Source organism: Cytobacillus sp. NCCP-133, assembly GCF_026011715.1.
Taxonomy (GTDB): domain Bacteria; phylum Bacillota; class Bacilli; order Bacillales; family Cytobacillaceae; genus Cytobacillus.
The window spans coordinates 1-57,671 of sequence record NZ_BRVM01000022.1 but is presented as its reverse complement, the minus strand read 5'-3'; the positions used below and the strand labels follow the sequence as shown (position 1 = coordinate 57,671).

Annotated in this window: 57 protein-coding genes and 2 tRNA genes (1 of these 59 running past the window's edge); 4 read left to right on the top strand and 55 right to left on the bottom strand. The window is 41.7% G+C overall.

Annotation, left to right across the window (positions count from 1 at the left end; translation table 11 throughout):
* From lysS to spoIIE, 19 genes are all read right to left on the bottom strand, one after another.
* On the bottom strand, nucleotides 1–626 hold the beginning of the coding sequence (lysS, locus tag NCCP133_RS18875; protein WP_264806815.1) for a lysine--tRNA ligase. 874 nt of this gene lie to the left of the window's left edge; 626 of the gene's 1,500 nt are visible here — the first part of the coding sequence; it begins with the start codon at nucleotides 624–626; its stop codon lies off the left edge, out of view.
* A gap of 195 nt (nucleotides 627–821) precedes the next feature.
* Complete coding sequence (dusB, locus tag NCCP133_RS18870) at nucleotides 822–1,823, bottom strand: tRNA dihydrouridine synthase DusB (protein WP_264806809.1); 1,002 nt, start codon at nucleotides 1,821–1,823, stop codon at nucleotides 822–824.
* Between the two features lie 37 nt (nucleotides 1,824–1,860).
* Nucleotides 1,861–2,076, bottom strand: a complete 216-nt coding sequence (locus NCCP133_RS18865) for a helix-turn-helix domain-containing protein (RefSeq protein WP_264806808.1) — start codon at nucleotides 2,074–2,076, stop codon at nucleotides 1,861–1,863.
* Entirely contained in the window at nucleotides 2,028–2,555 is a 528-nt protein-coding gene (folK, locus tag NCCP133_RS18860; protein ID WP_264806807.1) for a 2-amino-4-hydroxy-6-hydroxymethyldihydropteridine diphosphokinase, read from the bottom strand. The genes NCCP133_RS18865 and folK overlap by 49 nt, the downstream gene beginning before the upstream one ends.
* Complete coding sequence (gene folB / locus NCCP133_RS18855) at nucleotides 2,552–2,914, bottom strand: dihydroneopterin aldolase (RefSeq protein WP_264806806.1); 363 nt, start codon at nucleotides 2,912–2,914, stop codon at nucleotides 2,552–2,554. The genes folK and folB overlap by 4 nt, the downstream gene beginning before the upstream one ends.
* Nucleotides 2,907–3,743, bottom strand: coding sequence for a dihydropteroate synthase (gene folP / locus NCCP133_RS18850; RefSeq protein WP_264806805.1), 837 nt, complete (start codon nucleotides 3,741–3,743; stop codon nucleotides 2,907–2,909). The genes folB and folP overlap by 8 nt, the downstream gene beginning before the upstream one ends.
* Nucleotides 3,744–3,754: 11 nt before the next feature.
* A complete protein-coding gene (gene pabC, locus NCCP133_RS18845; protein WP_264806804.1) occupies nucleotides 3,755–4,612 on the bottom strand; it encodes an aminodeoxychorismate lyase in 858 nt (285 codons plus the stop codon).
* Nucleotides 4,613–4,615: 3 nt separating this feature from the next.
* Nucleotides 4,616–5,209, bottom strand: coding sequence for an aminodeoxychorismate/anthranilate synthase component II (gene pabA / locus NCCP133_RS18840; RefSeq protein WP_264806803.1), 594 nt, complete (start codon nucleotides 5,207–5,209; stop codon nucleotides 4,616–4,618).
* Nucleotides 5,206–6,621, bottom strand: coding sequence for an anthranilate synthase component I family protein (locus tag NCCP133_RS18835; protein WP_264806802.1), 1,416 nt, complete (start codon nucleotides 6,619–6,621; stop codon nucleotides 5,206–5,208). Before NCCP133_RS18835 ends, pabA begins: the two co-directional genes overlap by 4 nt.
* Before the next feature lie 126 nt (nucleotides 6,622–6,747).
* Nucleotides 6,748–7,677, bottom strand: a complete 930-nt coding sequence (gene cysK, locus NCCP133_RS18830; protein WP_264806801.1) for a cysteine synthase A — start codon at nucleotides 7,675–7,677, stop codon at nucleotides 6,748–6,750.
* Nucleotides 7,678–7,894: 217 nt separating this feature from the next.
* Nucleotides 7,895–8,764, bottom strand: coding sequence for a peptidyl-prolyl cis-trans isomerase (locus NCCP133_RS18825; protein WP_264806800.1), 870 nt, complete (start codon nucleotides 8,762–8,764; stop codon nucleotides 7,895–7,897).
* 96 nt (nucleotides 8,765–8,860) lie between these two features.
* The gene (hslO, locus tag NCCP133_RS18820) at nucleotides 8,861–9,742 is read right to left on the bottom strand and encodes an Hsp33 family molecular chaperone HslO (protein ID WP_264806799.1); all 882 of its coding nucleotides are present in this window, start codon (nucleotides 9,740–9,742) and stop codon (nucleotides 8,861–8,863) included.
* 506 nt (nucleotides 9,743–10,248) lie between these two features.
* Nucleotides 10,249–11,028 (bottom strand): type III pantothenate kinase, encoded by a 780-nt coding sequence (locus NCCP133_RS18815; RefSeq protein ID WP_264806814.1) that lies wholly within the window; start codon nucleotides 11,026–11,028, stop codon nucleotides 10,249–10,251.
* Nucleotides 11,029–11,465: 437 nt separating this feature from the next.
* Nucleotides 11,466–13,457, bottom strand: coding sequence for an ATP-dependent zinc metalloprotease FtsH (ftsH, locus tag NCCP133_RS18810; RefSeq protein WP_264806798.1), 1,992 nt, complete (start codon nucleotides 13,455–13,457; stop codon nucleotides 11,466–11,468).
* A 143-nt stretch (nucleotides 13,458–13,600) separates the two neighbouring features.
* Nucleotides 13,601–14,146 (bottom strand): hypoxanthine phosphoribosyltransferase, encoded by a 546-nt coding sequence (gene hpt / locus NCCP133_RS18805; protein ID WP_442874291.1) that lies wholly within the window; start codon nucleotides 14,144–14,146, stop codon nucleotides 13,601–13,603.
* Nucleotides 14,136–15,557 carry a tRNA lysidine(34) synthetase TilS gene (tilS, locus tag NCCP133_RS18800; protein ID WP_264806796.1) on the bottom strand — a complete coding sequence of 474 codons (1,422 nt, stop codon included), beginning with the start codon at nucleotides 15,555–15,557 and terminating at the stop codon, nucleotides 14,136–14,138. Before tilS ends, hpt begins: the two co-directional genes overlap by 11 nt.
* 167 nt (nucleotides 15,558–15,724) lie before the next feature.
* Nucleotides 15,725–16,690, bottom strand: a complete 966-nt coding sequence (locus tag NCCP133_RS18795; RefSeq protein WP_264806813.1) for a protein kinase domain-containing protein — start codon at nucleotides 16,688–16,690, stop codon at nucleotides 15,725–15,727.
* Nucleotides 16,659–17,399, bottom strand: a complete 741-nt coding sequence (locus tag NCCP133_RS18790; RefSeq protein WP_264806795.1) for a vWA domain-containing protein — start codon at nucleotides 17,397–17,399, stop codon at nucleotides 16,659–16,661. The genes NCCP133_RS18795 and NCCP133_RS18790 overlap by 32 nt, the downstream gene beginning before the upstream one ends.
* A 238-nt stretch (nucleotides 17,400–17,637) precedes the next feature.
* Nucleotides 17,638–20,118 carry a stage II sporulation protein E gene (spoIIE, locus tag NCCP133_RS18785; RefSeq protein ID WP_264806794.1) on the bottom strand — a complete coding sequence of 827 codons (2,481 nt, stop codon included), beginning with the start codon at nucleotides 20,116–20,118 and terminating at the stop codon, nucleotides 17,638–17,640.
* A gap of 355 nt (nucleotides 20,119–20,473) precedes the next feature.
* Between spoIIE and NCCP133_RS18780 the strand changes: the two genes are divergently transcribed.
* Nucleotides 20,474–20,547 (top strand) — tRNA-Met (locus NCCP133_RS18780).
* A 38-nt stretch (nucleotides 20,548–20,585) separates the two neighbouring features.
* Nucleotides 20,586–20,657: transfer RNA gene (locus NCCP133_RS18775), tRNA-Glu, on the top strand.
* Nucleotides 20,658–20,812: 155 nt separating this feature from the next.
* Here the strand turns inward: NCCP133_RS18775 and NCCP133_RS18770 are convergent.
* The 26 genes from NCCP133_RS18770 to metG form a co-directional block, all read right to left on the bottom strand.
* Nucleotides 20,813–20,905 carry a S1 RNA-binding domain-containing protein gene (locus NCCP133_RS18770; protein ID WP_442874292.1) on the bottom strand — a complete coding sequence of 31 codons (93 nt, stop codon included), beginning with the start codon at nucleotides 20,903–20,905 and terminating at the stop codon, nucleotides 20,813–20,815.
* A gap of 269 nt (nucleotides 20,906–21,174) precedes the next feature.
* On the bottom strand, nucleotides 21,175–21,588 hold the full coding sequence (locus NCCP133_RS18765) for an FtsB family cell division protein (protein ID WP_264806793.1): 414 nt from the start codon (nucleotides 21,586–21,588) through the stop codon (nucleotides 21,175–21,177).
* 15 nt (nucleotides 21,589–21,603) lie between these two features.
* Nucleotides 21,604–22,236 (bottom strand): spore cortex biosynthesis protein YabQ, encoded by a 633-nt coding sequence (gene yabQ, locus NCCP133_RS18760; protein WP_264806792.1) that lies wholly within the window; start codon nucleotides 22,234–22,236, stop codon nucleotides 21,604–21,606.
* The gene (gene yabP, locus NCCP133_RS18755; RefSeq protein WP_264806791.1) at nucleotides 22,233–22,535 is read right to left on the bottom strand and encodes a sporulation protein YabP; all 303 of its coding nucleotides are present in this window, start codon (nucleotides 22,533–22,535) and stop codon (nucleotides 22,233–22,235) included. Before yabP ends, yabQ begins: the two co-directional genes overlap by 4 nt.
* Nucleotides 22,536–22,667: 132 nt before the next feature.
* Entirely contained in the window at nucleotides 22,668–22,934 is a 267-nt protein-coding gene (locus NCCP133_RS18750) for an RNA-binding S4 domain-containing protein (RefSeq protein ID WP_264806790.1), read from the bottom strand.
* Between the two features lie 21 nt (nucleotides 22,935–22,955).
* Nucleotides 22,956–24,410: a nucleoside triphosphate pyrophosphohydrolase gene (gene mazG, locus NCCP133_RS18745; protein WP_264806789.1), complete on the bottom strand. Its 1,455-nt coding sequence runs from the start codon at nucleotides 24,408–24,410 to the stop codon at nucleotides 22,956–22,958.
* An 8-nt stretch (nucleotides 24,411–24,418) separates the two neighbouring features.
* Nucleotides 24,419–26,026 carry a putative polysaccharide biosynthesis protein gene (locus tag NCCP133_RS18740; RefSeq protein ID WP_264806788.1) on the bottom strand — a complete coding sequence of 536 codons (1,608 nt, stop codon included), beginning with the start codon at nucleotides 26,024–26,026 and terminating at the stop codon, nucleotides 24,419–24,421.
* A gap of 290 nt (nucleotides 26,027–26,316) precedes the next feature.
* Nucleotides 26,317–26,853 carry a stage V sporulation protein T gene (gene spoVT, locus NCCP133_RS18735; RefSeq protein ID WP_264806787.1) on the bottom strand — a complete coding sequence of 179 codons (537 nt, stop codon included), beginning with the start codon at nucleotides 26,851–26,853 and terminating at the stop codon, nucleotides 26,317–26,319.
* A 413-nt stretch (nucleotides 26,854–27,266) separates the two neighbouring features.
* Nucleotides 27,267–30,806 carry a transcription-repair coupling factor gene (gene mfd / locus NCCP133_RS18730; protein ID WP_264806786.1) on the bottom strand — a complete coding sequence of 1,180 codons (3,540 nt, stop codon included), beginning with the start codon at nucleotides 30,804–30,806 and terminating at the stop codon, nucleotides 27,267–27,269.
* 715 nt (nucleotides 30,807–31,521) lie between these two features.
* Nucleotides 31,522–31,752, bottom strand: coding sequence for an anti-sigma-F factor Fin family protein (locus NCCP133_RS18725; protein ID WP_264806785.1), 231 nt, complete (start codon nucleotides 31,750–31,752; stop codon nucleotides 31,522–31,524).
* 125 nt (nucleotides 31,753–31,877) lie between these two features.
* Entirely contained in the window at nucleotides 31,878–32,438 is a 561-nt protein-coding gene (pth, locus tag NCCP133_RS18720; RefSeq protein WP_264806784.1) for an aminoacyl-tRNA hydrolase, read from the bottom strand.
* A gap of 237 nt (nucleotides 32,439–32,675) precedes the next feature.
* A complete protein-coding gene (locus tag NCCP133_RS18715) occupies nucleotides 32,676–33,326 on the bottom strand; it encodes a 50S ribosomal protein L25/general stress protein Ctc (RefSeq protein WP_264806783.1) in 651 nt (216 codons plus the stop codon).
* A 177-nt stretch (nucleotides 33,327–33,503) separates the two neighbouring features.
* The gene (locus NCCP133_RS18710) at nucleotides 33,504–34,460 is read right to left on the bottom strand and encodes a ribose-phosphate diphosphokinase (protein WP_264806782.1); all 957 of its coding nucleotides are present in this window, start codon (nucleotides 34,458–34,460) and stop codon (nucleotides 33,504–33,506) included.
* Between the two features lie 20 nt (nucleotides 34,461–34,480).
* Nucleotides 34,481–35,848 carry a bifunctional UDP-N-acetylglucosamine diphosphorylase/glucosamine-1-phosphate N-acetyltransferase GlmU gene (glmU, locus tag NCCP133_RS18705; RefSeq protein WP_264806781.1) on the bottom strand — a complete coding sequence of 456 codons (1,368 nt, stop codon included), beginning with the start codon at nucleotides 35,846–35,848 and terminating at the stop codon, nucleotides 34,481–34,483.
* 261 nt (nucleotides 35,849–36,109) lie between these two features.
* Nucleotides 36,110–36,400 (bottom strand): septation regulator SpoVG, encoded by a 291-nt coding sequence (gene spoVG, locus NCCP133_RS18700; protein WP_009336662.1) that lies wholly within the window; start codon nucleotides 36,398–36,400, stop codon nucleotides 36,110–36,112.
* Nucleotides 36,401–36,634: 234 nt separating this feature from the next.
* Nucleotides 36,635–37,009, bottom strand: coding sequence for a RidA family protein (locus NCCP133_RS18695; protein ID WP_264806780.1), 375 nt, complete (start codon nucleotides 37,007–37,009; stop codon nucleotides 36,635–36,637).
* Nucleotides 37,010–37,029: 20 nt separating this feature from the next.
* The gene (gene purR / locus NCCP133_RS18690) at nucleotides 37,030–37,851 is read right to left on the bottom strand and encodes a pur operon repressor (RefSeq protein ID WP_264806779.1); all 822 of its coding nucleotides are present in this window, start codon (nucleotides 37,849–37,851) and stop codon (nucleotides 37,030–37,032) included.
* A 60-nt stretch (nucleotides 37,852–37,911) separates the two neighbouring features.
* On the bottom strand, nucleotides 37,912–38,781 hold the full coding sequence (gene ispE / locus NCCP133_RS18685) for a 4-(cytidine 5'-diphospho)-2-C-methyl-D-erythritol kinase (protein ID WP_264806812.1): 870 nt from the start codon (nucleotides 38,779–38,781) through the stop codon (nucleotides 37,912–37,914).
* Between the two features lie 453 nt (nucleotides 38,782–39,234).
* The gene (locus NCCP133_RS18680) at nucleotides 39,235–39,408 is read right to left on the bottom strand and encodes an alpha/beta-type small acid-soluble spore protein (protein WP_264806811.1); all 174 of its coding nucleotides are present in this window, start codon (nucleotides 39,406–39,408) and stop codon (nucleotides 39,235–39,237) included.
* Between the two features lie 160 nt (nucleotides 39,409–39,568).
* On the bottom strand, nucleotides 39,569–39,832 hold the full coding sequence (gene veg, locus NCCP133_RS18675) for a biofilm formation stimulator Veg (RefSeq protein ID WP_095371290.1): 264 nt from the start codon (nucleotides 39,830–39,832) through the stop codon (nucleotides 39,569–39,571).
* 311 nt (nucleotides 39,833–40,143) lie between these two features.
* On the bottom strand, nucleotides 40,144–41,028 hold the full coding sequence (yabG, locus tag NCCP133_RS18670) for a sporulation peptidase YabG (protein ID WP_264806778.1): 885 nt from the start codon (nucleotides 41,026–41,028) through the stop codon (nucleotides 40,144–40,146).
* Nucleotides 41,029–41,229: 201 nt separating this feature from the next.
* Nucleotides 41,230–42,108 (bottom strand): 16S rRNA (adenine(1518)-N(6)/adenine(1519)-N(6))-dimethyltransferase RsmA, encoded by an 879-nt coding sequence (gene rsmA, locus NCCP133_RS18665; protein ID WP_264806777.1) that lies wholly within the window; start codon nucleotides 42,106–42,108, stop codon nucleotides 41,230–41,232.
* A gap of 1 nt (nucleotide 42,109) precedes the next feature.
* Nucleotides 42,110–42,661, bottom strand: coding sequence for a ribonuclease M5 (rnmV, locus tag NCCP133_RS18660; protein ID WP_264806776.1), 552 nt, complete (start codon nucleotides 42,659–42,661; stop codon nucleotides 42,110–42,112).
* Between the two features lie 412 nt (nucleotides 42,662–43,073).
* The gene (locus tag NCCP133_RS18655) at nucleotides 43,074–44,273 is read right to left on the bottom strand and encodes a G5 and 3D domain-containing protein (RefSeq protein WP_264806810.1); all 1,200 of its coding nucleotides are present in this window, start codon (nucleotides 44,271–44,273) and stop codon (nucleotides 43,074–43,076) included.
* A gap of 487 nt (nucleotides 44,274–44,760) precedes the next feature.
* Complete coding sequence (locus NCCP133_RS18650; protein WP_264806775.1) at nucleotides 44,761–45,528, bottom strand: TatD family hydrolase; 768 nt, start codon at nucleotides 45,526–45,528, stop codon at nucleotides 44,761–44,763.
* 221 nt (nucleotides 45,529–45,749) lie between these two features.
* Complete coding sequence (gene metG / locus NCCP133_RS18645) at nucleotides 45,750–47,714, bottom strand: methionine--tRNA ligase (RefSeq protein ID WP_264806774.1); 1,965 nt, start codon at nucleotides 47,712–47,714, stop codon at nucleotides 45,750–45,752.
* 917 nt (nucleotides 47,715–48,631) lie between these two features.
* Between metG and NCCP133_RS18640 the strand changes: the two genes are divergently transcribed.
* Nucleotides 48,632–48,916 carry an AbrB/MazE/SpoVT family DNA-binding domain-containing protein gene (locus NCCP133_RS18640; RefSeq protein WP_144546004.1) on the top strand — a complete coding sequence of 95 codons (285 nt, stop codon included), beginning with the start codon at nucleotides 48,632–48,634 and terminating at the stop codon, nucleotides 48,914–48,916.
* 96 nt (nucleotides 48,917–49,012) lie between these two features.
* Here the strand turns inward: NCCP133_RS18640 and rsmI are convergent, their stop codons facing one another.
* The 10 genes from rsmI to NCCP133_RS18590 all read right to left on the bottom strand — a co-directional run bounded on the left by rsmI (nucleotide 49,013) and on the right by NCCP133_RS18590 (nucleotide 57,013).
* Nucleotides 49,013–49,888, bottom strand: coding sequence for a 16S rRNA (cytidine(1402)-2'-O)-methyltransferase (gene rsmI / locus NCCP133_RS18635; protein WP_264806773.1), 876 nt, complete (start codon nucleotides 49,886–49,888; stop codon nucleotides 49,013–49,015).
* 195 nt (nucleotides 49,889–50,083) lie between these two features.
* Nucleotides 50,084–50,347, bottom strand: a complete 264-nt coding sequence (locus NCCP133_RS18630; protein ID WP_264806772.1) for a GIY-YIG nuclease family protein — start codon at nucleotides 50,345–50,347, stop codon at nucleotides 50,084–50,086.
* Nucleotides 50,337–51,074: a tRNA1(Val) (adenine(37)-N6)-methyltransferase gene (locus NCCP133_RS18625; protein ID WP_264806771.1), complete on the bottom strand. Its 738-nt coding sequence runs from the start codon at nucleotides 51,072–51,074 to the stop codon at nucleotides 50,337–50,339. Before NCCP133_RS18625 ends, NCCP133_RS18630 begins: the two co-directional genes overlap by 11 nt.
* Nucleotides 51,075–51,185: 111 nt before the next feature.
* Entirely contained in the window at nucleotides 51,186–51,560 is a 375-nt protein-coding gene (gene yabA / locus NCCP133_RS18620) for a DNA replication initiation control protein YabA (protein WP_264806770.1), read from the bottom strand.
* A 12-nt stretch (nucleotides 51,561–51,572) separates the two neighbouring features.
* Nucleotides 51,573–52,400: a PSP1 domain-containing protein gene (locus tag NCCP133_RS18615; protein ID WP_264806769.1), complete on the bottom strand. Its 828-nt coding sequence runs from the start codon at nucleotides 52,398–52,400 to the stop codon at nucleotides 51,573–51,575.
* The gene (gene holB, locus NCCP133_RS18610; protein WP_264806768.1) at nucleotides 52,393–53,400 is read right to left on the bottom strand and encodes a DNA polymerase III subunit delta'; all 1,008 of its coding nucleotides are present in this window, start codon (nucleotides 53,398–53,400) and stop codon (nucleotides 52,393–52,395) included. The genes NCCP133_RS18615 and holB overlap by 8 nt, the downstream gene beginning before the upstream one ends.
* Nucleotides 53,401–53,413: 13 nt before the next feature.
* Nucleotides 53,414–53,854, bottom strand: coding sequence for a YaaR family protein (locus NCCP133_RS18605; RefSeq protein ID WP_264806767.1), 441 nt, complete (start codon nucleotides 53,852–53,854; stop codon nucleotides 53,414–53,416).
* A gap of 46 nt (nucleotides 53,855–53,900) precedes the next feature.
* Nucleotides 53,901–54,230, bottom strand: coding sequence for a cyclic-di-AMP receptor (locus tag NCCP133_RS18600; RefSeq protein WP_264806766.1), 330 nt, complete (start codon nucleotides 54,228–54,230; stop codon nucleotides 53,901–53,903).
* Between the two features lie 688 nt (nucleotides 54,231–54,918).
* Nucleotides 54,919–55,557: a dTMP kinase gene (gene tmk / locus NCCP133_RS18595; RefSeq protein ID WP_264806765.1), complete on the bottom strand. Its 639-nt coding sequence runs from the start codon at nucleotides 55,555–55,557 to the stop codon at nucleotides 54,919–54,921.
* A 25-nt stretch (nucleotides 55,558–55,582) separates the two neighbouring features.
* Nucleotides 55,583–57,013, bottom strand: a complete 1,431-nt coding sequence (locus NCCP133_RS18590) for an aminotransferase class I/II-fold pyridoxal phosphate-dependent enzyme (protein ID WP_264806764.1) — start codon at nucleotides 57,011–57,013, stop codon at nucleotides 55,583–55,585.
* 268 nt (nucleotides 57,014–57,281) lie between these two features.
* Here NCCP133_RS18590 and NCCP133_RS18585 point away from each other — a divergent pair, with 268 nt between their 5' ends.
* Nucleotides 57,282–57,485: a sigma factor G inhibitor Gin gene (locus tag NCCP133_RS18585; RefSeq protein ID WP_264806763.1), complete on the top strand. Its 204-nt coding sequence runs from the start codon at nucleotides 57,282–57,284 to the stop codon at nucleotides 57,483–57,485.
* The last annotated feature ends 186 nt before the right edge of the window (nucleotides 57,486–57,671 follow it).

Sequence of the window (57,671 nt, the reverse complement as noted above, 5' to 3'; positions counted from 1 at the left end):
GAATGCATCATAGGTGTTTCAACTTCCAGATAGCCATGGCCGTCAAGGTAGCGGCGCATGGATTGGATAATGCGGCTTCTTGTGATGAAAGTCTGTTTGCTTTCGTCGCTCATAATTAGATCCAGATAACGCTGGCGGTAACGCTGCTCAACGTCTTTTAGTCCGTGGAACTTATCAGGTAGAGGACGCAAGGATTTTGTCAGAAGTTCAAATCCCTCCGCTTTAACAGACAATTCGCCTACCTTTGTTTTAAATAGCGTACCGCTGACCCCAATGATATCTCCCAGGTCAGCTGATTCGAAGATTGCATAGTTCTCTTCTCCTACCGCATCTTTACGGATGTAGATTTGTATTTGTCCTGATAAATCTTGTATATGAGCAAATCCGGCTTTTCCTTTTCCTCGTTTGGTCATAATACGGCCTGCTAATGTGACAGAAACATTCTTTTCCTCAATTTTTTCTTTTTCAAGCTCACCGTACTGCTCAGTTAATTCTTTGCTTTGGTGAGTACGCTCGAAACGTTTTCCGAAAGGATCCATTCCCTGATTACGCAAGCTGTTCATTTTCTCGCGTCTAACTTTTAACTGGTCATTTAATTCTTCATGACTCTGGCTCACTGAAATCATCTCCATTTTGTAAATCTTTTTATGTACTCAACACTAAGGCCTTCAAAAATGTATATATCAATTATTTTACACAATGTGAGTAAATCAGACATCCTAAATATTAAATAGAATAAAAACTGCCAGTATTTACTGGCAGTTTCCTTTTATCAAAAGTATTATAGGCAAAGAATGACAACCTGTCAAACTTTATGCCGCTTATCCAGCCTGTGTCTGGCTTTTTTCTTTTTCTTCCGCATCGATAACTAAAGCGTTCAGCAGAGTAACAAGATCTTCTCTTGTATCGCACTCGTTAATGGCATTTCGGACTTTCGCATTGCCACGGACTCCTTTTAGGTACCACGCAGCATGCTTTCTCATTTCGCGGACTGCGATATTTTCGCCTTTTAATGAAATCAGGCGGTCCAAGTGAAGAATGCACACATCAATCTTCTCGCGTACAGATGGATCGCCTATCAATTCACCAGTCTCAAGATATTTGACTGTGCGGTAAATCATCCATGGATTTCCTAGTGCAGCACGTCCAATCATGATACCGTCACATCCTGTTTCGTCCAGCATGCGTTTTGCATCCTGAGGCGTTTGCACGTCACCATTTCCGATTAGCGGAATGTTAATGTTTTGCTTTACTTCGCGGATGATATCCCAGTTCGCTTTTCCTTCATACATTTGGACACGCGTACGGCCATGAAGCGCAACTGCCTTACCGCCAGCGCGTTCAACAGCCTGGGCGTTTTTAACAGCGTAGATATGATCTTCATCCCAGCCCATGCGCATTTTCACGGTGACAGGCTTTTCTACAGCATCTATCACAACTGAGACCATTTCATAAATTTTATCCGGATCAAGTAGCCACTTGGCACCTGCATCACATTTTGTGATTTTTGGAACAGGACATCCCATGTTAATGTCGATGATATCTGCATTTGTATTTTTATCAACAAACTTCGCCGCTTCTACAAGCGTTTCTTTTTCGCCTCCGAAAATCTGCAGGCTTAGCGGCTTTTCTCTTTCATCAATATAAAGCATGTTCATAGTTCTTTCATTTTTGAAGACAATGCCCTTGTCGCTGACCATCTCAGCACATACGAGACCGGCACCGAATTCTTTTACAGTCAGACGGAAAGCAGAGTTGCACACTCCGGCCATTGGAGCCAGTACAACGCGGTTTTTCAACTTGATATCGCCAATTTTGAACATGAATTGCACCTCCTTTTAAAATATTCAAACGTATATATTAATCGTGCTCCTGCCTGGGAGCCAATTCTTCCTGTGTTACTTTAAGCGCCAGAGCGATCTTTTCAATTAAAGCCGGTGCAGGCATGCGGTTTCCTCTTTCAATTTCACCTAATATCGAAACCGATACACCCAGCTCTTTCGCAAACCCTTCTTGCGTAAATCCCTTTAACTTTCGAAAAGCGCGAATACGTCTTCCCCATTTTTCTGCTTCCATATCCGTACTCCCTCTCTGTCAGGTATAGCTTCCAGTATTGAAATTAAGGGCCTCTCCATCTTCGAAAGCCTGATGCTGGAATCAACCTCTAAAAGAGGAACAAGGACAAATGCTCTTTCATGCATCCGAGGATGAGGAACAATAAGCTTCTCTGTTTCAATATTTTCGTGATTATACAGCAAAATGTCAAGGTCTATTGTCCGGGGGCCCCAACGGATTACCCTTTTTCTTCCAAGTTTTAATTCTATATCAAGGCATGTATCCAGCAATTCAAAAGGGTTTAAATCTGTATAAATTTGAATTGCCATATTTAAAAATGGTTCTTGATCTTCATAACCAACCGGGTTGGTTTCGTAAATAGATGAAGTATTTACCACCTCAGTATCCGGAAGCTGATCAATCATCTCAATGGCTTCCTTTAAGTGATCCGACCGGCTGCCAATATTTGAGCCAAGTGCAATAAAAGCGGAATTTTTCATGATCTGCCTCTCCTAATTTCAACGGCAACTGATTGATAGTGGCCAGGAATGGGCGGATCCGGCTTGATTACTTTTACAGTCAACTCCAGAATCAGCGGAAAATGCGCAAGAAGTTCTGCTGCCAGCTTTTCTGCTACAGCTTCAACCAGTTTATAGGGCTTTCCTTCCACAACCTCTTTGCAAACTGCATACAGCTCGCCATAGTTGATGGAGTCATCGAGATTATCCGTTTCCCCTGCTTTTTTCAGGTCTGCTTCCACGGTAAGGTCTACGGCAAAGCGCTGGCCAAGCCGTGTTTCTTCCGGAAAAACGCCATGGTAGCCATAAAACTCCATTCGGTTCACATAGATTTTATCCATCGCATTCACCTTTTCCCATCAAAGCGTCCATCATTTTAGCCATCCGGCTCATTTCCTTTACGTCATGGATGCGAATCATTTGACAGCCTTTTTGGATGCCATAGCAAACTGTCGCTCCTGTTCCTTCTGTCCTTTCCTCAACCGGAAGGTCAAGAATGGTTCCAATCATCCGCTTTTTCGATGCTCCAAGCAGCAGAGGGTAACCGATGGCAGCAAGCTTGTCCAAATCCCTCATCATTTGCAGGTTATAGTTCAAGTTTTTGGCAAAACCGATGCCCGGGTCAAGAATAATGTTCTCATCCTTAACACCTGCAGTCTTTACAAGCGCGATACTTTCATACAGGTCATTCACGACATCACGGAAAAATGAAGTATATTCCATATCTTTGCGGTTATGCATTAAGATAATCGGCGCCCCCGTTTCCGCTGCGACTGATGCCATTTCAGGATCCGCTTTGGCACCCCAGACATCATTGATAATATGAGCACCGGCTTCGATGGCCAGCTTAGCAACTTCAGCTTTATAGGTATCGATTGATATCGGTACCTCCACTTCCTTTGAGATCGCCTCAATGACAGGAAGAACACGTTTCAGCTCTTCGTCTGCAGGCACCGGATCAAATCCAGGACGGGTTGATTCTCCCCCGACATCAATGATATCTGCTCCGTCTTCAACCATTTCCAGAGCATGCTTGACTGCCAGATCCAGATGATTGTATTTGCCCCCATCCGAAAATGAATCGGGGGTTGCATTCAAAATTCCCATTACAATGGTTTTTTTCCCGTAATCTAATGTATATGGCCCACACTGAATTGTTGTTTTAGACATTATGAATCCTCCTACAGTTCATTCCTGCTCCATAAGTGTTCACAGTGATTTTCATAATGCAGCTGGAGCTCTGCTGTTTTCTTACCGGACATTCCTGGCATAGGATGGCTATCAAATGATGAAAGGGGAACTATCTCCTGAATGGAATTCGTTACAAAAGCTTCATCTGCCTCAGGTACAGCCTCTGGTCTATACATGTCTTCCTGCACATTCATCCCCAGTTTCTCTGCAAGCCTGATTACATATCTTCTAGTAACGCCATTCAGGATTCCTGTCTCACGAGAGGGGGTGAACAGACAACCGGCTTTTATCCAGAACAGGTTCGATACGACTCCTTCTGCCAGAAATCCTTCCTTTGTCAGAAATATACCTTCTATGCCAGGATGGTCTCCCGCTTCTCTTTTTGCCAGGATATTATTTAAATAATGATGGGACTTCAGACGTTCTGTCCCTTCAGGTGTATTGCGGGGGATCTTCAGCAATACTGCCTGCTTTTCCTGGTCCGCACTCCTTGGAGGGAGCGGCTTGCAGAAAATGAGCATATTCGGGTTTATGTACGGATCTGTCTGAAGGCCAATCTCACCGCTCCCCGCTGACACATTCATCCTGATATAGGCATTCTGGTATCCGTTTTTCTTGAGCAGACTTTCAAGCACTTCTAGCACATGTATTCTTTTATAGCTTGCTTTGATATTTAGAACCTTCAGACTCCGGTTTAGCCGTTTCAGATGGTCATCAAGTAAAAATGGGTGACCATTGTAGACACGGAATGTTTCAAACAGTCCCATCCCATATAAAAAACCATGATCAAAGGGGGAAATCCTTGCTTCCTCTTTCCTGACAACTTCTCCATTCATGTAAATATACAAGGTTTACAGCCCCTCTGTCTGCAATGAAGCTTTGTAATGCTGAATAAAGTTCTGCAGCAGTTCCTTGCCGGCAGTTGTCATAATCGACTCCGGATGGAATTGCACTCCCTCTACTGGAAGCTCCTTATGGCGTAGGGCCATTATTTCCCCCTCAGCTGTCCAGGCCGAGACCTCAAGACAATCAGGGAGAGTTTCCTTTTTTACGATCAGCGAATGGTAGCGGGTAGCAGGAAACGGATTAGGCAAACCATTAAAGATCGTTTTTCCATCATGAAAGATCTCAGAGGTTTTTCCATGCATAAGACGCTCGGCCTGTACCACATCCCCGCCGAATACTTGAGCAATGGACTGATGTCCCAGACAAACCCCAAAAACAGGGATTTTGCCAGCAAATGCTTCAATTGCTTCCAGGCTTATGCCTGCTTCATTCGGGCTGCACGGCCCCGGAGAGATCATTAAGAACTTTGGCTGAAAACCGCCTATTTCAGAAATAGACGTTTCATCGTTTCTTTTTACAACCAGCTCTTCGCCTAATTCACCGAGGTACTGTACGAGATTATACGTAAAAGAATCGTAATTATCGATTATATAAATCATAGCTGATCCCCTTTTGACTGTTCTGCGAGTTCTTTTGCTTTCCAAAGAGCCATTGCCTTTTTCAGCGACTCTTTGTATTCATTTTTTTGATTGGAGTCAATGACAATTCCGGCACCCGCCTGAACATGGGCCAGTCCTTCTTTAACAAGCATTGTACGTATGATGATGTTCAGTTCAAGATCTCCGCTGAAATTAATCCAGCCAAGAGAGCCAGTATATGGTCCTCTTGTTACCGGTTCAAGCTTTTCAATGATCTCCATGGTCCGCACCTTTGGAGCACCCGTAATGGTCCCTCCCGGAAACACAGCGTCGATGATATCAACAGCATTCTTGCCGTCTGCAAGCTCCCCTTTTACATTGGAGACGATATGCATCACATGTGAGTATTTTTCAATGACCATAAATTCATCCACTGTTACGGAACCATATTTGCAGACTCTTCCCAGGTCATTTCGCTCCAGATCGACCAGCATTACGTGCTCAGCACGCTCTTTTTCATTTTCAATCAATTCACTGGCGAGCATGAGGTCCTCCTCATAGTCCATCCCGCGGGATCTTGTCCCGGCAATCGGCCGCGTGCTGACGATGTTTCCTTTTTTCTTAATCAGCAGTTCCGGAGATCCGCTGACAAGCTGGTATCCCGGCGTGTGAAAATACCCCATATATGGAGACGGGTTTAAAGCTCTCAGCTGCTCGTATACATCCATGGCCTGAATATGAATTGGGCGGCTTTGGCGTACCGAAAGATTCACCTGAAAGACATCTCCCTGTGAAATATATTCCTGAACACTCCTGACAGCCGCCATGAATTCTTCTTCATTCATGGATACACCTAGTGTATTTTCAGCCTGATTATATTCTGCTTTCGCAGAAGGCTCCTCACTTTCATTCTTCCATCTCTGCTCCCAATTCTCTGCCCGTTCCTCAATCGTGTGCTCTTCCCTTTTTTCATATAAGAAAATCAGCCAGAGCTTTTCCGTTTCATGGTCAAAGACAAAGCATTCATTATAAATAAAAAAGTGGATATCAGGAATTTGCAGATCGTCTTGAGCCTCATTTGGAAGCTTTTCAATATACCGTGCGTAATCATAGCTGATGAACCCAATTGCTCCTCCCTGAAAGTCGGGAAGTTCATCCAGCTTATCCGTTTTATATTGGTCCAGCCATTCCTGCATCAAGTACAGAGGGTTGCCTTCCAGCACCTGTTTTTCACCATTCTTAACTATTTCAAGCTTTGAGTTCTTGCCTGTTAAAATAGCTTCCGGATTGAAAGCAGCAATACTGTACCTGCCGCCTCGTCCGCTTTCAAGTAAAACATGATGTGTCAATCCCTCCGACAGCCGTCGGTATTGGCGGAAAAATCGATTATATGTATAAGGTATATTTTTGGCATGGATGTGAAGCTGCTTCAATGAATGTCACCCCTATGTATTTCTCTTTTTTCATCATACATGAAGTGAGGCATGCTTTCATAATTTTTATTAAAATTGCTAAGCACACAAAAAAACAGCGGCCATTGGAGACCGCTGTTATTTCTATTATTCAGCTTCAAATTGATATAATGGAGTACTTAAATAACGTTCGCCATTACTTGGAATAATGGCCAGGACCTTTTTCCCTTTACCAAGCTCTTTGGCAACTTTTAGCGCCGCACTGATCGCCGCACCAGATGAGATACCTCCAAGGATTCCTTCTTCCTTAGCCGCGCGGCGGGCATAATCAAATGCTTCTTCATTCGAAATTTGAATCACTTCATCATAAATCTTTGTATCTAGGGTATCCGGTATAAATCCTGCTCCAATGCCCTGGATTTTATGAGGACCCGGCTTACCGCCTGATAGTACAGGTGAATCGGTTGGTTCAACTGCATAAATTTTAATGTTTTCATACTTTTCACGAAGCACTTTACCAGCACCTGTAATGGTTCCGCCTGTTCCGACTCCGGATACGAAGGCATCCAGCTGGTCGCCCATTTGCTCTGTGATTTCAGGTCCTGTTGTTAAACGGTGGATTTCAGGGTTTGCAGGGTTTTCAAACTGCTGAGGCACGAAATAGCCATTTTCTTTCGCCAATTCCTGCGCCTTGCGGATCGCCCCGCCCATTCCTTCCGGTCCAGGTGTCAATACAAGATCGGCACCGTAAGCACGAAGCAGATTGCGGCGCTCCATACTCATCGTCTCCGGCATGACAAGAACTGCTTTATAGCCTTTTGCTGCTGCAATCATCGCAAGCCCAATTCCTGTGTTGCCGCTTGTCGGCTCAATAATGGTATCACCCGGTTTAAGGCTGCCATTTTGCTCTGCCGCACTAATCATCGCCAGGGCAATACGATCTTTTACACTGCTTCCAGGATTCATGTATTCTAATTTCAGATAAACATCTGCACTTTTATCATCAACTAAACGATTTAGTTTTACAATTGGTGTCTGTCCAACAAGATCTGCAATTGAATTCGCTACACGTACCATCTTCCCCACTCCTTATTTCCGACTATTTTTATTGGTTTAATATAAAATTACCAATTTCCAATGGGAATGTCAATGAATTTGAATGTCTTTTAAAAGAAAATTCATACTTTTGTCATCATTATAATTAAATTACCCATCTATATACATGATACTCACTCCGGACCGCAATCTTTCTTTATGTAGTAAAAAACACGGAAAACTGCTCCGTGTTTTTTACTTATATTTCTTCTTCCCCGTAAAACCATTCCACATCCGCTTCTTTCCAAAATGGTTTTGCGGAAACTGGAACATCCATCTGCTCAAGGGCAATCTGGCGGCGAATCATATTTTTCACATCTTCAAAGGAATAATTCTCTCCTTTTAAATGCTCATGCAGCATCACAATGGCATATCCATCTTCTGTTTGTATCGGTTTAGTCCATTTACCAGGCTTTAGACCTCTAACCTGTTTAAGGATGTCTGCTGATAGGTGTTCATCATCTTCATTGATGTAACCAGCACTCCCTCCCTGGTTGGCAGTAAATTCATCGATTGAACGTTCCATCGCCAGCACCGCGAAGCTGGAGCCTTCCTCCAACTCCTTCAATGTTTGCTCTGCTTCTTCTTTTGTTTTTACGATGATCTGAGAGATATGATAAGAATCGGGGACAAGAAACTGGCTGCTATTCTGCTCATAGTAACTCTTCATTTCTTCTTCTGAAACTGAGACATCAGCGGTTAACAGCTCTTCAAGAATGAGGTTGTTTTTGATTTGCCTGCGCCATTTGTCTTCATTCATCTCATCGGAAAAATTGCCTCCATACATGGTCTTTACCATTTTCAATTCAAGATCTACAGCCTTATCAGAGATTTTCACCCCGTATTTTTTCCCGGCTTTTTCTATAACCTTTTGATCGATTAATTCACTTAATGTACTTTTCCCAAACTTTGTTTCCATTTCACTCATCCATTCCTGGCGAGTGATTTTATCTCCGCCGATTTTTGCCACTGCTTCCCCGCCATCTCCTTTAAAAAGCAAGAAGGCCAATGTTATAAGATTCAGCAGTACCAAACCTGCAATGATCATCAATAGTTGTCTCTTTTCCAACTACTCCTCCCCCTAAGAAAAGCGCAAGGTGCCTTGACCACCTCCGAAAAGCACAAGAGGGGGGTAGGCTTCTTGCACTAGACAGTATTCTAAAGTTCATTGCTTTGCTTCTGTTTTTAACTCTTCAAGTTCTTCTTTTGAGTAATGATATTTCTCATTGCAGAAGTGGCAGGAAGCTTCAGCTTGTCCATCTTCATCAATCATTTGCTGGATTTCCTCTTCACCTAAGCTGATCATCGCATTGGCAAAGCGCTCTTTTGAACATGTACAGGTAAAAGATACAGGAAGCTTCTCAAGAAACTTTACATTATCTTTGCCAAGGATGGTTTCAAGCATCTCTTCAGGAGTTAATCCCTGCTGAATCAATTTTGAAACTGGCGGTATTTCTTTTAACCTATTTTCAATTAATGTAATGGTCTCTTCATCGGTTTCAGGCATTAGCTGAAGAATGAATCCCCCTGCAGCCAGAATCGAGTTATCAGGGTTAACCAGAACACCCACTCCAACTGAAGATGGAACCTGTTCAGATGTAACAAAATAATAAGTGAAATCTTCTCCAAGCTCTCCGGAGATCAGTGGCACCTGCCCAGTGAAGTGCTCTCTCATCCCAATATCTTTCACAACAGTTAGTGTTCCTTCAGTGCCTACCGCACGGCGCACATCAAGTTTGCCCTGCTCATTAAGATCAAAGTGAGTCTGCGGATTCGTCACATATCCGCGCACCTCTCCCTTTGCATTGCTGTCTACAAGGATTGCGCCAAGAGGACCTCCGCCTTCAATTTTAATGGTCAGCTTATTATCGCCCTTGAGCATTGCGCCCATCATGACGCCTGCAGTTATGGCTCTGCCCAGTGCAGCTGACGCTGTTGGCCATGTATAATGTCTGCGTTGTCCCTCTCCAACTGTGTCCGTCGTGCGGGATGCATACGCACGGACTTGACCATTATAAGCAAGTGCTTTTACTAAATAATCGCTCATTTCCTGCTCCTTTCTACGAAAAACGCAAGCGCCTTGCCTGCCCCAAACAAACACAAGACGAGTCTTCCAAAAAAGCGTTCTTTGCCTTTTTGGAAGGATTGCCCGAAGTGTAGAAGCGACTGCCCATTCAAGTAACTCTGACTAAGAGTCCCACGTCCTGTGGCAACGTCTGCATGACCCGCATCCTCCCAAAAGCTGCCGCTTTCGGTCGTGCGATGATTATCCTCAAAAAAAGCTACCGCTTTTTTTCGTGCCAAAAGATTTGCTGACGAAGCTTTCCTTATCCTGCGGGCGGTCTCAGGCATAAGACGGTTCCTGTAAGAATGCTTTCTTCCTTCTGAATGTGTGGGCTTATGCCTCGATTCCCTTGGAGCCGAAACAAGACAAGCTTGTGAGCTCGAGGGGGTAGGCTGCTTGCGCTAGACAATTTTGAAGTTCAAAAGTTTACACACACTTATCTTTCAGAAAATCCGCCTCTCTAGTCTGCGGCCTTATTTTAAGGCGTACTATTTTTTTAGGGTTTCCATATTTCGTTTATAAATAATCTGCAAGCCCTTTAAAGTTAAAAATGGATCCACGACATCAATGATATCCGATTCCTGTGCGATCAGGCCTGCGAGACCTCCTGTTGCAATCACAGTCGTTTTTTGAGATGCCTGGTCTTTCATTCTTTTTACTATACCTTCAACCTGGCCAACATAACCATACAAAATCCCTGCCTGCATGGCAGATACAGTATTCTTTCCAACAATATGATCAGGACGGGCAATTTCTATTCTCGGCAGCTTAGCGGCACGCGAATAAAGAGCCTCGGTTGAAATCCCGATTCCCGGAGCAATAGCTCCTCCCATATATTCCTTGTTCTCGCTGATATAACAATAAGTAGTGGCGGTTCCAAAATCAACAATGACTAAAGGGCTTCCATATTCATGAATGGCAGCTATTGCATTGACGATGCGGTCTGCACCTACTTCTCTAGGATTCTCATACTTGATATTTAAGCCGGTCTTGATACCTGGACCTACGACAAGGGGTTTAACATGAAAATATTTCTGACACATTCTTTCAAGCGAAAACATGATTGGCGGCACAACAGATGAAATGATAATGCCATCTATATCTGAAAAGGAAAGATCCACATGCTCAAACAGAGATTTCACAATCATTCCATATTCATCCTCTGTTCTATTTCGGTTGGTCTCGATTCTCCAATGATGCTTTAATTCATCTTGGTCATAGACACCCAGAACAATATTCGTATTTCCTACGTCGAAAACAAAGATCAACATTCTCACCACTTTATGATTATTGACTTTTTATCATAAATTGTTGTTACTTATATCTAGCCCGTTGATTTGGAACACGAGGCACTTGCTTTCCGCGGGGAGGAATGAGAGCCTCCTCGGCTTCGCCTGCGGGGTTTCTCACTCTCTCTCCTCCTGCTGGTGCAAGGACATCGAGTAAGCTTCCTCGAATGAACACCGCAAGAAGGAAATGCGTTAGCACTTTCGAGATTCAAGCGCCCTCCGCTACAATCAACTCAGCAAATTAAAATAAGTTTGCAGTTGAGAGCAACAACCTTTACGAAAATAGCCTTATCTGATATTTTTTACACTGAAAACATCATATCACAACTGTTATTGTTTCGTGTAATGGGAAATTCCAACCGGTCTGGCAATTAGATTTTTTCCGCAAAAAAAGCGCCCTAGAGGCGCTTTTTTGGTTATTTATCTTTGTGTTCTTCATCGATGACAGGAGGTACTTCTGCTTCCGCAGGACTTGATCCTTCCCTTGTTTCAGGAATTTCACCTGTTTCAGCAGGATCCTCTTTTTTAATGCTGATGTTTACTTTCACATCATCATCAGCTGCAATGGAGGTCACTGAACGGTCTGGCAGTCTGCCATGTTCTGATAGGTGCTTAATTTGTTCTGCATCAAGCGTTTCAACTTCAAGCAATGTATTTGCGATCAGATTCAGCTTTTCACGATTTTCTTTTAAGAGTTTTCTCGCTCTTTCATACGATTCCTTGATGATGCGCTGAATTTCCAGATCAATTTCATATGCGATTGCATCTGAATAATTCTGTTCATTATGGAAGTCGCGTCCAAGGAAGACCTGGCCGCCTTGAGATTGTCCAAACTGCAATGGCCCGAGCTTGTCGCTCATACCAAATTCGGTTACCATGCGGCGGGCAATGCCTGTCGCACGCTGGAAGTCATTATGGGCCCCTGTACTCACTTCGCCGAACACGATTTCTTCCGCTACACGTCCGCCAAGCAAGCCGACAATTTTATCAAGAAGCTCCGGCTTCGTTTGGAAGTAGCGATCTTCTTTCGGAAGCATAACTGCGTATCCGCCAGCCTGACCACGCGGTACGATTGTAACCTTATGAACCATTTCAGCTTCATCAAGCACTAAACCAATCACCGTATGACCTGCTTCGTGGAAAGCAACGATGTTTCTTTCCTTTTGGGAAATAACCCGGCTTTTCTTAGCTGGCCCCGCAATAACACGGTCTGTTGCTTCATCGATATCATCCATATCAACTTTTTTCTTATTTCGGCGAGCAGCTACAAGCGCTGCTTCATTCAGTAAATTTTCAAGGTCTGCACCCGAAAACCCAGGTGTGCGCATGGCGATGCTCTTTAAGTTAACTGACTCATCCAAAGGCTTGTTGCGGGCATGTACTTGAAGCACTTCTTCACGGCCTTTGACATCTGGACGGTCAACCGTAATCTGTCTGTCAAAACGTCCCGGACGCAATAATGCCGGGTCAAGAATATCGGGACGGTTTGTTGCAGCAATGATAATAATTCCTTCATTCGCACCAAATCCATCCATTTCAACCAGAAGCTGGTTAAGAGTCTGCTCCCGTTCGTCATGTCCGCCGCCAAGGCCGGCACCACGTTGACGACCTACAGCATCAATCTCATCGATAAAAATAATGCATGGTGCGTTCTTTTTCGCATTTTCGAACAGGTCGCGGACACGGGAAGCACCCACACCTACGAACATTTCAACGAAATCAGAACCGCTTATAGAGAAGAACGGAACACCTGCTTCACCGGCTGCTGCCCGTGCAAGCAACGTTTTACCTGTTCCCGGAGGTCCTACAAGAAGAACCCCTTTAGGAATTCTTGCTCCCAATTCAGCAAACTTGCGCGAGTCTTTAAGGAACTCAACGACCTCAACAAGCTCTTGCTTTTCTTCATCAGCGCCTGCTACATCTTTAAAGCGCACTTTCTTTTTGCTTTCATCATAAAGCTTGGCTTTGCTTTTGCCGAAATTCATCACACGGCTTCCTCCGCCCTGCGCCTGGTTCAGCAGGAAGAAGAATAAAATAAAGATGATGATGAAAGGAATAATTGATGTAAAGAATGTGACCCAGCCGCTTGTTTCTTTAGCAGGCATTACTTCTACATCGGAAGTCTGGGCTAATTGATCAACACGGTCAAGGATACTATCATTGTTCATGATATAAGTCAGAAAGTACTTGTCTTTCTCATATCCTTCAAGCTGACCCCGTATTTCAAAAACACCTCTCTCAGGCTGAAGGGAAATGGACGTAATATCGCCGCTTTCCAAGTGATCAACAAATTTATTATAAGAGATGTGCTCCGTTGGTTCATTGTTGCCGTTAAAGAAGCTGACAACTCCAATAATGACTAAAAATATTAATAAATAAAAGATGGTATTCCGGAAGATCCGATTCATCCCTTACCTCCTCCCACGGTAAACAAACTATAGTGTATAGTATCATAGAAAATCATGCCAATACAAGGAATTAGACTTTTCAAAACCGGGTGTTTCAAGTTTCAGTAAAGGGCTTTTCTTACTTATTGATTCTTATAATTCACTTAATCATTATTGCTGTATACCTCTGGCTTCAGCACTCCAATATAAGGAAGATTCCGGTACTTTTCGGCGTAATCCAATCCATAGCCTACTACAAATGCATCCGGAACAATAAAGCCTACATAATCTGCTTTGATATCAGCTATCCTGCCAGTCGGCTTATCAAGCAGCGTTACAATCTTAATGCTTTTAGCCTTTCTGTAACGGAAAAGCTCAACCAGATAGCTAAGTGTCAAACCGCTGTCAATGATATCCTCAATAATAAGGATGTCTCTTCCTTCTACAGAAGTATCAAGATCTTTTAAAATTTTTACTTCACCTGAAGAAACCATTTCATTTCCATAGCTAGATACATCCATGAAATCCATCTCAAGGTAGGTGTCCACGCGTTTTAAAAGATCGCTCATGAAAGGCATTGCCCCTTTTAAAACACCAATTGCCAGCGGAAATCGATCTTTGTATTCTTCAGTAAGACCAGCAGCAAGGGATTTGATTTTATCCTGCAGCTCTTCTTCCGAGATCAATACTTTTTCAATATCATTTTTCATCATTTATTGTGCCCCCTAGAAGATCATTGCATATGTATTTTAAAATTATATAACTAGCATCATTTTTCTTCTGCATGGTGTAATTGGATTTTTTAAGCCCGGGAATCCATAAGATGCGGTCATTCCGGTCTGTAACGATTGGCCAAGTTTGCCTTTCCTGCAGCGGTACTTTTTCATCAATGAAAATGTCCTTTATCTTTTTGGTTCCCTGCATCCCCTTTAGAGTCATGCGGTCTCCGGCTGCCCTAGTCCTTATTATCAGCGGAAGAGAGACAGATTCCCTGTTTAGCAGCAGGACATTATTGTTTAGATTTCCATCAGGACAGTCAGTATATTCAAATATAATGGATCCGCCATTCGGGAGTTGAGTGATTGCTGGTTCGCAGACTTCGAATCGATAGGATTGTACAGTTTCCTTCGGGAATTGGAAATAGCATTGCCGGTAGGAGCGTACAATATGTAAATCGTTTGGAAAATTTAGTTTTCCCGATGGATGAGGGCTTTTCAATAAGGAAAATATGCTCTTTATATGTGAAGCTGATAAAGATCCAGGCCTTTCCTTATAAAGATAGTTTAATATTAGTTGAATCCCTCTCCTTTGTAAAGGCATTGGCATTGCCTCAAAAGCATCTATATCCAAGCTGAGTTCCCCATCTGCCTTCTTTTTCATTACTGTATTCATTTTATGGACAGTTAATTCCTGCAGATAAGCTTCATCACTTTGCAAATCTTCACTAAATCTTTGAAAATGCTCATGTACCTGGGGGTTCTCTTTTCTCAGGAATGGAAGCACTTCCTTTCTAAAGCGGTTTCGGCTATACACCCCTTTTTCATTGCTAGGATCCCTCCGGGGGTTCAGCCCCTTTTCCAGGCAATATTCTTCTATTTCATTTCTGTTCAAGCATAAAAAAGGACGAATGATATAACAATCCCCAAACGGACGCATAAAAGGCATTCCTCCTCTAGCTTTCCCGGCACTTCCTCTTGTTAACCGCATTAATATGGTTTCTACTTGATCATCTCCATGGTGCCCCAAAGCAATATAATCGGCATGATACTTACTAGCGATTTTCCTAAAGAATCCGTATCTGCAATCTCTCGCTGCTGTTTGGGAACTCTTGCCCGACTTATTTATATGTTCAGGTACATTTATTTGCTCCATTGCAAAAGGGATCCCCTTTTTTCTGCAATAGTCCCTGACAAACATGGCGTCCCCGAAGGATTCTGCGCCCCTAAACATATGATCGACATGAGCAGCTATCACTTCAATATTATGCTGCTTTTTCAAGCTCCATAGGTAATGAAGCAAGGCGATTGAATCTGGGCCGCCAGAGACCCCAACCAAGAGCTTCCTATTATTCAGTTTTAAACCCTGCTGTTTAAGGAAAACTCTTACTTTTTCTTCGAGCATAGGCTACTTCCTTATCGTTAAAGATATATTTTTCCTTACCCTTGCCATGAACATATAATCCTTATGCATAAAAAGCATATCATTTTTTGCATTAAAATATCAAAAGAGAATATATAACCTTTATATACGGTTTCGCAAATAAAAAGTTTCATCTTTTTCTTAAAAAGTTAAATAAGCTGGCCATATATATAGATAAAATAAAGAATGGTTACAACCAGAATAATTAAGACCGTTTCGATAAAGCTGCTCTTCTTCCTCTTTTGGACATATGCCTGCTGGCGGCTGGCTGTTTGTCCAATTTTATGGTTAGATGCACACTTTTGCCCTGTTCTTGATCGTGTGAGCTGAAGCATCTCATTTCTCATCTCATCAGCAGAAGCATAATGTCCTTGAAGTGCATTTAAGATAACTCCTTCATATTTCAGCAGTTCCTTTTTTTGCCGGACCATCAATTTCAGCTGTTTTAAATCACCTGTGCTTTTGCTGAACCTTTTGGGGTAAGCTGTATTTATTAATATCATCGCGACTGCAAAGAGGTCGTACCCTGGATCTGCCTTCCGAGTTCCAAGTCCCCAATAACCTCTGTCATAAAACTCTGTGAACTCTTTGATAGCTCTCCCCTGGATCGTTGTTCCTCCTACATCAATGGTGCGTATTTTTGGCGGAGGTCCCGTTACAATTAAGTTATCAGGCTTTAAATCACCAAAGACCCATCCATTCTTATGCAACGACTCCAAATCATTTAATAACTGAACAATTAAGACACCTGTCCATGATGGACCCTTTTGGGCAATAAAGGATAGTAAGTCAGGTCCTTGGATATATTCCATTACATAAAAGGAAATTCTTCCTTTTCTTCGTTCCCAATCATCCACATCAAGCAAAGAAGGCCCGAGGGCAGAGCCTTGGACCTTTGCAAAGGATTTGAGGACGTTCACTTCAGAGGTTATGGACATCCCGTTATCACTCATTTTCAAAGCGACCTGCTGATTTTGGCTTTTTGCCAGATAAACAATCCCATTTGCACCGTATCCTAATTCCTTCATGATTGTGTAACAATTACGGTGCCATTTTCCTTCAATTACGGTACCAGGATTTACTCTACACTGACTCTTCAAAGAATGATTCATCATCATCACGAGAAAGCAGACTCCTTAAGGAACGTTTTTTCTTAAAATAGGTTAGCGCTTCACGAATAGCAGGACCGGTTGGCGTGATTCCGCCTGTTGTAAGCTTTGAGAAAATGCTGGTTAGCGACTCAAGCTTCGGCGTCCAATCCAGCAATTTTTCGACATCTTTCTTTTTCCCGGGAAATACAAATACAGAAAAGCGGTTATCACCTGAACGGGCATTAAGGCTTAAGGATAAATCAAGCAGTGCTTCCTTTACTGTTGGGAGCTTATGCTTCATACTTGCACTTGTATCTACCAATACCAGTACTTCTAATTCAACTGTTTCGCCAAGTTCATCGACTACCTCCATCACTTCCCCGCGCTGCTCTGGCGGCAGGTCTTCCATCGTTTTTGAGCCGCCTAAAATCTGCTGTAATTCTTTGTTCACTACTCCTTGGAGAGTTTGGGTCATCGCTTTTCTTGTAACCATTTGGACGGTTTGCGACAATGCTTGAGCGTAGACTACCTGACTGACTCCGCCGCCTGACAAGGCAATCCCTTCGATCTCATTCATTCCTTGTTCATCAATTACATCATGCTCCATAACTCCGATTACATTTACAGTGATCTCCTGTTCCTTTGCCAGGGCAGCCATCGCAATAGGATCTTCACCTTGATTCGAACATCCATCTGTTATCAGCAAGATTTGCTTAAGTGTTCCTGTTTTCATGAAACTCCCCTCCACATCTGAGTTGTTACCATTTTCGACTGAAAAAGAGGGAAATATACCTGAGAAAAGCGGAAGTGCCTTCGGAACAAGCAAAGATGCTTGTTCTTGTCGAAGTTAACTCAAAGTAGCTTTTCTTAGTGTTCACCCCTGCATGCACAAAACGAGGAGGTAGGCACTGCAGCTAGGCAATTTTAAACTTCAAGGATCTTTTTAAGTTTTTTAGGCACAAGCAAATTAATCAGTTAGCTTTTTGGCGAATGGCATGTACTGGAATGCTTGTCCACTTAGGTGTATTATGCTTGATTTTTGACACCACCACTGTCATATCATCTTCAATATTTCCTGATCTGGACCTGATTACTTCTTCCATGATCAAATCAGCGATTTCCTGAGGATCATCTGTCTTTAACTCTGTAATTTTTCTCTTCATCCACAAATCAAAATTCTCGACATGCTTCGGCCCTTCAAAAACACCATCACTCATCATGATTAGCAAGTCACCGGCTTTTAGCTGCTCGCTTACTACATCCACATCAAACTCCTGGATAATGCCCATTGGGAGATTGCTGGCCTGTATCTTCATCACTTTTTGGCCTCTTTTCACAAAGCTGGGGGTTGATCCAATTTTCAAAAAATTCACTCCGGCATTTTGCAAATCAATCATCGCCAAATCCAGGGTTGAAAAGATTTCATCGGTTGTCCTTAATGCTAGCACGGAGTTCACTGATTTAATTGCCACTTGTTCTTCAATGCCCGATTGAAGAATTTTTTGCAGCAGCTGAAGCGTTTCTTTGCTCTCTGCATGTGCACGTTCCCCGTTGCCCATTCCGTCACTGATGGCAATGGCATACTTGCCGCAGCCCAATTCTATAGTTGAATAACTATCTCCTGAGATCAAACCTCCATTTTTCGCTGCGTGTGCCACTCCCGTTTCCACCGCGAAGGCCTTAGCTGAACGGAAGGTGACATGGCAAAAACCATTTGGAAATGCAGCACATTCCTCTGAATTTACTAATATCGTTTCTCCAAGAATATCCGATAGCATTGGAGCAATCAGTTTCTCACATTCCCCATGACCCTGACAATAGGGTATGGTCATATCAATGTCAACATTCCCCTGTTCAAGGCTATATATTTCCACATGCTCGATATGAATGCCGAATTCCTGCAGCGCCTCCAGAATTAACTCTTCCTGTTTATGATGGTTTTCCCGTTCCCGCTGAATCTCCTTCGCAAAGTCACCCATGACCTCAGACACGCCCATCAATTGATCAGCTACAAGCCTCCTGCTTTCCTGAACCTGCTTTTTCAATTTTTGGTTGGCCTTAAAATAGGTCAGCTCCTGCTGAACTGTCTCAGTTACTTTTTTGGACCTCGTACAGTATTTTTCCCATTCCCTTGAAAGTTTCGGAGAAAGAGAACCTTGATTAGTATCTACATCATGCATAATATCCATCATATATTCATAGGTTGTATTAAAGTTCTTTGTCCAGCAATGCTCTTTCTTAAAGCAAGTCTGGCAGGTTTTTTCCGTTACGTTGCTTAAGAAATAATCCAGTTCCCGGTCTTTGTCATCCTCCCACTCAGAAGACTCATCATGTGAGGCAAAACTTTTAGACAGCGCCTGAAATACACTGGAAAACTGTGCAACCCGCTGTGCAGTTACGTCCCTCATCTTACGCATATACTGCTGCTGTTCTGCTGCGTACTCGGGAGTTCCTGGAATGTGTTTAGACATTTTTATAGTTAAAGCCTGGGGAGTTAATAGAAATAATAAGATTGCTGCACCTGTTTCTGATAGGGTCTTCATTAAGTTTCCGCCGCCTTCTCCGTACATGCCCATCAGAAGAGTTGCAATTACTAACCCAAAAGCAACACCGATTTTTTTCCCTTCTTTTAAAAGACCGCCAAGCAAGCCTGAAAAGGCAAGCAAACTCATATGATAGAAGCTTGATATATTAGCAAGGGAGAAGATTAATCCGGTTACCACTCCTACAGTAGAACCTACCGTAGCACCCGCCACGAATGCAAATAGCAGAACAAGGTAGCGTGACATAATATGTTCTACAGATAAATCATAAACTGTCCATCCAATTGTGCCTGTCATAACCGAAGCCAGCATGATAATAAGACAGACAATTTCTTCTGTTTTTAGTGATTGCCTTCTTTTATTAATGGATAAAAGGGGCAGGCCCTGCAGAAAAATAAGGGTTAGAATGAAACCTAGACTGGCCTCGACACCCGCCATCATCCCATCATATAAAGAAAACTGGCCCTTTATAATAAAAGACTCGAGAAGCTTCCCCGCTAAAAGGGTGAAGAACACGTAAAAGGGCAATGCCTTGATTTCATTTTTAAGCCATTTTTTAGAAACCCGGAAAGCAAACAGGAATATAAACGCAATCCCGAAGGCTGATACGGCATGCGATATGGATAAAGTGGCTGCACCAGCGACCAATCCAACTAATGCGAGAGGTGCTTTATCTCTTCTTATAAAATAAACAGCTGCAAAAAACGGAAGGCTAAAAGGGGTTAGTTTCGCTAATATTAAGGCTCTTCCAAGCAAAAAGCCAATGATCAACAGAACGTAGCCTTTTTTAAGAAAGAAATTCTCCAACCCTAATTGGAGTTTTTTTAAGCCTTTGGCAAATTCCAGTTTCGGTTTGTTGAACGGCACTTCTCCGATCGGATCCATTACATTCCTTTCTACCTTTTCCATTAAACTACACTCCCCATATTTTTATCGTTGCTGACATTATAAGTGCCCTACCCTCAAAAGTTTGTCAAAATAGCGGACAAGCCCAGGCTTTTCGTTCGACTGTTTTCCACTATATATGGGGTTAGGTAACAATATTTAAGAGCTATTTTGCAAACAGCATCCTTTTACCTGAAAGAAGTGGCAACGCAAAACGCTGAAAAGACTGGATTATTAAGAATAAAATATCATGGAAAAATTACGAAGCATTAAGGGGAATTTGCGACATATTTCTTTAAATACCTTATTGACTTCCTTTTTAAAAGTTTGTATTATAAACCTTGTGCTTCAGGGCACAGCTTTTAATCTATAAATATATGGCGGTGTAGCTCAGCTGGCTAGAGCGTACGGTTCATACCCGTGAGGTCGGGGGTTCGATCCCCTTCGCTGTTATCAAGCGCCTCGGTCACCCTCAACAAGCACCTTATCTCGGCCCGTTGGTCAAGCGGTTAAGACACCGCCCTTTCACGGCGGTAACACGGGTTCGAATCCCGTACGGGTCACTTCAGAGAAGCGTCAGCCAAATGGCTGGCGTTTTTTTGATAGCCTTTTAGGACGTGAAAAAAAACAAGCCCTATTATACGGACTTGTTTTCCTGGCATATATCACGATTCAGCAGCAAGTTATCCTCGGCTCGCGCCTTCTTCTGCGTTTGGATTCAGTCTGAGACTTTCGGCAGCTCTGCAAAAGCTCCGAAATTTGTAATACCTGTGACCTTTCCTTGTAACTTGCTGCCTGCTTCGATTGACATTAAAAAACCTTCCTCCATGGAAGATATAAAGTGAAACTTCCATCAGTGATCATGGCATAATACTAGCTCAGCCCAGCTTTGCTGAAATAGATCTTCGCACACATCCACTGATGGTTAGTTGACTAATCTCGCCTTTACAGGCAGTTCCCTTTTTAATTACTTCATTAAGCCTTAACTTACTTTATAAAGGGGTACTGCCTGTTAATCTTCGATAAGTCATATTTTCTATATATCATACAGACTGCAAAAAAAGAGTGTCAATATAGCCTCTAGTCAGCTGATTTTTCCTTATCCTTTTTCTTTTCTTTATCTGTCTCTTCAGGGAGTTTAAAAATAATTTCATTATTGTCAGATAAGAAATAGTCCTTTCTGGCAAGCTTCGCGATGTATTCATCATCATTGAGCTTTACAATCTCCTCTTTCAGAACCACTTCTTTTTTCTTTAACTCAGTCAGTTCATTTTTAAGCTGGTTATTCTTTTCCCCTTTTTCTTCCAGAGCAGCAGATTGCGAAACGAGTGTAGAGATCATAAAAAAAGCAAATACGGCTGCCAAGGTAAAAAAAGCTGCTAATCTTCTAAATAAAAGCTTTTTTCTTCGGCCCGTACTGATCTCAGCCGCTTCCTGCTGTTTGACATAGCTTGTATCCATTTTAGCTACATTTCTTTTCTTGCTGACACTCATTTTCGCATTCCCTCCTTACTCTTTATGCTTTTTCCACTTGGCAATCCACTTTAAAACATAATTCTTTGTTTGCTGTAAATATCCTGCCAATTTATTATATAACTTCTCGACGGGTTTTTTAATATGTTTCGGCAAAAGTTTCCACAAAAGTGCCAAAATCCATTTAACAGGCATGAATGCCACCTTTACCGTAAACCAAATGACCCTGAAAATTACCTTTAAAAGGGAGTACCCCCCCTTCCCCAGCATAACAGTTATGGCAATAAACGCTGTTATGAGCCCTTGGATGGGTCTTAAAATAACAAAAGTAAATGCCTTAACTAAAAAGCGGTATATAGAGATAACCATTCTGATGGTAATCTCTAATACCCGCAAATACATTTTTTTGAATAAGCTTTGATAAGCAGCAAATCCGCATAGCAAGGCAACAAAAATATAAAACCTCAGTTCACCTTTATTTACCAGAAATAAAATATAAAAGATTGCCAATCCCTGCATCAGCCAAAAAAGAATATCGTTAATAAAAACAAGCCAGCTTTTCCGTTTGGTCCGCATAAGAAAGCGATTATAGGTATCAAGGGCAGCTCCAAAGACGCTTCCCATGCCAATCATCGCAAGCATGGTCAAAAATTGAGTGGTCAGTGTCATCGGAATAACTTGCTAAAGAAACCTTTAGCTTTATCTCCATTCTGATCGTCAATATAAACAAGGTCAAATACCTTCCCCTTTATGGAAACTATTCCCTTGTCCACATCCAAATTCTTCATTTGCAGATTCTGCCCTCTAATCGCCAGGAAGCCCATCACTGTTTCCAGCAGAAACTCTTCATTATCAAAGCTTTCAACCTGTTTAACGCCCGTGATATCCAAAAGCCTTCTGCCTCTCATAATGACATCATGCTCCTGGGGATTCACTTTGTTTGAACTTGACTCATAATATTGACTCATTATTCATCCCTCGCAATCACATTGTACAACCTTTTTGTACATGTTTATGAATTGGAAAATGAAATTAGAACAAGCCAATAAGAAAAGCTCTTGCGTCTTGGACACGAAGGAAACGCACACTAAAAGCGCCAGCTATGCTTCTGCTTCAGCTTTCTCTTCCTTAATAATTGAGTACATTTCCGCAGCCTCTTCTTTACGGGTCGTTTCCTGCAGGCGCTCCACTTTGACAGTCACCAGCTTCTGCCCAAAGCGAATTTGGAGCTCATCTCCCACTTTAACCGTTGAGCTTGCTTTCGCTTTGAGTCCATTAACGGAAATTCTGCCCTGATCGGAAACCTCTTTAGCCAATGTCCTTCTTTTAATAAGCCTTGATACTTTTAAAAATTTGTCCAATCTCATCTTTGCCACTCCCTTTTCCCATTAATATCCTTTCACTTTTGCCTCATCCCATAACGCATCAAGCTGTTCCAGTGTATAGTCCTCAAAATTTCTGCCGCTTTCTCTTACCCGTTTTTCTATATATGAAAAACGGCGGATAAATTTCTCATTCGTTTTTCTGATTGCTTCTTCTGCATCGATTTTATAGAAACGGGCAATATTGACAAGCGCAAACAAAATATCACCAAACTCGGCTTCCATGTGGCTGCTGTTTTTTCCTGCTTCTGATTCGAATTCAGAAATCTCTTCTTTCACTTTCTCCCACGCAGGCTCAACTTCCTTCCAGTCGAAGCCAACTTTAGCTGCCTTTTTTTGAATTTCTGATGCCCTCATTAGGTTCGGAAAAGACTTGGGTACACTATCCATGATAGATTCCGGCTTTTCACCTTTCTCTTCCCGCTTGATGATTTGCCAATTTTTCAATACATCCTCTTCATTATCAGCATGTACATCCCCAAAAACATGCGGATGGCGGCGGACCATTTTTTCTGAAAGTCCTCGGATGACATCATCAATGGTGAAAAGGCCTTCATCTTCACCTATCTGGGCGTGAAGCATAACTTGAAGCAGGACATCTCCAAGCTCTTCAGTCATATGGTCGCTATCTTCATGATCTATCGCTTCAATCAGCTCATATGCCTCTTCGATCAAGTATTTCTTCAGAGATTCGTGAGTCTGCTTTAAGTCCCATGGACAGCCGTTTGGTCCCCTCAGTTCCGCTATGATGCTGCGAAGCATTGAAAAATTTTTATATAGAATCGTTTCATCCTTCACAGGAGGCACGTATACAGAGGTTAAGTTATTCAGCTCCATTCCATGGTCCAGTTCATGCAGCGGGACTTTTGCCATTTTCTCTTCCTTGCTGCCGGCAGCCGTGACAATGTATACCTCATAATCATAAGGAAGCTTCTCCATAAGTGTCAGCTTAACGTCACTGGCTACAAACTGGTCATACACCTGTCCAATGATGACATGCTGAGCCACCTCAATTTCATCCCTTTTTAAGAGGGTTCCATCGAGGAGCTGAAATCCTTCAATTGGATCGATTTTCAGTGCCTGGAATAAAGGATCGAGAAAGCTTTGCCCGCCGCCAATTTCAATTTCAATGCCTTTTTGAGGGGCTCTTTCGATCAGGAGCTGAACGGTCCTTTCTGCTACAAGCGGATGACCTGGCACAGCATATGTCACTGTTTTGCCAAAGGCTGCCTCCAGCAATGTTTCAGTGATCTCTTCATAAACTTCTTCAAACTGGCTATGCTTTTCATATACGCTGTCAAAAGACTTGTACACTAGCCCTTCTTGTTCAAGTTCTCGAAGAACAGGATGCTCCTTTGTACGTATATAAAGGATCTCTGCATTCTTAATCTTTTTATAGACTCCAAAAGGAAGCTGATCTAAATCTCCCGCTCCAAGCCCGAGAATTGTTATTTTCTTCATATGTTAATTCATCTCCTATTGTCTTTAGGCAGCAAGAACATTAATTTGCTTCCAAATGGAAGCAGAGCGAGCTCTTCCTCTTTAAATGTATTGCCTTTAAACACGATATATAAATAAATAAATCCTCCAATGGCCACAGCAGTTAATGCCTGAAAACCAGCATACAGACGATTATGTGCAAAAACTCCGAACAATCCTGTTGCCCCTAAGTACAGCTGCAAAACAATTGCCATAATGGCAGCGGCTAAAGCAATGACAACCAAAAAGCGCATTGAAATCAAGGATATTTCCAGGCACTTCTTAAGCTTAATGACAAGGAGCAGCAGCACCGTCCCAAGTGCAATGCACGAAGCTATTGCTGCCCCGATTGTCCCATACAGCGGCACCAATAGAATATTCAATCCATACTTAAACACAAACCCGAAAACAATCACAAACGCAGGATATTGAATAAATCCCAGTCCCTGCAATATGGCCGTAATGGTGATAATCATGGAACTTAATAAAATCAAAATGCTAAGAACTGACAGTACATCGGAGCCCGAGCTATTTTCAAAAAGCATAATGTTTGCAGGTTTCATAATCATCCATAAACCAACTGTTGCAGCTGCCCCAATGAGAATAGCTATTTGAAGGGCAAGTCTGATTTTATCTTGAAGAAAGGCTGCCTGTTTTTTCATTTTTTCTTTGGATATCAGCGGGACAAGCGACAAAGACATCGAAGTCGCAACTACCATGCCAAGCTGTACTATTGGCTGGCCGCGGTCGTATACTCCCTTCAGTTCTTTTGCTTGTTCAGCCTCAAAACCAGAACTTAGCAGAAGCGAATACAGATTGAGTGAATCTGCCAGCTGGATGAAAATAAGGACAAGGCTGCTGATGCAAATGGCAAATCCCTGGATCACCAGCGCCTTGGCAATTTTTCCGCTCTTTTTAAAATCAATTTCAATGAAAGAAGGAAGCTTCCTTCTTTGCTTTAAATAAAAAAAAGTAATTAGGATAAGTGATCCAGCAAACCCGCCGGTAATTGCCCCAAAAAGGGCACCTCCTCCCACTATATAAAGCGAGTGTCCTTCACTAACTAGCAAAAAAGCCGCAAGCAGTATGGTTACCACCCTCACAAGCTGTTCCCCTACCTGTGAAACAGCAGTTGGAACCATATCCCCTCTTCCTTGGAAGAACCCTCTAAAGATTGAGACGATAGGAAAAATGAGAAAACCTACGGCTACTACTCGGAGCAAAACAGCAAGCTGAGGATCGTTCATTCCGGCAGCCAGCCTGTCTGCCCCCCAAAACAAAACCGAAAACCCTATGAATCCTATTATGGCCAGGATAAAAGCAGCAATCACAAATAAATTTTGAATGTCCTTGTTCGCCTTTAAAGCAGCCTGCTCTGCATAAAGCTTTGAAATAACGACAGGAAATCCATATGTAGATAAGACCAAAATGATTCCATAAAAGGGATAAACCTGCTGATAAATATAAAAGCCAATATCACCGACAATATTTTGAAAAGGCACACGGTAAATGGCACTTAAAATTTTTGTAACAATAGCTGCGATCGCCAAAATAAAAGTCCCTTTAAATAGATCACCTGATGTATGAACGGGCTTCAATGGCCCATCTCCTTCCAAATGAATTCGAAAGTATTATAGCATATCAGGACAGCTGCTTCAGATTGCTTGTTTTTTAAATTTGCAAGACGGACTGTTACAAGTGCGAGAAGATTGTCTTTGTACGCAGATTCAGATGGTTTTCTCGCGCCTCCCCTGTACAAATAAGTAAAGTGATTGCGCTAGACGCAGATTAACTATTTAACAAGTTATCAATACGCAGCAAATTTTATAATTCCTTAAACAAAGAAAAAAGGCAGCGTTGCGCTACCCTTTTCATAAAGTATTCATTTTTATGATTCCATTTGTCTGGCTAGGAAACCTGCAGCTGTTTCAACTGCTTTTTGTTCAACATCTCCTAATGAATCTTCTTTTGCAAATATAATAACTGCTCCAATTGGGTCTCCATTTGCAATGATCGGGCCAATTGTATAAGCGGAGGAAGATTCTGTGTTCCCGTCAACAAGCGAGATATCGCCTGGCTGGTTAACTAGGACAGAAGTGCGCTCTTCCATTGTTTTTTCAACAAGGTCACTTATATTTTTGTTTAAGTAGTCTTTTTTAGAACCGCCTGCAACAGCGATGTAAGTATCTCTGTCACAGATTAACACTGGATTTCCCAGGCTGTCATATAAGGCTTCTGCGTATTCTTTAGCAAAATCGCCCAGTTCACTGATTGGTGAATATTTCTTTAAGATGACTTCTCCATCACGATCTACGAAAATCTCCAGCGGGTCCCCTTCCCGTATACGCAATGTTCTGCGGATTTCTTTAGGGATTACTACACGACCCAAATCATCGATACGACGAACTATACCAGTTGCTTTCATCCAACGTTGCCTCACTTTCATCTGATGATTTATTAGAAAAGCGAAAAGCGCCTTGTTCACCCTGGCAAGCATAAGACGCATCACGCAGGAAACGCTGATTTCTGGAGTGATTTGGCTTATGACTCGAAGGGCTAGGAGCTAAAGCTAGACAATTCTATCTTCAGCGCAGCACTTGCTCTTTCCTCTTTTGGCTATGACTCATATTGGGAGAAAATGAATACATCGCCATGTTTGAACTTAGTATCTTTCATATGGAAAGTTATATACGTGCACATAAACTTTTTCTCATAGTTGTTATAGATTCCAAAACCGGATAAACATTCCAAATGATCTCTCAAATAAAAAATACCCTTGTATGGAACAGATAAACATTTCTATTGTTTCATTTTAAGAACATAATTATTTCCATATTTTCACACAGTTGGATGCTGCTCTTTTTTGGCTTCATGCATACCCTTAATCACTTCATAGGCGATATCGAGCCACTCATTTATTTCAATGCCTTTAATATGGAGGACAGCCTTTAATTTTTTCCCTTCCATTCCAAGGCCAATCATTCTTCCGTATTTGCTTGTGATCTGGAATATTTTCTGGCCGTCGATGTTTTCGCTTGCTTGTTCAGATAAGAGAATCAGTATTTCATTCTTAGACTGCTTAACCGTTTCAATGCCTGCCAGCTCGCCGTAAACCTTCATTTCGGCAATCTGGAATAAATAAGCCACCTCTTTTGGATATTCACCAAAGCGGTCCATCATTTCATCGTTCAGCTCTTCCACATCTTCAAGCGAAGAAACGCCTCTGAAGCGCTTATACATTTCTATTTTCTGATGGCCATCAGACAAGTAGAAATCCGGAATATAGGCATCTGCATCAAGATCGATTTCAATTTTAGCCGGTTTTCCCTCGACGCCGTCCAACATGTCTTTCCGTTCTTCAATCGCTTCTTTAAGCATTTGCGAATACAGGTCAAAACCGACAGAGTCGATAAATCCATGCTGTTCGGCTCCCAATAAATTGCCAGCGCCTCTTATGGATAAATCACGCATGGCAATTTTAAATCCTGATCCAAGTTCCGTAAATTCCTTTATTGCCTGAAGCCTATTCTCAGCTACTTCAGTTAACACCTTGTCTTTTCTATATGTGAAATAAGCATAGGCAACCCTGTTGGAACGTCCGACCCTTCCCCTTAACTGATAAAGCTGAGAAAGGCCCATTTTATCAGCATCATGGACGATCAGTGTATTGACATTTGGAATATCAACACCTGTCTCAATAATCGTAGTGCTGACAAGAACATCCGCTTCGCCTTCAAGAAAACTTAACATTACAGATTCTAACTCATTTTCCGTCATTTTCCCATGAGCATAAGTTACCCTTGCATCTGGAACTAACATGGAGATTTCCTCGGCTTTTCGTTCTATATCCTCTACACGGTTATATAGAAAATAGACCTGTCCATCTCTCGCCAGTTCCCTCTCTATTGCTTCGCGGACTAAGGAGCCGTTGTATTCCATTACGTATGTCTGGACCGGGAATCGGTTTTCCGGGGGAGTCTCAATGACAGATAAGTCCCGGACACCAAGCATTGACATATGGAGTGTTCTCGGGATCGGCGTTGCTGTCAGTGTAAGGACATCAACATTTGTCTTAAGCTGCTTGATCTTCTCTTTATGTGTCACGCCAAAGCGCTGCTCTTCGTCAATAATGAGCAGGCCTAAATCTCTATATTGGATATCTTTCGACAAAATCCGGTGCGTGCCGACAACTACGTCAATAGTCCCTGCCTTTAAGCCTTTTAAGGTTTCAGTTTGCTGCTTTTTCGATCTGAATCTGCTTAAAAGCCCTATTTCAATTGGATAATCCCGGAAACGCACCCTCATGGTTTCATAATGCTGCTGGGCAAGTATAGTAGTAGGCACCAGGAAAGCGACCTGTTTTCCATCCGCAATGGCCTTAAAGGCAGCGCGGATTGCCACTTCTGTTTTGCCGTAGCCCACATCGCCGCATAATAGTCTGTCCATTGGACGTTCTCTTTCCATATCTTTTTTGATTTCATGAATGGAACGTGTTTGATCCTCTGTTTCCTGGTAAGGGAAGGCCGCTTCAAACTCCCGTTGCATATCGCCATCAGGACTGAATGCATATCCCTTGGATGCCTCACGCTCCGCATAAAGTTTGATTAAGTCATCTGCTATATCCTGAACCGAGGATTGAACTTTTTTCTTAACCCTCTCCCAGTCATTGCCGCCCAATTTATAAATCTTTGGCTCTTTCGCTTCAGAACCAACATACTTTTGGACAAGGTCAATTTGCTCTACCGGTACATAGAGCTTGTCGCTTCCCTGATAACGGATATGGAGGTAATCCTTATGGATTCCGTTGATTTCAAGCGTTTCAATCCCTAGATATTTACCAATCCCATGATTTACGTGAACCACATAGTCGCCGACTTTAAGCTCAGAATAGCTTTTAATTCTCTCGGCATTGGAGAGCTTTTGCCTGCGAGTTTTCTTTTTAGTGCGCTTGTTAAAAAGCTCTTCTTCCGTAATAACAGCAAGCCTTTGGGCAGGAAGCTCAAAACCTGTCTGAAGGCTTCCTTCTAAAATTTGAACTTTCCCCTTCAAAAGAGCCTGGTCTGCACTTACAAAAGCTGCATCAATTTCATAATCTTCAAGAACCCTTTGGAGCTTTTTGACCCTCTCTTCATCAGGGCCTAGAAAAACAACGGAATACTTGCCTTTTTTCCACCTATCCAGTTCACCTTTCAGCACATGCATCTGACCATGGAAATTTTGCATTTGCTTAAAGGAAATATTGATGATATTTTGCGGATTCGTGTTTGGCACATGCCTTAAGAACAGTGACATATATGTAATCGGCTGTTTTGATCGATGCAAGAATTCTTTTAAGTTATGAGAAATTTTCACATCATGAATAATCTGGCCTTCACCCAATAGGCTTGTGTACCATTCCGCTTCTTCTTTCTCAAGGGAGTCGTTCATTTCCTGCACACGGCTGATTTCATCTATGAAAATTAAACCATTAGCCGGAAGGTAGTCTACTAAACTACTTCCTTCATCAAATGCAAAGGATAAATATTTAAAGAGCTGTTCAGGCTTATTCCCCATTCTTAGCTGCTCCAATTCATATCCTACATTCTGAGCCAGCTGAGCCTTTGCTTTATCATCCTTCAGTTTTTTCAGGCTGGCAGCCAAGCCTTTCTCCAGCTTTTCGATCAGTTTATTGAAATGCTCTGAATCCAGCGGTGTTTCGGTAGCAGGGCCAATCGTGATTTCAATTAATTTTTCTTTAGATCTTTGGTCTTCTAAAGAAAACGTCCGAATAGAATCCACTTCTGTATCAAAGAGCTCAATCCTAACAGGGTCTGCCTCTGTTAAAGGATAGATATCAATAATGCCGCCTCTGACACTGAACTCCCCTGGTGAGGAGACCATTTCTGATCGCACATATCCCATTTGGACAAAGTTTTTTAACTGCTCCTCCGTCAATTCATCGCCAATCTTTAAGGAAAGCTGATATTGACTCCAATAGGAAGGAGAAGGAAGAACTTTCCTTAACCCAGCCATCGGAACAATCATGATTCCTTTTTTGTTTTTACTCCAATAATTCAATGCTTCAATCCGCTGCGCCTTTAACTCCGGACTGGCAATCCCAATTTCAGCGGCAATCAATTCATTGGCTGGATATAAAAACACCTCCTCTGTATCTTCTGCCAAATTAATAATATCATCGTAAAGTTTCTGGGCCTGAAGGAGATTATGGGTTACAACAAGCATCGGCCTTTTGGATTGCTCAAATACAGATGTAAGGAACAGAGTGCGCGCAGAACCGGATAAACCGGCAAGCATTTGCTCCCTTAACCCTTCCTCTATTCCAGACAAGATCGCACTTGCTTCATCCTGCTGGCTAATAATCTGTTTAAGTCCTAACATGAAAGCCCTCCTATTAAGAAAAGCGCAAGGCGCCTTGACCATCCCCGACAAGCACAAGCTGGGCCTCACGGAAAGGCGTCCTTTTTGGGAGGATTGCCTGAAATGTGAGGCGACTTGCCCAGGGACGACAGGCATAAGACAAGCCCTATAAGAAGGTGTTCTTCCCTTCTGGAGGGGATTGGCTTATGACCCCGAGTCCCTAGGAGCCGCAACTAGACAAACCGAAATGTGAGGCGACTTGCCCAGGGACGACAGGCATAAGACAAGCCCTATAAGAAGGTGTTCTTCCCTTCTGGAGGGGATTGGCTTATGACCCCGAGTCCCTAGGAGCCGCAACTAGACAAGCTTGTGACCTCGAGGGGGTAGGTTGCTTACGCTAGACAGTTATCTAAGTTCAAAATTTATGCTTTCTTATCTATTAAAAAAAGCGCATGCGCCAAGAGTGTATCTAGACATGCTTTTTGCTTTCAAAGTGCAAAAGCCCAACTGCCGACTCAAGTTTTTATTTTTATCTAATAGACTTGCTTCATCACCTAACTATCATAATCTTACTAAAAAAAATAATGATCCAACAAGAACTCTATAAATGAGATTTTAAAATAACGCTGACATTCCGATATGCAGGAAATTGCATATGATTTTCGCAGAAGAAATTTTACTGCTCCCATTTATAGTGAATAGAAATAGAAAAACGCTTTGGATTTCCTCCAAAGCTTTAATGAATGATAAAGTCCTGCTGATGATAATCTGGATTGCGTTCAAGCGATTCCTGGCAATCCTCGCATATTGCAATTACATGCAGATTTCCTGATTGGTCATAGGAGATCATTTCCTGGCGCTCTTCATCATTTAACTTGTGAAAGCCAAGCTGTTCTGTATGAACCGAGTCATTCTCAATCAAACCAATCTTCGTTCCACAATGGCGGCATTGATAATGGATAGCCATGCCTGTCCCTCCCGTCAAACTGAACATAATTCTATTATGAACGTTTGGCAGGCAACTTATTCATACACCGAGGCAGTTGTTTGGATGATACATTATTTTATGATAAGAGCAAAAAAATATGAAGATTATTGATTAAAATCATTCATAACCTGTAAAAATGGTTTTTTAAACCACTCTTCACATGCATCCGCACATCTTTTCGACACTTCATTCATCATTTCCTGTTCCTCATTTGTAAACCGCCCCAATACATAATCAGGAACTTTCACCCCGCTTGGCGGCCTGTCAATGCCCACCTTTATTCTGTTAAACTTCTGTGTACCGAGGTGGGCAATGGTTGACTTAATGCCATTATGCCCGCCGGCACTCCCTTTTTGCCGCAGACGAATCTTACCCACGGGCAAATCCAGATCATCATAAATGACAACAAGTTCATCAGCCTTAAGATCAAAATAATCCAATACAGCCCGGATGGATTCACCGGATAGATTCATATATGTAAGAGGCTTGAGAAGAAACACCTTTTCTCCATTTACATAGCCGGTACCAAATACACCCTTCAATTTGGCTTGATTCAAAGGTATATCCAGCCGTTGTGACAGGATATCAATTACTTCAAAGCCTATATTATGTCTTGTTTTATCGTATTGCTTGCCGGGATTTCCCAAACCTACAATCAGCTTCATTTCTTCACCCCTAAAAAAGTAAGCTTATGCACCATATCATATATAAATTAAAAATAGAAACGGATTTTCAGGAAAGCACTTCATATGTAAAATCAACATCGAACTTTAACACACCTACTCATAAAGGCTGCATATTCCAATACTTTATTCCGTTTTTACTTTCCTGAGGATCCTTTATGCAAGAAGCAGGGGCTGGCTAAAATTGCCCAGCCCCTGCTTGAAAAGGCTTTTGTTAGCCTATTCCTCACCTGCTTCATCTTCTTTTGCTTTTGTTTCTCGTCCTTCTTCATTATCAGGCGTACCCGCTTCCTGCTCTTCTCCGGTGCTGATTTCCTCTTCCTGTCTAGGAGGGAGAATTGAGGCAATCACCTGTTCCTCTTCGTTATTGATTTCATAGCCTCGGTCAGCCTTAATATCAGCAACGGTTAAGCTCTCGTTAACCTGAAGTTTGGTAACATCGACTTCAACAGAAGAAGGAATATTGTTTGGCATAGCAGTGACAGAAACTTCATGCATAGATTGCTGCATAACGCCGCCATCCTTTACTCCTGCTGCATCTCCAACCAGCACAACACGTACATCTGCAGTGATCTCCTTTGCCATATCTACAGCCAGGAAGTCAGCATGTACAATGACATTTTTCAAAGGATTGGACTGGTATTCCCCTAGCATCACATCGTATGTATTCCCCTCCAAATCCAATGAGAATACACCATTTCTTCCGACTTCTTTAATTGTCTTAAGAAAGTCCGCCTCACTTAAATATATGGATCTGCTTTCAAGCTTTGACCCATATACTACAGCAGGAAAGTTTCCTTCCTGGCGCAATGAAGTTAAATGAGAATGTCTTGAACCTTTTCTTTCTTTTGCTTGCAATACAGCTGTCATGATTATGTCCCCTTCCTCAATTTAGCATTTTTCAAGTCATTGACTGTCTATATAAAAAAATGCCCTAAAATGAGGAAATCTAAACGTTTTTAATTTTCTCAGCCAGTATTTTTATATTTTAGATAGCAGGGCAGGCTTGCTTTTCAGCAAGCCTGCCCTGTCTATGAAGTTATGCGATCAATCGAAAAGCGTGCTGACAGACTGTTCTTCATGAACACGTATAATCGCTTCGCCGATAAGCGGTGCTACTGACAGTTCGACAATCTTATCTGTTTTCTTTTCTTCTTGAAGAGTGATTGAATTTGTCACTACCAGTTCTTTAATGGTTGAGTTTTCAATTCTTTCGATGGCAGGGCCTGATAGTACAGGATGCGTACAGCATGCATAAACTTCTGATGCGCCATTTTCTACAAGTGCATTTGCAGCTAATGTTATCGTTCCGGCAGTGTCAATAATGTCATCGATTAAGATGGCAATTTTACCTTCAATATTACCTACAATGTTCATTACTTCCGCAACGTTTGGCTTTGGACGGCGTTTATCAATAATGGCAATAGGCGCCTTTAGGCGATCGGCCATTTTACGTGCACGTGTAACACCGCCATGGTCAGGAGATACGATTACGGTATCGGCATCCAGAATTTTGTTTTTAAAGTAATCAGACAGGATCGGCACACCCATTAGATGATCAATAGGAATGTCGAAGAAACCTTGAATTTGCGGTGCATGCAAGTCAAGTGTAATCACGCGGGTCGCTCCTGCAGTTTCAAGCAAGTTTGCTGCTAGCTTAGCTGTAATCGGCTCACGTGCTCTGGCTTTCCTGTCCTGACGGGCATAGCCATAATAAGGCATAACAATGTTGATTGTTTTTGCTGATGCGCGTTTAAGCGCATCAATCATAATTAAAAGCTCCATTAAATGCTCATTTACTGGAGAGCTTGTGGATTGGATTACATACACATCGCATCCGCGGATACTTTCCTCAATATTAATTTGGATTTCACCATCGCTAAAGCGAGTTACAGAACATTTCCCCAGCTCTACACCAATGACATTTGCAATTTCTTCAGCTAGCTTCCGGTTAGAGTTTAAAGTGAACAACTTTAAATTTGGATCTAAATACTGGTTAGACATGTTGGGCCTCCATCGCATTATTACTTGTTAAATTTTTGAACGTAATTTTCTTTATTTACCTGGCGTGCGCGGGCAATGGAAAGGGCTTCACCTGGCACATCTTCTGTAATGGTTGATCCTGCTGCAACATAAGCACCTTTACCAATGGTTACCGGTGCAACCAAATTTGAGTTGCAGCCAACAAAAACACCATCTTCTATTTTGGTCAGATATTTATTTTTCCCATCATAATTAACTGTAATTGAACCGCAGCCCAAATTAACATCCTTGCCAATCTCTGCATCACCAATATAGCTAAGGTGAGATGCCTTGCTTCCTTTTCCAAAAACAGACTTTTTCACTTCAACAAAGTTTCCGATTTTCACTTCATCGTGAATGTCAGATTGAGGACGAATATGGGCAAATGGCCCGATATTCACCTGTGAGCCAATATGGCTATCCAACGCTGCAGACTGGCGGATTACTGTCTGATCCCCTATGCGGCAATCAGATATTTCCGTATGCGGTCCAATTACACAATCTGAACCAATCAGCGTATGGCCTGAAAGAATGGTTCCAGGGTAAAGTACAGTATCAGAACCAATTTTAACATCCGAACCAATATATGTGTTTGACGGATCAATGATTGTAACTCCATTACGCATATGTTCTTCATTTATCCGCTTTTTCATAAATGTTTCTGCCTGGGATAGAGCTACCCGGTCATTGACGCCCAATGTTTCTTCAAAGTCGGCAGTTTGATAAGCAGTAACAACTTCACCTTCATTTTTAAGAATCTCGATTACATCCGGAAGGTAATATTCCCCTTGTACATTGTCATTTGTAACCTTATTCAGGGCCTCAAAAAGTGCTTTATTATCAAAGCAGTAAGTTCCAGTATTAATTTCTTGGATCTTTCGTTCTTCTTCAGAAGCATCCTTATGTTCTACAATCTTTTCAACCATCCCCACGTCATTGCGGATCACGCGTCCATATCCAAATGGATTTTCAGCTTGTGCAGTTAAAATAGTCGCTTTTGCAGACAGCTCCTCATGATGCTTAAAAAGCGCTTCCATTGTTTCATGCTTGATCAGTGGCGTATCTCCGCAAACCACGATTGTGACGCCATCCTTGCCCTCAAGCATTTCGCGCGCCTGCATAACGGCATGAGCAGTCCCCAGCTGTTCTTCCTGAAGGGCATATTTGCTGCTTGAACCAAGCTGTTCTTCAACCATCTCAGCCCCATGCCCAGTAATCGTGACAATTTCTTTTATATTAAGCTTTGAGACTTGATCAACCACATGTTGAACCATCGGCTTGCCGCACACAGGATGAAGGACTTTATAAAGCTTCGACTTCATTCTCGTCCCCTGGCCTGCAGCTAAAATTACCGCGTATCGATTAGACATTTACTAGCCTCCATTTTAACCTTTTTATCCATTAAGAATATATCTTAAATGGGCTTTCATTTCAAGGAATGATGATAAAGTACAAATATTTGTCATTACCACACACGGATTTTCACAAAAAATGGTTTACATCCCCAAACAACAGGGTAAAAGAAAAAAACCCTAAGCACCTCCAATAGCTGGTGAACTTAGGGACATGATTTATAGGACAATAAAAAAAAAGAGCCTTACTTATGTAGTAGGCCCTTGGTGTTATACTTTTTAGGAAGCACCGGCTTCTTCAAATTCAACTTCTAATTCACCTAAACGGTGGTACTCGGCTAATACAGCCTCCTGGATTTTTCCGCGTGTTCCTGAGTTAATAGGATGCGCAATATCTCTAAATTCCCCATCCGGAGTACGCTTGCTGGGCATAGCTACAAATAAGCCATTGTTTCCATCAATTACACGAATATCATGAACAACAAATTCATGATCCAAAGTAATAGATGCGATCGCCCTCATTCGTCCATCCGTATTGACGCGGCGTAATCTTACGTCTGTTACTTCCATTCTGTTCACCACCTTTTCGAGAATGTATAATCCTAATTTTATGTATTCAACAAATTTCCTGAATCTCCTTCTTAATTAAAAAATATTTTTTGAATATTTTGTTCAAATTTTATCTTTTATTCTATATACATGAAAGAATGTAAACTCCTGCCCTCTTAATTACACCTACTTCACTCTTTTCGGATAACAAAAAAGGCCCGTTAAAAGCACAACGGGCACTGGTGACTATTCATTCTATTTAACAAGTGCTACAACTTCAATCTCCACCAAAGCATCTTTAGGAAGCCGTGCAACCTCAACACAAGATCGAGCTGGCTTATGTGTGCTGAAGTATTCTCCATACACTTCATTAATCGCTGCAAAATCTTCCATATTACTAATAAATACAGTTGCCTTTACTACTGTATTCAATGAAGCGCCTGCCTCTTCCAGCACAGCCTGAAGGTTTCCAAACACCTGATGCGTCTGTTCCTTTACACCGCCTTCAACCATTATGCCTTCTGCTGTAAGCGGGATTTGGCCAGAGCTGTAAAAAAGGTTATTGACCGTGATCCCTTGTGAATAAGGCCCAATTGCTGCAGGAGCCTGATTCGTTTGAATGACTTTCATGGATTATCCCCCTAAAAATATCATTTATATTTAAAATAATTGCCTTCACTTACGTTGATCTTTTTTTCCCGCACATCAACATCAGATAGTCGTACGAGAGAAAGATATTCATCAACCAGCCGTTCTTCTGCTTTTTCTGCTTCAACCAGAACAGCAATCCCGGCCAAATTGGCTTTGAACTCTTCAAGCATGCTGACCATGCCATTCACTGTTCCGCCGGCTTTCATAAAATCATCAATGATCAAAACATTGGAACCTTCTGCAAGGCTTCTTTTAGATAGAACCATGGTTTGAATCCTTTTGGTAGAGCCTGATACATAATTAATGCTTACAGTCGAACCTTCTGTTACCTTGCTGTCACGTCTGACAATGACCACCGGCACATTGAGATAGTTAGCGGCAGCGTAGGCAAGAGGAATCCCCTTAGTAGCCACAGTCATGACGACATCAATTGGCTTGGCAGCAAAAGCGGAAGCAAAAAGCCTTCCGGCACGCTGAACGATTGATGGGTCACCCAATATGTCAGTCATATAAAGATAGCCGCCAGGCAAAAGCCGTTCCGGACTTGCAATTAAGCTGCATAGATCATCCACAAATGGCCGAGCCTCTTCATCCTCCACCTTTACATTGAACTTAACCCCGCCAGCGGCACCGGATACCGTTTGCAGAGTCCCGATGCCCCTTTGTTCAAATGTTTCTTTAATAATTGTTAAGTCCTCGCTGATGGAGGACTTGGCAGAACCATATCTTTCCGAAAAGAAAGTTAAGGATACCAGCTGACGCGGATGGTCTAATAAATAATTGGTCATATCTATCAACCGTTCGCTTCTGCGAAATTTCATTTATGGAACCCCCATATAAATCCGAATATTTTAACGATAATATACCATTAATATACGGATTTAATCAAGCCTATGCCGATCACCAAGCATTCTGACCGCAAAAACCTGGTCACAGAATCCTCTAAGGCCGTTATAAATCCGATGCATCCTTGAGTCATGATGAACCAGGCCAAACACAGTAGGTCCGCTTCCGCTCATCAAAACCGCATCCGCCCCAAATCGTTTCATTTGGTCCTTGATATGCGCCACTTCCGGATGAATCTTAAGCGTCACATCCTCCAGAACATTCCCAAGGTTATGGCAAACACCTTCATAGCTGCCGTTATAGATAGCTTCAACCATCCCATAAGTATTCGGATGCTTAACATGGCTCACATCCAGCCTTTTATACACATCCGCTGTCGATACGCCGATAAATGGCTTGGCCAGAATTACCCAACAAGTTGGAGGTGCAGGAAGCTCTTTAATTATTTCCCCTCTTCCTTTTGCCAAAGCGGTCCCTCCGTATACACAAAAAGACACATCTGAACCAATTTCCGAACCGATTTCAGCCAACTCACCCATTGAGAGTCCCAGGCTCCAAAGCTGATTTAACCCTCTGAGGGCCGCTGCCGCATCACTGCTTCCGCCGGCTAGACCTGCAGCAACAGGTATGGTTTTTTCGATTGTAATGGCTACACCCTTTTTTACTTGAAACCGTTCTTTAAGAAGCTGCGCAGCCTGATACGCCAGATTGCGCTGATCATCCGGCACAAAACGGTTGTGGGAGATAATCTTTATTTCATTCCTATCTAGAAGCGTTAATTCGAGGCGGTCCGCCAAATCAATTGTAGTCATTATCATTTCAACCTCATGATAGCCATCTTGCCGTTTATATAAAACATCCAATGACAAATTGATTTTAGCAGGCGCCTTAACCATGACCTTCAACATTTCCACCTACTTTTTTGATATGAAAAAAACTATAAAGTGCCACTTCAATCAGTGGGGGGCGTTTTATTCCCGCTGATTGTTAGTTGAACCAATCGGGCTTTTACTCCCGCTTATCCTGCTTTGATTCTCTGAGTCTTGAAGAGGGAGTCTTACTGCCCGTTAGACTGCGATAAATATCGACTTTGATTGCTGACTAGCTGAGGGCACCAATGCTTAATGAAGATTTTTAATAAGCAGGGGCCTTGCACTTTTTCTTAGAGAACGTCTCCATTTTTTGTCCTATTTTACCACAAATTAAACAGAAAAGCGCAAGTGCCTGGAATATAGGGTTTTTCTGTGTTTTTCATTTTTTTATGAAGACAGTAAAACACAAAATGCCGAAGCAAATTGCTCCGGCAGCCGCAGTACTTTTATTGTTGTTAATGAGAGAACACTGATTCTTAGCAAATGTTATTTGTTTAAAAGACTTTGCTGCGCCATCTCAATGGCACGCTTCACCATATTGCCGGCATCTTTGGCTCGAATTCCGCCCCAGCCTTCTTTTTGAACGACATCATAAAATCCGAGCTCTTTTGCAATTTCCTCTTTTAATCCATCTGACATAATGCTTTTTCTTCTGCCCAACATTAACATCCCCTTTCGCACTGCGTTACTTTTATTATGGGACAAGATTCTGCTATTCATAAGAACCTTATTTATCCTGAATAAAAAGATCGAAGCGGAAAAAAAAGGCAAAACAAAAAGCAGCAAACAAATAGTTCACCGCTCCGCTGTACGATATATATTAGCTTAAAGCAACCTGTCCTGATGTGTCTTCGTAGAATGTAATTTGAACCGTTTCTGTTAAAACATCCGCATAGCTGTAAGATACACGTTCAAACGCGTTTTCATCTTGATCTAATTCAATCACAAATACAGAAGGGTATGTTTCTGCCAAAACACCTGAACGCTCGATTGTCTTTCTGCGTCCGCCATTCGCTTTTAGCATGAGCCTTTTCCCAAGATTTGAATCAAGAGCTTTTTTAATATCCAATAATGTTTTTCCCATTCGGTCCACCTCACTATGTAAAGTATATCACACTGACACATAACTGTCAATTAAAAATATAAATTATAACAGTCTTTAAAAATAAATGTCAATATGTTTTCTTCTACTTTTTCTTCTAAATTTCAACAATTTTAGGATTTCCTTAGACAAAGGAGAATATGTATAATTTTAAAAAGGCTTAAAGACAGGAGAGTGCTGGCTGTTTCGCATCTCATTTCCCATGTGGGCAAAATGTCAAAATATCGAATAATTTGCCGCCTTTAGAATAAAACAAAAAACAAGCCGTTCCATAAATACAACGGCTTGCCTGTTTACGATTCATTTAACTGTTCATCATTAAATGGCATTCCAGTTCTCAAAACACCGCGCGTTTCAATGCCGCCCAGTCCCTTTTCACCTGTTAACGTATTTCTTAGGATATCCCATAGATTGATCCTTTCCATAAATGGGGTAAGGCTTACTTTCGCAACAATATAAACAGGATCGAGCGCATGGATATTCACCCGCGAAGGTGAGCTAGCAAAATTGGCCCCGGCATGAATCAATGATTCAAAGTGGGATTGGCAGGCCCCTGCGAAAATGACGAGCTGGTCAAGATGAGGAATTTTTTTCCTCGCTTCCCTCACTGTTTGTACAAACTCCCTTGAATGTCTGTAGGCATTAATATCTGATTTCTTCCCTTTGGATTTTGAGTACGCATCATGCCCTGTTATCACCAGAATATCAGGCCTGTAGTGATCGATAAGCTGTCCAATTTTCATTGGCATTTCCTTTTCACTGCAATGGATGCCTGTTACAGGGATGCCTATTTTATCATAAACACTCAAGCATTTTTTTAAATATGATGGGTCGCCATCCAAATGAAGCACCCTCCCAGGTATCTGAAAATAATTAAGGGTTTTGCTGTATCCCTCTGTAACGTCATACTCCTGTTTTTCCCTCAAAAGAGCTAAATCCTGCCTAAAAAGCTGAAAAGATTGCTCCTCTAAGGATCTATACTCCTGTTCGATTTTTATCCGGTCTGCCTGGTTAATGACGATTAAGTCCTCATAGGGAGCATCAGCCACAAGGCGGATATCCTCACCGAATAAAACAGCTATTTTTCTGCCGCCCTGCTCTTTAATATCAATAACCCGGAAAAGAATATCACAGCGATAAGAAATTCTTCCGACGATATCCATAATATTAATAGTCAATGTCGTCACTCCAATTAGCCCGCAGTGTAACCAGGGCTGCTCTAATCTCCTTGCTTTCATAGCCCGTAATAAAGAATATTATATTTATGCCATAAATTATGCATTCGTCTATAAACATGTGCGTATAAAAGAGGATGGGGCGGGTTAATATGACGTTTTCCGGTAATAAAAAAAGCCTGCATGACCGCAGGCTTTCGCTGATTAAGAAAAATAAGGAAAAAGAGCATCGCTTAAACGAGCAAACTCATCTATGGATAATGTTTCTCCTCTTCTTCCTGGATCGATCTCTGCTTTTTCAAGAGCAGAGATAATCTGTTCCTTCTTTTGTTTCCCCTCTGGCAGCTGGCTTGTCAAATTGTTAAGCAGAGTCTTCCTCCTTTGCGCAAAGCTTGATTTCGTTACCTGGAAAAAAAACGGTTCACTTTTAACCTCTACAGCAGGCTCTTGGCGTTTTATCAATTTGATAACTGCAGAATCCACGTTTGGCTGTGGAATGAACACTGTCTTAGGAACGATCATAGCTGTTTCCGCTTCTGTATAGTACTGTACAGCGATTGAAAGAGAACCATAATCCTTCGTACCTGGGCGCGCGGAAATCCTGTCTGCAACCTCTTTCTGGAGCATACAGACGATTCCCCTAATTGGAAGCTTATCCTCCAGCAGTTTCATAATGATTGGCGTTGTTACATAATATGGAAGGTTCGCTACAACCATAATATCGTCTATCCCGCTAAATTCCCGATCGATCGCTTCCTTAACATCTGCTTTTAGGACATCTTCGTTAATAATGGCAGTATTAGGGTAAGGCGAGAGGGTTTCCTCTAGAATAGGCAAAAGGCGCTGGTCAATTTCAAATGCGACGACCTTTTTGCTTCTCCTTGCCAGCTGTTCGGTCAAGGCGCCGATCCCCGGTCCAATTTCAATGGCTCCGGACTCCTCCGTTAAATCTGCATGATCGACGATTCTGCGAAGTATATTGGTATCAATTAAGAAGTTCTGTCCCAGGCTTTTCTTAAAAGAAAAACCGTATTTATCCAAGATCGCCCGTGTTCTGGCTGGTGTTGCGATATCTTTATGCATTTTATTCCTCCTTGCGAATAGCTTCTATTGCAGCAGCAAAATCCTCCCGGCTTACCTGAAACATCATTAATCTCTTATGAAGCTGTTTGCCATTTGTATAGCCAATTTTAAGGAACCTTCCAAGCTTTTCCCGTCTCTCTTTAGCACCGCTTCCGCCCATCAGGCCTGCTGTAACAAGGTCTTCCTGAGTAATTATCTCTACATAGCTTTCCTGCATCACTTGGGCACCCTTGAGGGCTCTGCGGATCATTTCAGGTGAAGCATGCTCCACCCCTACTCCCCTCCCATGCTTATGCAGGGCATCCGCTTTCTCAATAAAGGCATGTTTGCACCCAGGAACTTCATTCGTAATCGTATTCCTGATTTTCTGCCCCGGGAAATCCGGGTCTGTAAAAACGATAATACCTCTTGTCTGCTGGGCAAGCTTGATTTTTTCAATTGTTTCCCGGTTAATGGCTGAACCATTGGTTTCAATTGTATCGGCATCCAGCGCTCTCCTGATGGCTGCCGTATCATCCTTGCCTTCTACAACAATGATTTCTTTTATCTTCATGTTTCCTCCTCTATATGACAAACAAACAGCCCTTCTTTCCCGGCTTATTTAACTTTCAAATAAAAATTTTAAAAAATTGAAAAAAACTTGAAACATTTCTGTAATGTAAATCGTCTAAATACATGAAAAGCGAATATATTTATAAAGAATATTCTCTCGAAAAGGCACATGACGCCTTTCCGAGAGGCTCATCTTGTGCTTGAGGCCCCCAGGATGGGGGTCATGCAGACGTTGCCACAGAACGTGGCGCTCTTAGTCTGCGTTCCTTCGTGGTCAAGGCGCCTTGCGCTTGTCTTATTATATATGAATCAGCGGGAAAAGAAAAAATGTTACCATTTAACCTGCTCTGCAGCACAATAAAAAATGCAGGGGAATGCCCCTGCATTAACAGAAATATTTATAAAAAAGCTAATTAATTCAATATCTTAATCTTTACCGTTCTTCTGCCCCACCTGTAAGCTTCTGCTTTAGAAGAGAAGAATACATCGATTTTATTTCCTTTAATGGCTCCGCCCGTATCAGCTGCAACTGCATAGCCGTAGCCTTCAACATAGACTTTCGTTCCAAGGGGGATGACACTCGGATCAACCGCTATTACCTTTGCACCTGGATTAGCGCGCAGGTTCAGTCCAGTAGCAGTTTTGCCTGAACATCCATTGCAGTTGGCAGTATAAGCTGTAGAAGAAACGTAAATTTCTTTTCCGCCGCTTTCACTATTAGTGCTGGTTCCACGGGAAACCACCTGTGTCGCCGCAGCAACCTTCGTTCCGACAGCAACGACTTTATCCTGCTTTTCCCTTACTTTCTTTTCGCTTACTAGCTTTCTGGAAACTTCCTTGCCATTTTCCAGCATGACTTCATACTGCTTCGTTAAAAGGCCTAGTTTCCCGTCATTAACAATCTTTTCTTTTCCCTTAGCCAGACTGTTGTCCTTTTTTGTAACAACTGCGAAATTAATTGGTTCTTCCACTACATCGGTGACTTTTTCAACTCGAATGACTTTTACTGTGTCATTGGCTTTGACTGTCTCTTCCAACTTTGGTTCAACGCGGTCTAACTCATTGGTGGTGATTCCTTGCTGTGATAAAAAGTCAGCGACCGTAGTCGAAGTTGACCAAACCTGCTTTTCTTTTCCGCCATTATTCAGCGTTAATGAAAATGCCTTCTCTATTTGTATTTCCATGTTGCTTTTAACTTTTTCTTCTGGCTTTGGCTGAATTTTGTCGTGTTCATCCAAAACAATATTCTGCTCTTTTAAAACTTCCTCAACCGTCTTGGCTGCGGTCCAAATCGCTTTTTTCCCGTTATCTGTAACAACCTGCACCTGTTTAGCCGGTTCATAAACAATTTCCAGATTGTCCTTAACCTGTGTGTTTACCGAGGGAAACACATAATCTTCTGAGCGCAATGAAATATTTAGATCATCGAATATATCTTGAATCGTTGTTGCATGCGTTTTGATGACTTTCTCTTGGCCATCCAGCGTCAATGCCACTGTTCTCTTAGAGGTTTCATATAGAACGAAACTGAAAGCAGCTGCAAACACTATTAAACTAGCAGAAAAAATGGCCAATTTCTTTTTACTCAAAGACTTGGATAACAGGTTTTTCATGTTTTCAATCACGATGAAAAACGCCTCCTTTTCTCTTCGGAGTGATTATATAGAGTATCTTTGTAGCTGTCAACTCTTTCGTCTCCCCTTATCAGCCGCAGATGGCAGGAAACGATTTATTTGCCTGTAAAGAACTGCACTCTATCTTTATGTATGAAAGACAGATCCCCACTATGCATACCTTTCCTGTAAATAGCCCGTTATTCAATTCCGCTCACCTTGGTTTTATACCTTTCAACATTGCATTAAAAAATCCTTTTTTTCTTTTTTACTCGAATAATGAAAGACAGATAGCGATTCTGTTCTTTTTTTTCTAGTAAATGGCAAGCATCCTCGTAAACGTATTTCCTATTATGCAAAAAAATCAGGAGAAAGGAAAGAGAGACTTATCGACATGGTTATCCTATGAGACGAAGAAGACATGTAGAACTTTTTAGAAACAAAAAACATTTGGACAAGCTCCCACAGTTTTCGACAAAAAGCTTTATCAGTTTATGCCGAATAGTTTTTTTGCATTTTCAGCGGTTGCTCTTGCAACTTCCTCTACAGATATCTCTTTTATATCCGCAATCTGCTCGGCAACTAGTTTTACATAGCTAGGTTCATTTCTCTTTCCTCTGAATGGATGGGGAGTCAGGAATGGGCAATCGGTTTCGATCAATAGTTTATCCAATGGAATAACATCAGCGACTTCCTTAGGCTTCTTTGCATTTTTAAAAGTAACAGGCCCTCCTAAAGAAATGTAAAAGTTCATATCTACGCATTCTTTTGCAGTTTCAGGACTGCCGCTGAAGCAATGCATAATTCCCCCTACTTCTCCGGCTCCTTCTTCTTTAAGAATTTCTACTATATCCGCTGTTGCATCACGGTTATGGATGACGATCGGAAGCTTAACCTTTTTAGCAAGCTGGATTTGCTTTCTGAAGACTTCCTTTTGTACATCCTTTGGAGATTTGTCCCAATAATAATCCAGGCCCATTTCTCCAAGAGCTACTACTTTTGGATGCTGGGAAAGGTCTTCAATCCACTGTAAGTCCTCATCCGTCATATCAATCGCATCCACGGGATGCCAGCCGACACTTGCGTAAATAAAATCATATTTATCTGTTAGTTCCATTGCTTTTTCGATCGTTGGACGGTCAAATCCTACAACCACAATATTAGAGACTCCTTCACTTAAGGCCCTGTCAATAACTTCTTTCAAATCCTCGTTATATTCTTCAGCATTTAAGTGTGCATGTGTGTCGAAAAACATAAAAAAACTCCTTTTTCCTTATATTATTTTTCTGTTACAATTCTTTCACTCATATAACAGACTAAAATAGTTTTAGATCTTTTTTCAACAACCTTGTCATTCACCTTCTCCTTGTTTTACTTTTATAAAATAATATTTCTTAATAAGAAAAACATAGAAATGCTTACGATGAACGCTTAACACTTCTATGTTTTTAATTTTAATCATGTTAATGAATAATATTATTTAACCCTTGCTCCTACTGGAAGAGATTCTGCAATTGTAGCAAGCGAAAGTTCGCCGTCTTTCCCTCCTGCTAAAATCATTCCTTCTGATAGCTCTCCGCGAAGCTTGACAGGCTTCAAGTTCGTTACACAAATTACTTTTCTGCCCACCAATTCTTCCGGCTTATAAAATTTAGCAATTCCGGAAACAACCTGGCGTTTCTCATAGCCAAGATCCAGCTGCAATTTAAGAAGCTTATCAGCTTTTTTCACTGGTTCTGCCTGTATCACCTGTGCGACCCTTAAGTCGACCTTCATGAAGTCATCAATCGTGATTTCTTCACTGTCCGGTTTTTCCTCAGCTTTTTCTTCAGGCTTCGTTTCTTCTTTAGGAGCCGAACCCTGCATTTTTGTTTTAATGAATTCCACTTCTTCCTTAATGTCCAGGCGCGGGAAAATAGGATTCCCTTTTAAGACCTTTGTGCCCTCAGGAATTAAGCCGAAAGATTCAAGACTTTCCCATGATGTTAGTGCTTCTTTATTTACATTTAGCTGATTGAAAATCTCATTTGGTGTACGTGTCAAGAAAGGCTGCAGGAGCACGGCAATTCTGCGCAGAGATTCTGCTAAATGCACCATTACACTAGCAAGTTTTTCTCTATTTTCTTCTTCCTTTGCAAGAGCCCAAGGCTGAGTTTCATCAATATATTTATTAGTTCTGCTTACAAGCTGCCAAACTGAAGATAGGGCAACTGAGAACTCCATTTTTTCCATTGCTTCTTCGTACTTGGAAACTGTATCACAGTTCATTTGCAGAAGCTGCTGGTCGAACTCTCCTTCAGAGCCTTTATAAGTTGGGATTACACCGTCAAAGTATTTATTTACCATCGCAATCGTGCGGTTTAACAGATTTCCTAAATCGTTTGCAAGGTCAAAGTTGATTCTTTCGACAAAGCCTTCAGGTGTGAACACGCCGTCTGCCCCGAAAGGAACTTCACGAAGTAAATAGTAGCGCAGTGCGTCCAGTCCATAGCGGTCAATTAATGTAACCGGATCAACTACATTCCCTTTCGATTTTGACATTTTGCCGTCTTTCATTAATAGCCATCCATGTGCAAATACTTTTTTCGGAAGCGGCAGATCCAAAGCCATCAGCATGATCGGCCAATATATCGTATGGAATCGGACAATTTCCTTACCTACCAGGTGAACATCCGCAGGCCAATAGTTCAGATACTTGGAATCATCATCGGTGCCGTAGCCAAGCGCTGTAATATAATTGGATAAAGCATCAATCCATACATAAACAACATGCTTAGGGTTATTTGGAACTTTCACACCCCAGTCAAATGTTGTGCGGGATACAGCTAAATCCTCAAGCCCTGGCTTAATAAAGTTATTGATCATTTCGTTTTTCCGCGATTCCGGCTGGATGAATGACGGGTTTTCTTCATAGTATTGCAAAAGTCTGTCAGCATATTTGCTGACCTTGAAGAAATAAGATTCTTCTTTTACTTTGTGAACCGGCCGTCCACAATCAGGACAATTTCCTTCTGATAACTGCCGCTCTGTATAATAAGACTCACAAGGAGTACAGTACCAGCCCTCATATTCTCCAAGATAGATATCTCCCTGTTCAACAAGCTGGGCAAAGATTTTTTCTACAATCTGTTTATGTCTGTCTTGAGTCGTACGGATAAAGTCATCGTAGGAAATATCAAGCTTCTTCCATAGTTCCTGGATTCCTGCCACAATTTCATCTACATATTGCTGTGGTGTAACACCTTTTTCTTCTGCCTTTTCCTGAATTTTTTGCCCATGTTCATCCGTTCCAGTTAAGTACATAACATCAAACCCGCGCATACGCTTATACCGCGCCATCGCATCGCCTGCTACCGTTGTATAGGCATGCCCTATATGTAAATTTCCGCTAGGATAATAAATTGGAGTGGTCAAATAAAAAGTTTTTAATTTTTCCTCCACAAGATTCCCTCCCTAATTGGTTAAAGCTTTAAATACATATCTATATGCATTTAAGCCTATTATTGACTCATTTTAATTAATGGCTCTTTTTGTATAGATTGTTGTTTTTGGACTATAAAGCTTGCCCATTGATTTCCGCTCCAGTCACTTACTTTCCGCGGGGAGGAACGGAAGCCTCCTCGGCGTTTCACGCCTGTGGGGTCTCCCGCACCCTCTCTTCCCGCAGGACATTGAATAAGCTTCCTCAAATGAACACCGCACGAAGGAAATGCGTCAGCATTTTCGAGGATCAAGTGCCTTCCTCTCCAATCAACTCAGTTAGTTAAATTAGTTTGTAAGCAACACCCTTTGCGAAAACAACCTAATTAATTTCAGCAACTATTAAAAAATCCCGCCCAATTTGGACGAGAGTGAAAATCAGAAAATCGTGCCGTTTTTGGGCCAGCTATATCCGTGTTTTCGAGAAGTTATATTTATCATCATAACCTCTTATACCATCAAAATATACCTAAAAACTTGAAATTGTGCAACCAATAGACAGCAGGAAGCTGGACTCGGAATAAATATTTTAACAAAAATCGCTTCTTTGTCCCTATAAAAGGAAAGGAACACTCGAATATTATTATATGAATAAAAAAGATTTTGTAGAATATTGTCGAAATGTCGAAACAAGTCATGTTTTCCTAACCAGTAAAAATATACGCCCCGATTCTCTTTAATAATTATAAATATTCTATAATCCCTCTATACCAATACTTCATCTAATATCCTAAATTTACTATTTGAATTAAAAATAAAGTAATTGACGTATATGGGAATGGCTGGTATTATGTAATTAATAAAGATTTTGTCGAATAATGACGAAACAACATAGATAGAGAAAAATATTATTGGAGATTTGAGAGGAGAATTTTATTATGAAATCCACAGGTATTGTTCGTAAAGTTGATGAGCTTGGCCGCGTTGTTATTCCTATTGAATTAAGACGTACATTAGGAATTGCAGAAAAGGATGCTTTGGAGATCTACGTTGATGATGAAAGAATCATTCTTAAAAAGTACAAGCCTAATATGACATGCCAGGTTACTGGGGAAGTTTCGGATGAAAATATCTCTTTAGCCAACGGAAAGCTAATCCTTAGCCGTGACGGTGCAGAACAGTTATTAAAAGAAATCCAGAACACATTTGAATTAGTAAAATAATGAATAAAAGCTTCTCACAATTGTGAGAAGCTTTTTTATCGCAATCTAACGCGAGGATAAAGCCTCCCTGCGGATTGGGATTGAAGTTTCACTTTATCACTCAATATGATAGGCATGATATACATCCCGCTTGTTTAATCCCCGATCTTTTGCTGTTTGCTTAATGGATTCTTTGCTTGACAATCCTTTTTCTTCTATATAATGCTTGACATGTTCCTCTACTGAAAGTTCTTCCCACCAGGTTTCTTTTTCTTCCTGCACTTCTTCGGAGGTCCCTTCAATAATAATGCAGAATTCCCCTCTAACCTCACCGCTTGCAGTCCACTCCACTGCTTCAGTAACGGTTCCTCTAATAAATTCCTCATATCTCTTCGTTAATTCCCGGCATAAAGCGATTTTTCTATTGCCCATCAAGTTATCAATTAATAAAAGTGTTTCCTTGAGTCGATGTGGTGCTTCATATAGGATGATAGTTGCTGATTGCTTCGCCAGGTTTTCGAGCTCCTGTTTTTTTATCTTCTTCTGTCTGTTCAAAAACCCATAAAAGTAAAAAGGCTGTGTATGAATTCCGGATGCAATCAGTCCAGTTAAGGCCGCGTTCGCACCAGGAAGCGGCACCACTGTCAGCATTTGTTCAACTGCTTCTGTTACAAGGTCATAACCCGGATCCGAAATGGCGGGCATTCCTGCATCACTGACTAGCGCAATCTTTGCTCCAGATGCCACTTTCTCCAGAAGCTTTGGCCCGCTTGTCTCCTTATTATGTTCATGATAACTGATAATAGGCGTTGAAATGTCAAAATGATTGCAAAGCTTTTTCGTATTGCGTGTGTCCTCAGCTGCGATAAAATCAGCTTCCTTTAAAATTCTTATAGCCCGAAAACTCATATCTTCAAGATTTCCAATCGGAGTCGGAACTAAATATAGAATTCCTTTTGTTTCTTCATGTTCAAAGCTTTTTTGCTGCCACATATGTACCCACCCGTCTCTCACACGAAAAGCGCAGAGCACCATCAATAAACCGCAGATTAAAAGACTAAAAGACCGCCACATCCAAAAGCAAATGCTTTTACTTCGTGCGATAAATAGGCTGTCGAAGCCTTTCTCATCCTGCAGGCCATTAGACCTCGAGCCGATGGCGCCCGGAGCTAAACCGTTCTCAAATTTTTAAAAGAAAATATGATGCTGTCTTAAAAACTCATCCTTCTTTTTCCGGGACCATTGCTTAAATTCATACTCCGCCCTCATGGCTTCACCCTTATCGGCAAATTCTTTGGAGAACACCAGTTCAACTGGCCCTCTTCCTCTTGTATACTTAGCCCCTTTCCCTTCATTATGAACCTTTACCCTTTTTTCAAGATCATTTGTATAGCCCGCATATAAACTGCCATCCCTGCAATGAAGGACATAAAAATAATGGCTATTCTCCATATAAAATCTCTCTCATTTCAGGTGTGTATTCATTTCCATTATATATAAATAAGGGAGGCAATATTTTCAGATCAGGATTTCCATTCTTAACTCCTTCAATCAGCAGGGTATTCGCTTCTTTCCCAGCCTTAGGATATACAAACTGTACCTTTTTAGGCTCAAGTTTATATTTGCGCATCAAAGTAACAATATCAAGGAATCTGCCAGGACGATGCACAAATGCAACTTTGCCCCCCTGTCTAGAAAGCTGGCTTGAAGCTTTTATGGCATCTTCCAGAGTACATAAAATCTCATGGCGGGCAATTGCTAAATGTTCATTTTCATTGATTTCGTCGCGGGATGGCGTTGGAAAATACGGCGGATTGCAAGTCACGACATCAAATTTACCGTATCCAAGAACCCTGGGCATTTCCTTTATATCTCCGTGGATCATCTGAATACGTTCCTGAAGCTTATTGTATTCGATGCTCCTTACAGCCATATCATGCAAGCGTTCCTGAATTTCAACCCCTGTTATTTTTCCTTTTGTTCTCGCACTTAAGAATAATGGAATGACCCCGTTTCCGCTGCACAAATCAATGAGATTTCCTTTTTGAATCGGCACATATACAAAGCGCGCCAGCAAAACAGCATCCAATGAAAAAGAAAAAACAGCCGGACTTTGGATAATTCGCATATCTTCAGCCAGCAAATAATCCAGCCGTTCCCCTTCTTTTAAAAAGTCCATTCTTGATCCTCCATGCTTTTCTGTTCTTTACTGTATTGTTTTCTAAAAAAAGCAAGTTAAGCCCCTTTCATATGGAAAAATAGCCTTCCTTTAGACAGGAAGGCTAAAACTTTACTTCTTATTCAGGAAAGACAAGCAAAACAGGCAATCCCCTTCTTTTCTAGGGCTGCCGAAGTGGAGATTGCAAATGTGAAAACCTTCTTGATAAAGGCGGGCCAAATTATCATAGCCCTCTCCAATATCAATCGCCTTATCTTCATCCGCACCACCAGCAGGCTGTGCTGCTTTTTTCTTTTTAACAGATGTACTTTCCTTTTCAGTAGATATGTCTAAACGGCGTCTTAAATGCTCATTTTCCAGCTTTAAAGAGTTATTCTCTTCAAGTATTTCTGCCAAATGCTGCTTTAACTCACCAAGCTGCTGATATAACTCTCCAATTTGGGTTTCCATATTACTTACTGAGTCAAAGATTTCTTTTTTATCCACGCCTTCCACCTCTTAATCTGTGGACTGAACTGATACAGCACCTTGTTTTAAAATTTCGTCGAGAGTATATTCGAGGACACGCTCCTGTTCTTTCACATCGACCTGCAGAACACGCTCCAATATATTTAAGCCTACCACTTTTCCTGGGCCATCAGGGGTCTCAATCCATTCCCCAAGGTCCGGCAGCTGTTCCTTAGCTGCTTCGTACTCATCATTTTCATACTTCAGGCAGCACATTAAACGCCCGCATAAACCGGATATTTTCGTTGGATTTAACGAAAGATTCTGGTCTTTTGCCATCTTAATAGATACAGGGTCAAAGTCACCCAGGAATGTAGAGCAGCATAGCATCCTTCCGCATGGTCCGATTCCGCCCAGCATTTTTGCTTCATCCCTCACACCTATCTGGCGAAGTTCAATCCTCGTCCGGAAAATGGCTGCCAGGTCTTTGACTAGTTCGCGGAAATCGACGCGCCCATCAGCTGTAAAGTAAAAAATAACTTTATTACGATCAAATGTATATTCAACATCAACAAGCTTCATATCAAGCTGGTGTGTATTGACCTTCTCACAGCAAACCTCATATGCTTCTTTAGCGGCCTGCTTGTTCTCCTCGACAATCATGCGATCCTTTTGATCTGCAATACGAAGAACCTTTTTTAATGGCAGGACAACATCATGTTCATCCACCTGCTTCGGGGCGATTACTACCTTTCCGTACTCTACGCCTCGAACAGTTTCGACAATGACAAAGTCATCCTTTTGTATTGCGAGATCTCCGGGATCAAAATAATATATCTTGCCCGCTTTTTTAAAGCGCACTCCTACTACATCATACAAAGGAAGATCCCTCCTGCAATTTTAACACAAGCTGTTCCATCAACAGCTGCGGATTCATATTTGCCTGTAATTTTCTTTTTGCTTCCAAAACAGCCGTCATCTGTTCAGTAAGACGCTTTGCAGAAGATTGCAGTGCATACTGCTCTAAACGGTTCTTCTCGTTTAGATGGACAACCTGGTTTTGTTTTCCGAGCTGTATATATAGTAAATCTTTAAAAATAAGAAGTAATAAATCTAATCCTCGATCAATCTGCTCTTTCTCTTTAAAGTGCAAGAACCAATCCTCCTGAAGGGCAACCATGGCCTCAAGCGGATCCCTCTTAACCACTTCATATAATTTTAACACTATTTTTTGCGCTTGTACAAACCAATCATCAGAACTATATTCCAATGCCTCATCCAAATGATTGGTAATTTGTGCAAGTAATGGTGCAAGAGCGGGATCTACTCCATTATTCTTTAATTGCTCAATCATTTCCGCTGTTGATAAAGGTTTAAAAGAAATCATCTGACAACGGGATAGAATAGTAGAAAGCATCTGCTGAGATTGTTCCGTAATTAAAATGGCCATTGTCTCTGAATGGGGTTCTTCCAGAAACTTCAGTAAGCTATTGGCTGCATTCACTGTCATCCGGTCTGCATGCACAATTACATAAAGCTTTTTTTTTGATTCTACACCTGTCTTTGAAAACTCTTCCTGAAGGCTCTGAATCTGATTCTTTTTAATCGAAAGACCATCCGGCTCTAGGATATGGACATCCGGATGATTGCCGCTGTTAATCCGTTTACAGTTTGAACATGTTTCACATGGAACATACCCTTCGAGAGGATCCATGCAAAATTTGCTTTTTGCCAGCAGCATGCTCGCTTCCCGCTTTCCGGTCCCTTTCATCCCTTCAAATAAATAAGCGTGGGCCAGCCGATCCTTTACTATGCTATTTTTAAACATCTTCAATACAACAGGCTGTATAGACTCCAGCTGTTCCCACGTTTTACCCACAAACATCACTCACTTACGTATATAAATTTATTAATAGACCCTTTATTTCTCCAACCTTACCAAGTATATCAATAGGTATTTCTTCTTTTTTCATTAGTTCATCTGCCAGCTCGGAAAGCTTTTCGTCAATTGTTTCGACTACCTTTAGCGATCGGCTCTGTCCAAATTGATTCCAGCTATGTGATTGCTTAAGCTCCATGCCGAAATCAACGGCTTCCTTCACAAAACGCTTAACCAGCGTTTTAAACTTGGCCAAATCCTTAAAAGTCCGTGAACGGGAAAGGCGTTCACCGGCTGCATCTATATCCTTTAAAAGCCCCTTGAGCTGTGAAGCCTGCATTTTCTGATCCTGCTTTTGCACCATTTCATAAAATTTAGCGCCGTTCGCCGCTGATTGCTTTTGATCTTGGCGAACGTTTTCCATTTTGAGCCGAAGATCCTGGTTGATTTTCATGCATTATCCTCCGCAAAGGGACATTCGTCCCGATAAAGTTTTCCAATTAAAAGTGATGGAACTGTTCGACAGGCAATACAAAAACGGTTGCACCGCCCACTTCTACTTCTACCGGATATGGCACATAGGAATCAGCATTCCCTCCCATTGGCGATACAGGTGCAACAAGCTGGTCTCTAGCCCGGCAGTTTTCTTTAATAATCTGCAGAGCGCGCTCCACTCGAATATCTTCTGTCCCAATCATGAAGGTTGTATTTCCGGATTTCAAAAAGCCGCCAGTACTCGCTAACTTTGTTGCACGAAAATTATTATCCACCAAGGCATTCATAAGTTTATTGCTATCCTGATCCTGTATAACTGCCAGGATTAATCTCATAAATCCATCCCCTTTATAGTTTTTTATCCGTTGTTTCTTACCTTTATTATATCAATTATTTTATGCTCAAGCAGAAATTAAGGGAATACATCGGCGATTATTTTAAATAATGATAACTATATTCTCTCAATGATTGTTATACCTATCTTCCATATTTCATTTATTTTCAACTCTTATTAAGAAAAGCACAAGGCGACTTGCCCACGAAGGAACGCAGACTAAGAGCGCCACGTCCTGTGGCAACGTCTGCATGACCCCCATCCTGGGGGCCACAAGCACAAGATGAGCCTCACGGAAAGGCGTCCTTTGCCTTTTTGGAGGATTGCACGGAATGTGGAGGCGACTGTCCAGGGACGACAGGCATAAGACGATTTCTGTAAGAAGGCGTATTTCCTTCTGGAAGGAATCGGCTTATGACCCCGAGTCCCTAGGAGCCGCAACTAGACAAACCGAAATGTGGAGGCGACTGTCCAGGGACGACAGGCATAAGACGATTTCTGCAAGAAGGCGTATTTCCTTCTGGAAGGAATCGGCTTATGACCCCGAGTCCCTAGGAGCCGCAACTAGACAAGCTTGTAACCTCGAGGGGGTAGGCGCCTGGAGATAGACAGTTCTCTAAGTTCAAAAGGATATTCATTCTGATATTATAAAAAAACCTTAAAGACTTAAACTCTTTAAGGCGCCTTCTTTATATTTTTCCGTTCAGAATTTCTTTCAGTTTCCTTTCCGCCTGCTGATAGACTTCCTCAATTGGCTTGGAAGCATCTATCCTAAAAATTCGTTCAGGGTAAAGTTCCATTAATTTAAAATATCCTTTACGTACTTGATGGTGGAAATTCAAATTTTCCAGGTCAAGACGATTTACTTCCCGTCCCTTATGCTGGTTAATTCTCTCTAATCCCTCCTCTGGCTGAATATCAAAGTATAATGTTAGTTCAGGCATCATTCCCTCTATTGCAAAGCTATTAATAGAGAAAACCTCCTCCATGCCTAACCCCCTTGCATAACCTTGATAGGCTAAAGAGCTATCTATAAATCGGTCGCACAATATCAAATATCCTTTCTCAAGCGCGGGCATTACCCTCTCAACCAGGTGCTGTCTTCTGGCTGCGGCATACAAAAGAGCTTCTGTTCTGGGGTCCATTTTAGTATTATTTGTATCGAGTATAACACCTCTTATTTGTTCTGCAATCCCGATTCCACCAGGCTCCCTTGTCTGCAGGACTTGATGCCCTTCCTCCGCCAGTCTGTTTGCCAGCATGTTGATAATTGTCGTTTTACCGGCACCTTCAGGCCCTTCAACAGTAATAAACATTCCAGTATTCATGTTGCTTCCTCCAACTGTTCAATAGTTATTCGTAAATCTTAATGGTCCCATTTTTTAAATGTTCCCCGTTTTGAAACCGTGCACCCGCTTCTATGAGAGCTCTTATGTTATATATATCTTCACTTTGAATTCGTTCCCCCGGAAACAATAGCGGAATCCCAGGAGGGTAAGGAATCACCTGCTGAGCGCATATTTTGCCTGCCGAGTCTTGAAGGAATACTGTTTTAATCGCAAGGCCCTCTTGTTCCTTTTGATTTAACGTAAGTTCTGCAACAGGCTTTTTTGAGAAGATGATCATCTTTTTAGGGTCTTCTTTGTGAATATAGGGTCTTAATCCTTCTTTTAAAGATTTGACAACGCGTTCAACAGAATAGTCCATATCTGCTTTTAGCAGGGGAAAAACAAGTAAAACATTATAGGGATCCGCCATTTCTGCATAGATATGATGCTTCTCCAATATTTGCATCAGTTCAAATCCGCTAAGAAAAGTTGTCGATTGGATTGTAATTTTCAAAGGATCTCCGATATTGTTTTCATATGGGAGTACTTTAATGCCCTTTACCATGGATAATGCATTCCTAAAGCATTCAATCTTTTGAGACAGCAATGATGCATCTTCCTTTGAAAACGAAGCCAAATAAGCTCTGGCCACATCAAGTGAGACCATAATTGGATATGAGGGGCTGCTTGATTGGAGAATCCCCAAGTAGCTTTTTACCTTTTCTTCATTAATAAGTTTGCTATTAAAATGCAAATATGCCCCCATTGTCATAGCAGGCAATGTCTTGTGAGCTGATTGTACAACTATATCTGCTTGGAGTTGAACAGCAGAAGGAGGAAAATAATCACTTTTTATCAAATGCGCCCCATGCGCTTCATCTACCAATACAGGTATCCCTTGTTGATGGGCATATTTGATGATTCCTTCCAAATCGGAAACCATTCCATAATAATTGGGATGAGTTATAATCAAGGCTTTCGCATTCGGATATTGTCTAATCGCTTCTCGAGCCGTTTCCACTGCCACTCCACCAGCCACACCCCATTCTAAATTATAATCAGGAGCTAAAAAAACGGGTCTGGCCTTAGCTAATAAAATGCCATTAAGAATCGATTTATGGCAATTTCTTTGCACTAAAACGATGTCATTCTCTCCAACAGCTGCCATAATCATCGCAAGATTCCCTACTGTTGAACCATTTATCAGCAGGTAACTGTTAGAAGCTTTATACAAGGCTGCCAGCAGCTTTTGAGCCTCCATAATTGCTCCCTCAGGAGCGTGCAAATCATCTAGACCGCTAAGTTCTGTAGCATCCAATTTTAATATGTCTTTAAAGGAATGATCCCTCCCATTCAGAAGTTTCCCGTACTTATGTCCTGGAACATGAAAGGATAACGGATGATGAGAAGTATGCTTTTTTAATAGCTCTAATAAAGGAGTCTTTTCCTGATTCATTTCTTCACCAAATTTAATTGAATTTCCTTAGATTCTTATCCTATTTTAACAAACAGGATAGTTCCATGAAAGAGCCTTACCGGCAATAAGGCCAGTCCTAATTATTTTTAAGCTATTTATAAAAGAAAAACAAGATAGACATACACCCAAATACGTTTTTCATCATACAATATTAATCAACTAACCTCAAAAATCCGCCAATGAATATTCTAAAAATTGTATACAATATGTTATAACTGGGCAGAATAAGTGTATGGAGGTGGAGTAATTGGGTTCGCTAGTAGCAAAAAAGCATACAGGAGAAGAATGTGTCATTTGCGAGCAGACTAAAACAAGGGGAATACATCTATACACTTCTTTTATCTGCACAGATTGTGAAAATGATTTGATAAAGACAGATACAAGTAATCCCAAATATAATTATTATTTAAAAAAGTTAAAGAAAATAACTATGCCTGAAATTTTTTCTTAAGGCTCTGTTAAACTTGCCTGTTGATTTCCGCTCCTGGCACTTGCTTTCCGCGGGCGGTCCGGGAGCCTCCTCGGCGCTCTGTGCCTGCGGGGTCACTCTTTGATCCGCACTCCCGCAGGAATCTCGCACCTGCCGCCCCAGTCAACAGGGTGTCTAATTCAAATTCTACCATAAGCTTTATCAAAG

Coding starts and splice junctions, on each gene's coding strand:
- spoIIE (WP_264806794.1), bottom strand. CDS start 20,118: ATGGAAAAGGTAGAAAGGAATGTAATGGATCCGATCGGAGAAGTGCCG.
- rsmI (WP_264806773.1), bottom strand. CDS start 49,888: ATGTGGCAGCAAAAAAGCTTTGAACATGAAGAAACAAAAGGAATTCTA.
- NCCP133_RS18590 (WP_264806764.1), bottom strand. CDS start 57,013: ATGAATCAGGAAAAGACTCCTTTATTAGAGCTATTAAAAAAGCATACT.
- mazG (WP_264806789.1), bottom strand. CDS start 24,410: ATGAAGAAAATAACAATTCTCGGGCTTGGAGCGGGAGATTTAGATCAG.
- NCCP133_RS18625 (WP_264806771.1), bottom strand. CDS start 51,074: ATGGACTTTTTAAAAGAAGGGGAACGGCTGGATTATTTGCTGGCTGAA.
- spoVT (WP_264806787.1), bottom strand. CDS start 26,853: ATGAAAGCAACTGGTATAGTTCGTCGTATCGATGATTTGGGTCGTGTA.
- NCCP133_RS18655 (WP_264806810.1), bottom strand. CDS start 44,273: ATGAAAAACCTGTTATCCAAGTCTTTGAGTAAAAAGAAATTGGCCATT.
- NCCP133_RS18710 (WP_264806782.1), bottom strand. CDS start 34,460: ATGTCTAACCAGTATTTAGATCCAAATTTAAAGTTGTTCACTTTAAAC.
- hpt (WP_442874291.1), bottom strand. CDS start 14,146: ATGAAAAATGATATTGAAAAAGTATTGATCTCGGAAGAAGAGCTGCAG.
- NCCP133_RS18600 (WP_264806766.1), bottom strand. CDS start 54,230: ATGAGATTAATCCTGGCAGTTATACAGGATCAGGATAGCAATAAACTT.
- NCCP133_RS18770 (WP_442874292.1), bottom strand. CDS start 20,905: ATGTCAATCGAAGCAGGCAGCAAGTTACAAGGAAAGGTCACAGGTATT.
- glmU (WP_264806781.1), bottom strand. CDS start 35,848: ATGTCTAATCGATACGCGGTAATTTTAGCTGCAGGCCAGGGGACGAGA.
- NCCP133_RS18795 (WP_264806813.1), bottom strand. CDS start 16,690: ATGATGAATCATTCTTTGAAGAGTCAGTGTAGAGTAAATCCTGGTACC.
- yabQ (WP_264806792.1), bottom strand. CDS start 22,236: ATGACACTGACCACTCAATTTTTGACCATGCTTGCGATGATTGGCATG.
- NCCP133_RS18790 (WP_264806795.1), bottom strand. CDS start 17,399: ATGAAAACAGGAACACTTAAGCAAATCTTGCTGATAACAGATGGATGT.
- NCCP133_RS18630 (WP_264806772.1), bottom strand. CDS start 50,347: ATGGAGAATAGCCATTATTTTTATGTCCTTCATTGCAGGGATGGCAGT.
- purR (WP_264806779.1), bottom strand. CDS start 37,851: ATGAAATTTCGCAGAAGCGAACGGTTGATAGATATGACCAATTATTTA.
- NCCP133_RS18750 (WP_264806790.1), bottom strand. CDS start 22,934: ATGAGATTGGACAAATTTTTAAAAGTATCAAGGCTTATTAAAAGAAGG.
- NCCP133_RS18650 (WP_264806775.1), bottom strand. CDS start 45,528: ATGTTTTTCGACACACATGCACACTTAAATGCTGAAGAATATAACGAG.
- rsmA (WP_264806777.1), bottom strand. CDS start 42,108: ATGCATAAAGATATCGCAACACCAGCCAGAACACGGGCGATCTTGGAT.
- cysK (WP_264806801.1), bottom strand. CDS start 7,677: ATGGTACGTGTAGCGAATTCAATTGCAGATCTTGTTGGACAGACACCA.
- pth (WP_264806784.1), bottom strand. CDS start 32,438: ATGAAGCTGATTGTAGGTTTGGGAAATCCCGGCAAGCAATACGATAAA.
- NCCP133_RS18695 (WP_264806780.1), bottom strand. CDS start 37,009: ATGAAAGTCATTCAAACGAATCAGGCTCCTGCAGCAATTGGGCCTTAT.
- hslO (WP_264806799.1), bottom strand. CDS start 9,742: ATGAGCGATTATTTAGTAAAAGCACTTGCTTATAATGGTCAAGTCCGT.
- NCCP133_RS18605 (WP_264806767.1), bottom strand. CDS start 53,854: ATGAAAATCAACCAGGATCTTCGGCTCAAAATGGAAAACGTTCGCCAA.
- rnmV (WP_264806776.1), bottom strand. CDS start 42,661: ATGAAGATAAAAGAAATCATTGTTGTAGAAGGCAAGGATGATACGGCA.
- NCCP133_RS18865 (WP_264806808.1), bottom strand. CDS start 2,076: ATGGAAGCAGAAAAATGGGGAAGACGTATTCGCGCTTTTCGAAAGTTA.
- folB (WP_264806806.1), bottom strand. CDS start 2,914: ATGGATAAAATCTATGTGAACCGAATGGAGTTTTATGGCTACCATGGC.
- NCCP133_RS18725 (WP_264806785.1), bottom strand. CDS start 31,752: ATGGCTATCCATTATCAATGCCGCCATTGTGGAACGAAGATTGGTTTG.
- NCCP133_RS18715 (WP_264806783.1), bottom strand. CDS start 33,326: ATGACAGCTGTATTGCAAGCAAAAGAAAGAAAAGGTTCAAGACATTCT.
- yabP (WP_264806791.1), bottom strand. CDS start 22,535: ATGAGTCAATATTATGAGTCAAGTTCAAACAAAGTGAATCCCCAGGAG.
- ftsH (WP_264806798.1), bottom strand. CDS start 13,457: ATGAATCGGATCTTCCGGAATACCATCTTTTATTTATTAATATTTTTA.
- mfd (WP_264806786.1), bottom strand. CDS start 30,806: ATGTTAGGACTTAAACAGATTATTAGCCAGCAGGATGAAGCAAGTGCG.
- tilS (WP_264806796.1), bottom strand. CDS start 15,557: ATGCTCGAAGAAAAAGTAAGAGTTTTCCTTAAACAGCAGGGTTTAAAA.
- NCCP133_RS18640 (WP_144546004.1), top strand. CDS start 48,632: ATGAAATCCACAGGTATTGTTCGTAAAGTTGATGAGCTTGGCCGCGTT.
- veg (WP_095371290.1), bottom strand. CDS start 39,832: ATGGGAAAAACATTATTGGATATTAAAAAAGCTCTTGATTCAAATCTT.
- tmk (WP_264806765.1), bottom strand. CDS start 55,557: ATGAATACTGGAATGTTTATTACTGTTGAAGGGCCTGAAGGTGCCGGT.
- spoVG (WP_009336662.1), bottom strand. CDS start 36,400: ATGGAAGTAACAGACGTAAGATTACGCCGCGTCAATACGGATGGACGA.
- pabA (WP_264806803.1), bottom strand. CDS start 5,209: ATGATTTATATAATCGATAATTACGATTCTTTTACGTATAATCTCGTA.
- folP (WP_264806805.1), bottom strand. CDS start 3,743: ATGTCTAAAACAACAATTCAGTGTGGGCCATATACATTAGATTACGGG.
- dusB (WP_264806809.1), bottom strand. CDS start 1,823: ATGTTCAAAATTGGCGATATCAAGTTGAAAAACCGCGTTGTACTGGCT.
- NCCP133_RS18765 (WP_264806793.1), bottom strand. CDS start 21,588: ATGAGTGTCAGCAAGAAAAGAAATGTAGCTAAAATGGATACAAGCTAT.
- folK (WP_264806807.1), bottom strand. CDS start 2,555: ATGAAAAATTCCGCTTTTATTGCACTTGGCTCAAATATTGGCAGCCGG.